This window comes from Microbacterium sp. Ag1, assembly GCF_001005635.1.
Taxonomy (GTDB): domain Bacteria; phylum Actinomycetota; class Actinomycetes; order Actinomycetales; family Microbacteriaceae; genus Microbacterium; species Microbacterium oxydans.
On record NZ_LBCR01000034.1, the window covers coordinates 401227 to 457012 of the forward strand.

54 protein-coding genes and 1 pseudogene (1 of these 55 cut by a window edge) are annotated in these 55786 nt (G+C 68.2%); 19 read left to right on the forward strand and 36 right to left on the reverse strand.

Features of this window, described 5'->3' with window-relative positions:
• Window positions 1–66, forward strand: the 3' end of a protein-coding gene (locus AAY78_RS18560) for a dolichyl-phosphate-mannose--protein mannosyltransferase (protein WP_046749729.1). 1488 nt of this gene lie to the left of the window's left edge; only the last 66 of its 1554 coding nucleotides appear in the window; its start codon lies beyond the left edge, outside the window; its stop codon occupies window positions 64–66.
• On the opposite strand, the gene AAY78_RS18565 is transcribed toward AAY78_RS18560, so the two are convergent.
• From AAY78_RS18565 to hisC, 4 genes are all read right to left on the reverse strand, one after another.
• Window positions 21–1205 carry a Cmx/CmrA family chloramphenicol efflux MFS transporter gene (locus AAY78_RS18565; protein ID WP_046749730.1) on the reverse strand — a complete coding sequence of 395 codons (1185 nt, stop codon included), beginning with the start codon at window positions 1203–1205 and terminating at the stop codon, window positions 21–23. The genes AAY78_RS18560 and AAY78_RS18565 overlap by 46 nt on opposite strands.
• A 197-nt stretch (window positions 1206–1402) precedes the next feature.
• On the reverse strand, window positions 1403–1885 hold the full coding sequence (locus AAY78_RS18570) for an Lrp/AsnC family transcriptional regulator (RefSeq protein ID WP_046749731.1): 483 nt from the start codon (window positions 1883–1885) through the stop codon (window positions 1403–1405).
• A gap of 2 nt (window positions 1886–1887) precedes the next feature.
• On the reverse strand, window positions 1888–3306 hold the full coding sequence (locus AAY78_RS18575; protein WP_046749732.1) for an amino acid permease: 1419 nt from the start codon (window positions 3304–3306) through the stop codon (window positions 1888–1890).
• The gene (gene hisC / locus AAY78_RS18580; protein ID WP_046749872.1) at window positions 3303–4370 is read right to left on the reverse strand and encodes a histidinol-phosphate transaminase; all 1068 of its coding nucleotides are present in this window, start codon (window positions 4368–4370) and stop codon (window positions 3303–3305) included. Before hisC ends, AAY78_RS18575 begins: the two co-directional genes overlap by 4 nt.
• Before the next feature lie 185 nt (window positions 4371–4555).
• Here hisC and AAY78_RS18585 point away from each other — a divergent pair, with 185 nt between their 5' ends.
• The gene (locus AAY78_RS18585) at window positions 4556–4774 is read left to right on the forward strand and encodes a hypothetical protein (RefSeq protein ID WP_046749873.1); all 219 of its coding nucleotides are present in this window, start codon (window positions 4556–4558) and stop codon (window positions 4772–4774) included.
• Between the two features lie 3 nt (window positions 4775–4777).
• On the opposite strand, the gene AAY78_RS18590 is transcribed toward AAY78_RS18585, so the two are convergent.
• The 3 genes from AAY78_RS18590 to AAY78_RS18600 all read right to left on the reverse strand — a co-directional run bounded on the left by AAY78_RS18590 (window position 4778) and on the right by AAY78_RS18600 (window position 8111).
• Complete coding sequence (locus AAY78_RS18590; RefSeq protein WP_046749733.1) at window positions 4778–6580, reverse strand: thioredoxin domain-containing protein; 1803 nt, start codon at window positions 6578–6580, stop codon at window positions 4778–4780.
• A gap of 34 nt (window positions 6581–6614) precedes the next feature.
• Complete coding sequence (gene msuE / locus AAY78_RS18595) at window positions 6615–7184, reverse strand: FMN reductase (RefSeq protein ID WP_046749734.1); 570 nt, start codon at window positions 7182–7184, stop codon at window positions 6615–6617.
• 90 nt (window positions 7185–7274) lie between these two features.
• Entirely contained in the window at window positions 7275–8111 is an 837-nt protein-coding gene (locus AAY78_RS18600) for an aldo/keto reductase (RefSeq protein ID WP_046749735.1), read from the reverse strand.
• Between the two features lie 103 nt (window positions 8112–8214).
• Between AAY78_RS18600 and AAY78_RS18605 the strand changes: the two genes are divergently transcribed.
• Window positions 8215–8967: a hypothetical protein gene (locus tag AAY78_RS18605; RefSeq protein WP_046749736.1), complete on the forward strand. Its 753-nt coding sequence runs from the start codon at window positions 8215–8217 to the stop codon at window positions 8965–8967.
• A 36-nt stretch (window positions 8968–9003) separates the two neighbouring features.
• On the opposite strand, the gene AAY78_RS18610 is transcribed toward AAY78_RS18605, so the two are convergent.
• Window positions 9004–9612 (reverse strand): TetR/AcrR family transcriptional regulator, encoded by a 609-nt coding sequence (locus tag AAY78_RS18610; RefSeq protein ID WP_231589754.1) that lies wholly within the window; start codon window positions 9610–9612, stop codon window positions 9004–9006.
• Window positions 9613–9717: 105 nt separating this feature from the next.
• Between AAY78_RS18610 and AAY78_RS18615 the strand changes: the two genes are divergently transcribed.
• Complete coding sequence (locus AAY78_RS18615; protein WP_046749738.1) at window positions 9718–10503, forward strand: SDR family NAD(P)-dependent oxidoreductase; 786 nt, start codon at window positions 9718–9720, stop codon at window positions 10501–10503.
• Window positions 10504–10590: 87 nt separating this feature from the next.
• Here the strand turns inward: AAY78_RS18615 and AAY78_RS18620 are convergent, their stop codons facing one another.
• Together AAY78_RS18620 and AAY78_RS18625 are read right to left on the reverse strand one after the other, a co-directional pair.
• Complete coding sequence (locus tag AAY78_RS18620; RefSeq protein ID WP_231589755.1) at window positions 10591–13800, reverse strand: LamG-like jellyroll fold domain-containing protein; 3210 nt, start codon at window positions 13798–13800, stop codon at window positions 10591–10593.
• A 338-nt stretch (window positions 13801–14138) separates the two neighbouring features.
• Entirely contained in the window at window positions 14139–15359 is a 1221-nt protein-coding gene (locus AAY78_RS18625) for a heparan-alpha-glucosaminide N-acetyltransferase domain-containing protein (RefSeq protein WP_231589756.1), read from the reverse strand.
• 43 nt (window positions 15360–15402) lie between these two features.
• Between AAY78_RS18625 and hrpA the strand changes: the two genes are divergently transcribed.
• Together hrpA and AAY78_RS18635 are read left to right on the forward strand one after the other, a co-directional pair.
• Window positions 15403–19362: an ATP-dependent RNA helicase HrpA gene (hrpA, locus tag AAY78_RS18630; protein WP_046749740.1), complete on the forward strand. Its 3960-nt coding sequence runs from the start codon at window positions 15403–15405 to the stop codon at window positions 19360–19362.
• Between the two features lie 40 nt (window positions 19363–19402).
• Window positions 19403–20347 carry a quinone oxidoreductase family protein gene (locus AAY78_RS18635; protein ID WP_046749741.1) on the forward strand — a complete coding sequence of 315 codons (945 nt, stop codon included), beginning with the start codon at window positions 19403–19405 and terminating at the stop codon, window positions 20345–20347.
• Between the two features lie 35 nt (window positions 20348–20382).
• Here the strand turns inward: AAY78_RS18635 and AAY78_RS18640 are convergent, their stop codons facing one another.
• The 8 genes from AAY78_RS18640 to AAY78_RS18675 all read right to left on the reverse strand — a co-directional run bounded on the left by AAY78_RS18640 (window position 20383) and on the right by AAY78_RS18675 (window position 29351).
• A complete protein-coding gene (locus AAY78_RS18640) occupies window positions 20383–20991 on the reverse strand; it encodes an alkylhydroperoxidase domain protein (protein ID WP_046749742.1) in 609 nt (202 codons plus the stop codon).
• Window positions 20988–21647: a CMD domain protein gene (locus AAY78_RS18645; protein WP_046749743.1), complete on the reverse strand. Its 660-nt coding sequence runs from the start codon at window positions 21645–21647 to the stop codon at window positions 20988–20990. Before AAY78_RS18645 ends, AAY78_RS18640 begins: the two co-directional genes overlap by 4 nt.
• Window positions 21644–22699 (reverse strand): putative FMN-dependent luciferase-like monooxygenase, encoded by a 1056-nt coding sequence (locus tag AAY78_RS18650; RefSeq protein ID WP_046749744.1) that lies wholly within the window; start codon window positions 22697–22699, stop codon window positions 21644–21646. The genes AAY78_RS18645 and AAY78_RS18650 overlap by 4 nt, the downstream gene beginning before the upstream one ends.
• Window positions 22696–24312: a dipeptide ABC transporter ATP-binding protein gene (locus AAY78_RS18655; protein WP_046749745.1), complete on the reverse strand. Its 1617-nt coding sequence runs from the start codon at window positions 24310–24312 to the stop codon at window positions 22696–22698. The genes AAY78_RS18650 and AAY78_RS18655 overlap by 4 nt, the downstream gene beginning before the upstream one ends.
• Complete coding sequence (locus tag AAY78_RS18660) at window positions 24309–25205, reverse strand: ABC transporter permease (protein ID WP_046749746.1); 897 nt, start codon at window positions 25203–25205, stop codon at window positions 24309–24311. The genes AAY78_RS18655 and AAY78_RS18660 overlap by 4 nt, the downstream gene beginning before the upstream one ends.
• A complete protein-coding gene (locus AAY78_RS18665) occupies window positions 25202–26182 on the reverse strand; it encodes an ABC transporter permease (RefSeq protein WP_046749747.1) in 981 nt (326 codons plus the stop codon). The genes AAY78_RS18660 and AAY78_RS18665 overlap by 4 nt, the downstream gene beginning before the upstream one ends.
• Window positions 26183–26198: 16 nt before the next feature.
• Entirely contained in the window at window positions 26199–27833 is a 1635-nt protein-coding gene (locus tag AAY78_RS18670) for a TIGR04028 family ABC transporter substrate-binding protein (RefSeq protein ID WP_046749748.1), read from the reverse strand.
• Between the two features lie 126 nt (window positions 27834–27959).
• Window positions 27960–29351: an NtaA/DmoA family FMN-dependent monooxygenase gene (locus AAY78_RS18675; RefSeq protein ID WP_046749749.1), complete on the reverse strand. Its 1392-nt coding sequence runs from the start codon at window positions 29349–29351 to the stop codon at window positions 27960–27962.
• A 106-nt stretch (window positions 29352–29457) separates the two neighbouring features.
• Between AAY78_RS18675 and AAY78_RS18680 the strand changes: the two genes are divergently transcribed.
• Window positions 29458–30444 carry a Gfo/Idh/MocA family protein gene (locus AAY78_RS18680; RefSeq protein WP_046749750.1) on the forward strand — a complete coding sequence of 329 codons (987 nt, stop codon included), beginning with the start codon at window positions 29458–29460 and terminating at the stop codon, window positions 30442–30444.
• 2 nt (window positions 30445–30446) lie between these two features.
• Window positions 30447–31430: an NYN domain-containing protein gene (locus tag AAY78_RS18685; RefSeq protein ID WP_052748844.1), complete on the forward strand. Its 984-nt coding sequence runs from the start codon at window positions 30447–30449 to the stop codon at window positions 31428–31430.
• 65 nt (window positions 31431–31495) lie between these two features.
• Here the strand turns inward: AAY78_RS18685 and AAY78_RS18690 are convergent, their stop codons facing one another.
• The gene (locus AAY78_RS18690) at window positions 31496–32620 is read right to left on the reverse strand and encodes a Gfo/Idh/MocA family protein (RefSeq protein ID WP_046749751.1); all 1125 of its coding nucleotides are present in this window, start codon (window positions 32618–32620) and stop codon (window positions 31496–31498) included.
• Window positions 32620–33426 carry a sugar phosphate isomerase/epimerase family protein gene (locus AAY78_RS18695; protein ID WP_046749752.1) on the reverse strand — a complete coding sequence of 269 codons (807 nt, stop codon included), beginning with the start codon at window positions 33424–33426 and terminating at the stop codon, window positions 32620–32622. Before AAY78_RS18695 ends, AAY78_RS18690 begins: the two co-directional genes overlap by 1 nt.
• A 108-nt stretch (window positions 33427–33534) precedes the next feature.
• On the opposite strand from AAY78_RS18695, the gene AAY78_RS18700 reads away from it, so the two are divergent.
• The 3 genes from AAY78_RS18700 to AAY78_RS18710 are packed head-to-tail and all read left to right on the forward strand — an operon-like array spanning window position 33535 to window position 35821.
• The gene (locus AAY78_RS18700) at window positions 33535–34152 is read left to right on the forward strand and encodes a TetR/AcrR family transcriptional regulator (protein WP_046749753.1); all 618 of its coding nucleotides are present in this window, start codon (window positions 33535–33537) and stop codon (window positions 34150–34152) included.
• Window positions 34153–34205: 53 nt separating this feature from the next.
• The gene (locus AAY78_RS18705; protein ID WP_052748845.1) at window positions 34206–34838 is read left to right on the forward strand and encodes a DUF4166 domain-containing protein; all 633 of its coding nucleotides are present in this window, start codon (window positions 34206–34208) and stop codon (window positions 34836–34838) included.
• Entirely contained in the window at window positions 34835–35821 is a 987-nt protein-coding gene (locus AAY78_RS18710; protein ID WP_046749754.1) for an epimerase, read from the forward strand. Before AAY78_RS18705 ends, AAY78_RS18710 begins: the two co-directional genes overlap by 4 nt.
• On the opposite strand, the gene AAY78_RS18715 is transcribed toward AAY78_RS18710, so the two are convergent.
• Genes AAY78_RS18715 through AAY78_RS18725 form a run of 3 tightly spaced genes read right to left on the reverse strand, consistent with a single transcriptional unit; the run spans window position 35818 to window position 37448 of the window.
• Entirely contained in the window at window positions 35818–36198 is a 381-nt protein-coding gene (locus AAY78_RS18715; protein ID WP_046749755.1) for a PLDc N-terminal domain-containing protein, read from the reverse strand. The two genes, AAY78_RS18710 and AAY78_RS18715, sit on opposite strands and share 4 nt — an antisense overlap.
• A 39-nt stretch (window positions 36199–36237) precedes the next feature.
• Window positions 36238–37167 carry an aldo/keto reductase gene (locus AAY78_RS18720; protein ID WP_046749756.1) on the reverse strand — a complete coding sequence of 310 codons (930 nt, stop codon included), beginning with the start codon at window positions 37165–37167 and terminating at the stop codon, window positions 36238–36240.
• A gap of 50 nt (window positions 37168–37217) precedes the next feature.
• The gene (locus AAY78_RS18725; protein WP_220151143.1) at window positions 37218–37448 is read right to left on the reverse strand and encodes a helix-turn-helix domain-containing protein; all 231 of its coding nucleotides are present in this window, start codon (window positions 37446–37448) and stop codon (window positions 37218–37220) included.
• Window positions 37449–37542: 94 nt separating this feature from the next.
• Between AAY78_RS18725 and AAY78_RS18730 the strand changes: the two genes are divergently transcribed.
• The 4 genes from AAY78_RS18730 to AAY78_RS18745 all read left to right on the forward strand — a co-directional run bounded on the left by AAY78_RS18730 (window position 37543) and on the right by AAY78_RS18745 (window position 40709).
• Window positions 37543–37917 (forward strand): helix-turn-helix domain-containing protein, encoded by a 375-nt coding sequence (locus AAY78_RS18730; protein WP_231589757.1) that lies wholly within the window; start codon window positions 37543–37545, stop codon window positions 37915–37917.
• 44 nt (window positions 37918–37961) lie between these two features.
• Entirely contained in the window at window positions 37962–38354 is a 393-nt protein-coding gene (locus AAY78_RS18735) for an ImmA/IrrE family metallo-endopeptidase (protein ID WP_046749758.1), read from the forward strand.
• A gap of 8 nt (window positions 38355–38362) precedes the next feature.
• Complete coding sequence (locus AAY78_RS18740; RefSeq protein WP_046749759.1) at window positions 38363–38965, forward strand: GNAT family N-acetyltransferase; 603 nt, start codon at window positions 38363–38365, stop codon at window positions 38963–38965.
• Window positions 38966–39134: 169 nt separating this feature from the next.
• Window positions 39135–40709 carry an amino acid permease gene (locus AAY78_RS18745; protein ID WP_046749760.1) on the forward strand — a complete coding sequence of 525 codons (1575 nt, stop codon included), beginning with the start codon at window positions 39135–39137 and terminating at the stop codon, window positions 40707–40709.
• A 21-nt stretch (window positions 40710–40730) separates the two neighbouring features.
• Here the strand turns inward: AAY78_RS18745 and AAY78_RS18750 are convergent, their stop codons facing one another.
• A complete protein-coding gene (locus AAY78_RS18750) occupies window positions 40731–40934 on the reverse strand; it encodes a hypothetical protein (RefSeq protein WP_046749761.1) in 204 nt (67 codons plus the stop codon).
• Between the two features lie 90 nt (window positions 40935–41024).
• Here AAY78_RS18750 and AAY78_RS18755 point away from each other — a divergent pair, with 90 nt between their 5' ends.
• On the forward strand, window positions 41025–41636 hold the full coding sequence (locus AAY78_RS18755) for a flavodoxin family protein (RefSeq protein ID WP_046749762.1): 612 nt from the start codon (window positions 41025–41027) through the stop codon (window positions 41634–41636).
• Between the two features lie 6 nt (window positions 41637–41642).
• Here AAY78_RS18755 and AAY78_RS18760 read toward each other — a convergent pair whose 3' ends face one another.
• Entirely contained in the window at window positions 41643–42143 is a 501-nt protein-coding gene (locus tag AAY78_RS18760) for a GNAT family N-acetyltransferase (RefSeq protein WP_046749763.1), read from the reverse strand.
• Window positions 42144–42234: 91 nt separating this feature from the next.
• Between AAY78_RS18760 and AAY78_RS18765 the strand changes: the two genes are divergently transcribed.
• The gene (locus tag AAY78_RS18765) at window positions 42235–43245 is read left to right on the forward strand and encodes a hypothetical protein (protein ID WP_052748846.1); all 1011 of its coding nucleotides are present in this window, start codon (window positions 42235–42237) and stop codon (window positions 43243–43245) included.
• Window positions 43246–43278: 33 nt separating this feature from the next.
• Here the strand turns inward: AAY78_RS18765 and AAY78_RS18770 are convergent, their stop codons facing one another.
• The 6 genes and pseudogenes from AAY78_RS18770 to AAY78_RS18790 form a co-directional block, all read right to left on the reverse strand.
• Window positions 43279–43509, reverse strand: a complete 231-nt coding sequence (locus tag AAY78_RS18770; protein ID WP_046749764.1) for a hypothetical protein — start codon at window positions 43507–43509, stop codon at window positions 43279–43281.
• A gap of 60 nt (window positions 43510–43569) precedes the next feature.
• Window positions 43570–45471 carry an ABC transporter ATP-binding protein gene (locus tag AAY78_RS19615; protein ID WP_082108755.1) on the reverse strand — a complete coding sequence of 634 codons (1902 nt, stop codon included), beginning with the start codon at window positions 45469–45471 and terminating at the stop codon, window positions 43570–43572.
• Window positions 45472–46642: 1171 nt separating this feature from the next.
• Window positions 46643–47209: pseudogene (locus AAY78_RS20245) on the reverse strand (FtsX-like permease family protein); the annotation flags it as partial.
• On the reverse strand, window positions 47206–47928 hold the full coding sequence (locus AAY78_RS18780) for an ABC transporter ATP-binding protein (RefSeq protein WP_046749766.1): 723 nt from the start codon (window positions 47926–47928) through the stop codon (window positions 47206–47208). The gene AAY78_RS18780 and the pseudogene AAY78_RS20245, both read right to left, overlap by 4 nt.
• A gap of 147 nt (window positions 47929–48075) precedes the next feature.
• Window positions 48076–48429 (reverse strand): hypothetical protein, encoded by a 354-nt coding sequence (locus AAY78_RS18785; RefSeq protein ID WP_046749767.1) that lies wholly within the window; start codon window positions 48427–48429, stop codon window positions 48076–48078.
• Window positions 48426–48827 (reverse strand): class III lanthionine synthetase LanKC N-terminal domain-containing protein, encoded by a 402-nt coding sequence (locus tag AAY78_RS18790; protein ID WP_046749768.1) that lies wholly within the window; start codon window positions 48825–48827, stop codon window positions 48426–48428. Before AAY78_RS18790 ends, AAY78_RS18785 begins: the two co-directional genes overlap by 4 nt.
• A 285-nt stretch (window positions 48828–49112) precedes the next feature.
• On the opposite strand from AAY78_RS18790, the gene AAY78_RS18795 reads away from it, so the two are divergent.
• Complete coding sequence (locus AAY78_RS18795) at window positions 49113–50399, forward strand: sensor histidine kinase (protein ID WP_052748847.1); 1287 nt, start codon at window positions 49113–49115, stop codon at window positions 50397–50399.
• A complete protein-coding gene (locus AAY78_RS19620; protein ID WP_167480286.1) occupies window positions 50380–51036 on the forward strand; it encodes a response regulator transcription factor in 657 nt (218 codons plus the stop codon). Before AAY78_RS18795 ends, AAY78_RS19620 begins: the two co-directional genes overlap by 20 nt.
• On the opposite strand, the gene AAY78_RS18805 is transcribed toward AAY78_RS19620, so the two are convergent.
• The 5 genes from AAY78_RS18805 to nrdH all read right to left on the reverse strand — a co-directional run bounded on the left by AAY78_RS18805 (window position 51005) and on the right by nrdH (window position 55722).
• On the reverse strand, window positions 51005–51382 hold the full coding sequence (locus tag AAY78_RS18805; protein WP_197077726.1) for a DEAD/DEAH box helicase: 378 nt from the start codon (window positions 51380–51382) through the stop codon (window positions 51005–51007). The genes AAY78_RS19620 and AAY78_RS18805 overlap by 32 nt on opposite strands.
• A gap of 496 nt (window positions 51383–51878) precedes the next feature.
• Window positions 51879–52856 (reverse strand): class 1b ribonucleoside-diphosphate reductase subunit beta, encoded by a 978-nt coding sequence (nrdF, locus tag AAY78_RS18810; protein ID WP_045263442.1) that lies wholly within the window; start codon window positions 52854–52856, stop codon window positions 51879–51881.
• Between the two features lie 50 nt (window positions 52857–52906).
• Window positions 52907–55051 (reverse strand): class 1b ribonucleoside-diphosphate reductase subunit alpha, encoded by a 2145-nt coding sequence (nrdE, locus tag AAY78_RS18815; protein ID WP_046749771.1) that lies wholly within the window; start codon window positions 55049–55051, stop codon window positions 52907–52909.
• On the reverse strand, window positions 55048–55482 hold the full coding sequence (gene nrdI / locus AAY78_RS18820) for a class Ib ribonucleoside-diphosphate reductase assembly flavoprotein NrdI (protein WP_045263440.1): 435 nt from the start codon (window positions 55480–55482) through the stop codon (window positions 55048–55050). Before nrdI ends, nrdE begins: the two co-directional genes overlap by 4 nt.
• Before the next feature lie 6 nt (window positions 55483–55488).
• On the reverse strand, window positions 55489–55722 hold the full coding sequence (gene nrdH, locus AAY78_RS18825; protein WP_045263439.1) for a glutaredoxin-like protein NrdH: 234 nt from the start codon (window positions 55720–55722) through the stop codon (window positions 55489–55491).
• Between the last annotated feature and the right edge of the window lie 64 nt (window positions 55723–55786).

Consider the following 55786-nt stretch of genomic DNA (forward strand, 5'->3'; position numbering starts at 1 on the left):
TGGACCGGGATGAGTGTGCCCTACGACTTCTGGCTGCTGCACAACTGGCTGCCCGGCTGGGTGTGACGCGTCAGCAGCAGGATCGCGAGAGCCGCGGCTGTCAGGCCTGACGCGACCCAGATCGGGGCGAGCAGGCCCCACCCCGCGCTGAGTGCAACCGCACCGAGCACCGGACCGACGGCCGCGCCGACGTTCAATGCCGCCGTGGCGTACGAGCCCCCCATCGTGGGCGCACCCGATGCGGCGTAGAGCACGCGGGTGATCACCGTGCTCCCGACGGCGAAGGACAGCACGCCCTGCACGAAGACGAGCGCGAGGAGCGCAGCCGGGGCGGAGGCGAACGCCGCCAGCCCGACCCAGCCCGTCAGCAGCAGCGGTCCGCCGACGAAGAGCACGAGCCCGGGACGCCGGTCGCAGAGCCGGCCCGCGAGCGCCACGCCGAGGAAGGAACCGATACCGAACAGCACCAGCGCCGCCGACACCCAGATCTCCGCAAGACCCGCCGCCTCGGTGACGACGGGGGCGAGGAAGGTGAAAGCCGCGAAGGTGCCACCGTTGATCAGCGCACCGATGCCCATGGGCAGCAGGAGCATCGGCGTCGCCAGCTGACGGAGTTCTGCGCGGAGGCGCGGTGAGGCTGCGGCCTGCTCCGCTGAGCCCACCGAGTTCGCGATGCCGCGCACGACGCCGATGATCGCCGGAGCGCACAGGAGGGCGACAGCCCAGAAGGTCGCCCTCCACCCCAGGGCCGAACCGAGCAGGGAGCCGCCCGGCACTCCCGCGACCGTGGCGACCGTCGTGCCGGCGAGCAGGATCGACAGCGCCCGCCCCTTCCGATCGGCCGGAACCATGGCAGTGGCCGCGCGCAGGGCCACCGCGAGGAAGCCCGCGTTGGCGAGCGCCGCGAGCACACGGGTGAGGAGCAGCACCGGGAACATCGGGGTCAGCGCCCCGACGACATGGCACCCGGCGAACAGCACGAGACACGCGACCAGCGTGCGTCGGGGCGGCCATCGGCGTGCGAAGGCCGCCATCATCGGCGCGCCGACCACCATGCCGACCGCGAAGGCCGAGGTGAGCAGACCCGCGGTGCCGACGGAGACGTCGAGATCGGCGGCGATCGCGGGCAGGAGACCCGCGAGCATGAATTCGGACGTGCCCATGACGAAGACGGCAAGGGCGAGCAGGTAGAGAGCAGAGGGCATGGCAGTACTCCGAGGTGAGAGATCAAGAAGGGGGCTTCTCGTCACCACGGCCGGCATCCGGGGATGCACCGGTGGGCGCCTCCGCGGAGGGGAGGCGCAGCTACGGGATCGCAGCTATCGGCGCACGGGGCCGGCGGTGTGACCGACGGCCCCCGACTCGTCTGACTCGGGACTCGACATGCTCGAACTCTACCGCGCTACGGCATCTCGTCCGCCGCGACGTGTTCGACCAGAGGGAGCACCCGACCGGAGAGATGCGTGCGCATCGCGATCGACGACGCGGTGCGGGCGACCCCCGGCACCAGGGCGACCCGGTCGAGCACCTCCTGCAACTGCGTGGCATCGCGCGCCACCAGTCGCAGTTGCATGTCGCTCGCTCCGGTGACGGTGTGCATGTCGACGATCTCTGGGACGGCGTCGGCCAGCGCCGTCGCCACCTCGTCATGCCCGACCTTCTGATCGATCTCGACCAGGCAGAAGGCGACGACACCGTATCCGAATCCGGCCGGATCGATGCGCGGCACGATCGCCTCGATCACCCCGCCCTCGTGCAGGCGCGCGAGTCGGCTCGTCGCCGTTCCCCGCGCGATGCCGAGCCGCCGCGCGCACTCCAAGATCGGCAGCTGCGGCGACTCCGTGAGCAGTCGGATGAGCTGGGCGTCGAGGCGATCGATGCGCATCGTCACTCCCGCGGGACGCCGGGCCTCGCCACGCTCCTGGTCGCGCGTGCGACGAGCAGGAGCACGGCGGTGAGCCCGAGTGTCAGCAGCAACTGGATGCGGGCGGCCTCATCGATCATCGCGAGGGCGATCACCGCGGCGAGCAGCACCAGACACAGCCACGACAGCCAGGGGAAGCCCCACATCCGCATCGGCATCTCGTCGCCTGCGCGGTCCGCACGACGGCGGAGGATGATCTGCGCCACCGCGGTCGCGGTCCAGATCACCAGCAGCGTCGAGCCGACCACGTTGAGCAGGGCCGGCAGCACGACGTCGGGGAACGCCCAGTTGAGTCCGACCGTGACGAACCCGAAGGCGACGGAGGCCAGCACCGCGACGAACGGCACGCCCTTGAGGCTCGTCCGGGTCGCAGCCAGCGGAGCAAGGCCCCGCTCCCCCAGCGAGTACGCCATGCGGGAGGCACCGTAGATGTTGGCGTTCATGGCCGAGAGCAGCGCGATGATCACGATCAAGTCCATCACGAGGCCGACTCCCGGTACGTTCAGGGTCTCGAGCACCGCGGAGAACGGGCCGGCCTTCACCGCAGGATCGTTCCAGGGCAGCACCGCCACGATCACGAAGATCGACCCGACGTAGAACACCATGATGCGCACGAGCACCTCGCGGACGATGCGGCGGATGTTGCGCGCGGGATCGTTCGACTCGGCGGCGGCGATGGCGACCACCTCGGTGCCGCCGAACGCGAAGACCACGATGAGCAGGGCACCGGCGATGCCCGCGATGCCGTTCGGGGCGAACCCGCCGTTGTCGACGAGGTTCGAGATGCCGGTACCCGGCACGCCCGGGATGAGGCCGACGATCGCGCACACCCCGACCACGAGGAAGGCGATGATCGCCGCGACCTTGATCGCCGCGAACCAGAACTCGAAGCGACCGTAGTTGCGCACGCCGAACAGGTTCACGGCCGTGAGCGCCACGACGAAGATCAGCACCCACACCCAAGCTGGGATCCCCGGGGTCCAGTTCGCCACGATCGCGCCGGCGCCCGTCGCCTCGGCCGCGATCACCACGACCAGCTGGATCCAGTACAGCCAGCCCACCGCGCTGCCGGCGCTACGGCCCATCGCCTTCTGCGCGTACGAGCTGAAGGCACCGGAGCTCGGCCTCGCCGCGACCATCTCGGCCAGCATCGCCATCACGAGCACGACGATGCCGCCGGCCACGAGGTACGACACCAGCACTGCGGGCCCCGCGATGCTGATCGCCTGGCCCGAGCCGACGAACAGGCCGGCGCCGATCGCGCCGCCGAGTCCCATCATCGAGATCTGACGGCGCGTCAGCCCCGGGTGCAGACCCTTGGTGGTCGTCGTGGTGGTGGGCACCTCGGTCACGGGATCGTTGGTCACGCGTCCATCGGTCATGCGTTCACCTCGGCGAGCTCGGTCTCGAGGGCGGCTTGCACCCGATCGATGTCCTCCACGGAGCCCGAGGAGATGCGGACGCCCTCGCCGGGGAAGACGCGTGCGACCACGCCGCCCTCCTGGAGCAGTCGTTCGAGCTCCGGTGTGCGGTCCCCGGATGGCACCCAGACGAAGTTGGCCTGCGAGCGGACGGCGGGCCATCCGGCGGCAGTGAGCACGTCGTGCAGGCGGTCGCGCTGGGCGACCACCTCGTCGATACGCGTCGCGAGCTCGTCCTCGGCGTCGAGGGACGCGAGGGCAGCGGTCTGGGCGAGGTCGGTCACACCGAACGGCACCGCCACCTTGCGCTGGTTCTCGGCGACGGCGGCCGGCGCGATGGCGTAGCCGATCCGGAGCCCGGCGAGCCCGTAGGCCTTGGAGAACGTGTGCAGCACGGCCACGTGCGGGTGACGTCGGAACAGCTCGATGCCGGCTCCCCTGCTCTCGGTGCGGTCGAAGTGCACGTAGGCCTCGTCGATGACCACGAGCACGTCGTGCGGCACCGCCGCGACGAAACGCTCCAACTCGTCGGCACTCACGACGGTGCCCGTCGGGTTGTTCGGATTGCAGACGAAGATCAGGCGGGTGCGTGGGGTGATCGCCGCCAGCATCGCGTCGAGGTCGTGAGCGTGGTCCGCGTCGAGCGGCACCGGGACGGGCGTCGCCCCGGCGATGCGGACGAGCGACGGATACGCCTCGAACGACCGCCACGCGAAGACGACCTCGTCGCCGTCACCGGCGACCGCGTGGATGAGCTGGGCTGCGATCTCCACCGACCCGGCGCCGACGGTGACCTCGGAGACGTCGACACCGTAGCGGGAGGCCAGTCGCTCGCGCAGTTTCGCGGCGCTCATGTCCGGATAGCGGTTGATGCCGTCGAGCCGCTCACGCACGGCCTCGACGACCGACGGGAGCGGCGGGTGCGGGGACTCGTTCGAGGAGAGCTTGGACGCACCGACCGGAGCGGAGCGCCCCTGACGGTAAGCGGGAACGGCATCGAGTCCGGCGCGAGTGGGAAGGGGCATCGTCAGAGCGTCCTTGCTGTGATCGGGTGAGGTGTCGCGCAACACTAGAACGGAATCCCACCACTGGGCAATCGGCGCACCGGAAGCTGCGCATCTCGCGCAATCGAGCGCCCGTCCCTCGGGATGGGCTGGACACACTGCACAGGCAGATGTCGACATCGGACATCGGCCGCTACGCTCGCCTCATGGGCGCTCCCTCAGGATTCGAGTTCGCGGTGCGCGGCGAGGATGTCGTCATCCGCCATCACGGCATCACGGCGTCCGTCCTTCGCGGCGCTCGCGCGCAGGAATTCCTGGCACAGGCGGCCACGGGCGACGCGCAACAACTGATGGCGCGCGTCACCGGGAACTACCGCCGCGGCAACGAGCGCACCGCCCGCCGGCATCTGCGCAACCAGGCATGACCCTCAGCGCGCGACCGACACCGCGGCCGGGTCGCTGACCGGCAGGCCGCACACGAACGCACGGCAGTCGTAGGCGCGCTCCGTCGACGCGTCCTTGCCCTCGAACAGTTCGAACCCGGCATCCGCGAACGCCCGCGCCTGGTCCGGGGTGACCACGGCGACGACCTCGGCGTCAGCGCCTCGGCCTGCGGCGGCGAGCGCACTGTCAGGCTCCCCGGTGACCACGACGAGCTGACGGGGCGGGGCCGCGAGGCCGGCGGCCACCCGCAGCAGGGTGCCGTGAGCGAACGGCTGCTCCAGCGACCTGGTCGCGAGCGCGCTCACCGTCGAGACAGCCGCTTCCCGATACCGATCCCCCGCGCCCATCCACCACGCGGTCAGGGCGGCGCTCCCGATCGCCGCGGCATCCGACGGCAGATCGCCGTCGGTCTGGTCGGGCGAGGTCGCGATGCCCTGCGCCGAGAGCAGGGGGTCGTCGCCTCCCGCTCCCGACAGGACGTCGTCGAGGATGCCACGCGCCGTGATCGCCCAGTCCGTCTCGCCGGTCGCCAGCGCGAGCGCGAAGAGGCCGTCGGCGAGAAGGCCGAGGTCGGCGGCGGTCGCGACCGCAGCCGATGCCCGTCCCTCCAGCGACGCACGCACGAGGGCGCCTTCGGCGTCCCGGTTGGTGCGCAGCACGTGGTCGGCCGCGGCGACAGCCGCATCGATCCAGGCCCGTTCTCCGAACGCGGCCCCGGCACGGGCGAGGGCACCGATCGCGAGTCCGTTCCATCCGGTGATCACCTTGCCGTCGACCGCCGGGGGCTCCAGGCCCGCGCGCTCGGCCACCGGGCGGAGGTAGTACCCGCCCTCGGAGCGCACGCCGTCGATCGTCGACTCGGAATCCTGCGCCGCGCCGAATCCACCTCCGTCACGCTGGAGCACGCCCGTCAGGAACGAGGCGACGCCTCGCACGGTCGGCTCGTCTCCCCCGTCACGAGCGATGTCGAGCAGCTGCGCGTTGTCGGTCAGCATCCGCTCGTAGTGCGGCACGGTCCAGTCGCGCCCGGTCGCATAGCGGAAGAATCCGCCGTCGGCGTCGCGAAGGTCGGAGGCCGCCATCGCGGCGAGCGCGCGTGCACCAGCGGCGGACGCCTCCGGAGCGGCTACCCGCACGAGGGGATGTTGAAGGAAGCGCAAGGTGGTGGCGACGGGGAACTTCGGCGCGCCACCGAAGCCGCCGAACCGGCGGTCCTCCCGCTGCGCGATCGCCTCCGCCGCTGTCGCGATCGCCACGACATCCGGGACGTCCGATGGCACCGATTCCGCGGCTCGGGCGAGTGCATCGGTCACGGCATCCGCCGACTCCTCGGCCTCGGTGCGACGGAGCATCCAGGCCTCCCGCACCGCGGCGAGGACGTCACGGAAGGCGGGCATCGGCGCACGGGCCTCCGGCGGCCAGTACGTGCCGGCGTAGAAGGTGCGTCCGCGCGGCGTGGCGAACACCGTCAGGGGCCAACCCAGGTTCTGTGTGAAGGCCGAGGCCGCCGCCATGTAGGCACCGTCGACCTGGGGGTGCTCCTCACGGTCGACCTTGACGGCGACGAAGCCCTCGTTGATGAGCGCCGCGGTGACGGGATCGGCGAAAGACTCCCTCGCCATCACGTGGCACCAGTGGCAGGTCGAGTAGCCGATCGAGATGAGCAGCGGCACGTCCCGCCGCCGTGCCTCCGCGAAGGCCTCCTCACCCCACGGGTACCAGTCGACCGGATTGTCGGCGTGCGCGCGCAGGTACGGGCTGAGGGTGTCCGCGAGCCGATTGGTCATGCCCTCCACGCTACGCCGCGCGTGGCGACTGCGGTCAGCCGGCGAGGAGTTCGACCGGACGCGAGGCCGCGTACCCCACCAGCGGCAGCGCACGCTCGGCTGCCAGAGCGATGCGGGCTTCGAGCACCCCGGAGGTGATCTCGTAGCCGTCGAAGTCGGTGTTGCTGGCGTAGACGCCGAGGGGCAGGGTGAGCGCCTGGAAGAACGCGAACAGCGGACGCAGCTGGTGCTCGATGATGAGCGCGTGCTTCTCGCCGCCGCCCGTCGCGGCGAGCAACACGGGCTTTCCCACCAGGTCGTACTGACCGACGAAGTCGAACAGGTGCTTGAAGAGCCCGGTGAACGACGCCCGATACACGGGGCTGCCCACGATCAGCAGATCGGCGGACTCGATCGCCTGCAACTGCGCCTCGACCTCCGGCGGCAGCTGGTCACGCTGCAACGCGCCGGCCAGCCCCGGTCCGATCTGCGTCAGCTCGATGAGCTGCGAGTCGATGTCGGCGCGCTCGGCGATGGCGGCCGTGATCGCGCGGACGAGGGCGGTCGTCTTGCTGGGCTCGTGCAGGGATCCCGACACGGCGACGACACGGTACGGAGCTGTCATGCCTCGACGGTACTCAGGACGACGCCCCGTGTCGCGCGAGGCGACACGGGGCGTCATGTAGGCCCGGAGGCTCCGTCTCCGCCGAGAGGGTCAGTTGACCTCGTCCGGGTGCGAGCCCACGCGGCCGGAACCGTCGAGCGGGTCGAGGGCGTCGATCGCGGCGATCTCGGCGTCGGTGAGTTCGAAGCCGAACACGTCGAGGTTCTCACGCAGGCGCTCGGCGCGCACCGACTTCGGGAACACGATGATGCCCTTCTGCAGGTGCCAGCGGAGCACCGCCTGCGCCGGGGTGACCCCGTGCGCGGCTGCGGCATCCGCGACGGCCGGGATGCCGAACAGGTCGTACTTGCCCTGGCCGAGCGGACCCCATGCCTCGATGCGCACATTGTTCGCGTCGGCCCAGGCGACCTCATCGCGGCGCTGGTACGCGGGGTGGAGCTCGATCTGGTTCACAGCCGGGACCACGCCCGTCTCCTTCACGGTGCGCTCGAGGTGCGGGACCAGGAAGTTCGATACGCCGATGCTGCGGGTGAGACCTTCCTCACGCAGCTCGATCAGCTTCGCGAACGCGTGCACGTAGTCGTCCTTGGCCGGGGTGGGCCAGTGCACCAGGTACAGGTCGACCTTCTCGAGGCCCAGCTTCTCGAGGCTCTCGCCGATGGCGGCGCGGGGCTCGTCGTCATGGTGACGATCGTTCCAGAGCTTCGTCGTGATGAAGAGCTCGTCACGGGGGATGCCAGAGGATGCGATGGCGGCACCCACGCCCTCCTCGTTGCCGTAGATCGCGGCGGTGTCGATGTGGCGATAGCCGATCTCCAGAGCCTCGCTCACCGCCTTCTCGGTCTCTGCCGGCGGCACCTTGAAGACGCCGTAGCCCAGCTGGGGGATGGAGTTGCCGTCGTTCAGTTCGAGTGCAGGAATCGTCATGTCTCCAGCCTATGACCTGTGATGACAGGTGGACCCGGCCGGTGACGAAAGAAGTCGGTGCGGTCGCCGCAGTGCCCGACGGACTTCCGTAGGCTGAGGGTCGATGAATGAACGCGACACGTCCGGCGATGAGGAGTATCTCCCGCCCCCGCCGCCCGCGGCCGAGACGCATGATCCCGACGAGGATGAGACACGGGTCGTCACAGCGACGAAGAGGCGCAGTCGGACCATCGTCATCCTGGTCATCGTCGTCGCCGCCCTCCTCCTTCTCGGAACCATCGGGACGAATCTCCTTCTCGCCGCCGGTCTGCGCGCCGAGATCGGCGAGGGACGCGGACAGTCGACCACGGCACCATCGACATCGGCGACACCGGAATCCACCCCGACCACGACGCCACCCCCTGCCCTTCCGACATCGGGGTGCGGTGAGCTGTGCACCGCGGCCTCGACGGAGGTCGGAACCGCTGCCGGCGACTGGAAGCTCGAAGGCGAGTGGACGGATACTCCGAACGACCTCGGCTCCCGCGACGCCACGACCGCCGTGTTCAGCTCCGACACCGGACGCGCCACGCTGACCGTGCTGCAGTTCGCCTCCGACGAGGAGGCAGCACAGGCCGCCATCGACATCCGGAGCAGGATCGGCGACCCCACCTACACGGAACAGGTCTTCGATGACGGGTCCGGCACCCGATACGACTTCGAGGGAGCGACGATCAGCCGGGTGGTGTGGCACCTCGACGCGCAATCGCGTCCGCATGCTCCCGGGCGCCTGTACCTCGTCGAAGCGCCCGCGAACGCCGCGGACAGCTTCGCCGGTCAGGCCGCCTACCGGTTGTATCTGGCATTGCCCGTGTAGCGACGGCGCCGCGCACGGGCCGGTGAGCGGACGACGTCAATCGAGTCCGCTCAGCCCTTGCGACATCGACCGGAAGGCGTCGACTGCCCGCACGGCGGGACGAGGGCCGTCGGGATCCGCCGCCCACTGTTCGAGCGCGACACGGATCGAGGCGGTCGCGACGGCGGCGAGCAATGCGGCCTCCCACACGGCGAGGCCGCGTTCCTGAAGGATCGCACGCAACCTGCGCTCGGAATCATCGTTCACACGCAGCCACACGTCGCGCATCTCGGAATCGTCGTCGAGTCCGCGGAGCACGCCGAGCATCGTGTCGAGTTCGAGCCCGTCGGCGATGCCCGCACCTGACTGTCCCTCGGCGAGCTGCGCCTCGATCACGGCCGGGATCTGCTCACCCAGAGCCCCCTCTCCGACCTGCGCGAAGGCCTCCTGCCACCGTTGCGCGCCGACGCTGAGGATCGGCGCGATCGCGTCTTCCTTGCGTGCGAAGTAGCGGTAGAACGTCCGCACCGAGACGCCCGCACGCGCCGCGATCTGCTCTGCGGTGACGCCCGCCACGCTCTGCTCCGCGAACAACGCGGCCGCAGCGGCAGCGATCTCGCGCTCGGTCGCGGCCCTGCGGCGCTCGGTGAGGGTCGACGTCTCCACCGTCACAGCGTACGGGAACAGATCCGCGCACCGGCAGGTTGGGACTAGATGGCACAACATGCCAAAGAGGCATATCCTGCCAGTACTCATCACGAAGGGAAGATCATGAGCCGCTATGAAGGACGTCGGGCTCTCGTCACCGGAGGAGGGTCGGGCATCGGCCAGGCCACCGTGCTGCGGATGCTCCGTGAAGGCGGCAGCGTCGTCGCCGCCGACGTCAGCACCGAAGGCCTCGACGACACGGTCGCCAAGGCAGGGCCGCTCGCCGAACGCCTCACCACCGTCACGATGAACATCGCCGACGAGGCCTCCGTTGCCGCGGGCGTCGCCGAAGCCGTCGCCGCTCTGGGCGGACTCGACGTGCTCGTCAACGCTGCCGGCATCCTCCGCTCCTCGCACACGCACGAGACGACGCTCGACCAGTTCGAGCAGGTCATCCGCATCAACCTGGTCGGCACGTTCCTCGTCATCCGCGCGGCGATCCCCGCCCTGCAGGAGGGCTCCTCGGCCGCCGTGGTCAACTTCAGCTCGACCTCGGCCGGATTCGCGCACCCCTACATGGCGGCCTATGCGGCCAGCAAGGGCGGCGTGCAGTCGATGACCCATGCGCTCGCAGCGGAGTATGCGAAGAGCGGTATCCGCTTCACCGCGGTGCAGCCGGGGTCGATCTCGTCCGGCATGACCGACGGGTCCGGACGGAGCAACCAGAGCAACGGGCCCGGCCTCCCCGCCGACGCCGACATGAGCCTGTTCATGAAGCTCGCACCCGCGATCGGCGAGGGTTTCGCCGGACCGGAATCGGTCGCCGGTGTCGTGGCGATGCTCGCGAGCGAGGACGGCGCCTTCATCACCGGCACCGAGGTGCGCATCGACGGCGGCACCCACTTCTGAGGTGCCCGGAGACGTCTGAGAGACGCAGAGGGGGCACTGGCCGATGCCGGGTGCCCCCTCTGCGTCTGCGCTCAGCCCAGCGGCTGCTCAGCCACCGATCCGGGTGGTCTTGACCTCGTTCACCCGCACGACGTTCGTGCCGGTCGCGGTGCCGGCCCGGTAGGAGAACACCGAGGGCGAGCCCTCGCTCTGCAGCGCCGCGGTAGCGTCACTCGCGGACACCTGCCACGTCGCCGGTTCCGGCTGCCCGTCGGCCCACACCTTGGCGCGGATCGTGGTCGAGGACGACCCGGTCGTCTCGGTCGACAGATGGAACACGGTGCCGGCACTCCAGGTCAGCCCCGGCACAGCGGCGCTCGCGATGGCCGTCCCGTTGCGCTGGATCACGACCCACGTCGCCCCATCAGCGCGGTGCCACGCCAGGGCGCGGTAGCCGGCGTCCGCGTTGCGCCGAGAACCCGCTCCGACGTAGACGGTGCCAGACTCCGGACCGCCGGAGAGCGTGTAGGACATGGTGGTGGCGGAATCCCGCACCGACGCATCGTCCAACAGCATCTCCCTGGTCTGACCGGCGACGAGGTCGATCACTCCCGCACCGTCGGCCACCGAGAGAGCCGTCGACTTCCCCTGCATGGGCGTCCATACGCCACCGACCTCAGCAGTGCCCCAGCCGGATTCCACCGCACGGTCGAACCGGTCGGATGCCACCACGACATCGGCCACGACGGGAGCCGTCACCGCGACCTGCTCCTCGCTCGACGCCGACAGTCCGCTGCTGTCCGTCACCGTCAGCCGCACGGTGTAGGTGCCGGCCGCCGCATAGTCATGCGTCGCCGTCGCGCCGGTCGCCGACGAGCCGTCGCCGAAGTCCCACGCGTAGCCGCTGATCGACGCTGCGCCGTCTGCGGTGGATCCCGACCCGTCGACCGCGACGGTCAGGTCGGTCGCCTGGGCCGTGAAGGCCGCCGTCGGAGCCTTGAGACCCTTGCCCAGCTGGAAGTGCGAGCGCACCTGGTCGGCGTTCAACGCGAGCGGGTACACCGCGGCCTCGTCCAGCGATCCCTTGAAGTAGTTCGACGAAGGAGCAGAGGGCCAGCCCGTGAGCGCGTCTCCCCCGATGCGGAGGTAGGCGGGGTCGGTCTTGGCCGTCGTGACCGCGGCGTCGGACGCGACGAGCTCGCCGTCGACGTACAGCTTCATCCCGGCCGCACCCTGCGACACGACAGCGTGATGCCAGACGCCGTCGTTCAGCGCCTTGGTTCCGGCGATCGTGGATCGGGCCTGCCCGGCGAAGACGCCGAAGGTCAGGGTGCCGCTGTTGGCCATGTACAGCTGCCGGTCGACGCTCGCGGAGCTCCCCGTCTTGGCCGCTCCGGAGCCGATGAGCATGCCACCGGTCTTCGTGGTGGTCTGGAACCAGATCTCCGCCGAGAACTCGCTCGACACCGGCGCCTTCGCATCGGAAGACACCCGCCCGTTCGTGGTGCCGTTGAACGTTGTCGAACCGGTGCCGCTGTTCTCGATGCCCGACGACGAGGTTGAGGTTCCCGTGCCGCTCACCGGGTTGTTCGATCCGGCCCAGTCCTTCGAGACGTTGCCCATCGGGTAGTACAGCGAAGGCTTGTCCGCGAGGATCTTCTTCGAGTAGGCCGAGGCGGTGCCCGCCGTGGCCTTCGCGTTCACGCTCGCGCTCGTGGCGATGTTGCCGTCACGGTCCTTCGCGACCACCGTGTAACTCTGCGTGGCTCCCGGGGTCGCCGTCGGGTCGTCGAGGGTGACCGTCGTCTGCTTCCACCAGGTGCCGTCCGCTGTCGCGGTGGCCACAGGCTCGGTGGCACCGTCGCGGCGCAGCTCGTAGGTGAGGGTCAGGTCGTCCCTGTCCCAGTTCGTGGGGATCGACACCCGGGCGCTGCCGGGGACGGGTGAGGTGCCCGCCGTGGGCTTCCATGCCGCGTCGGAGAGCCGGGGCCCGTCCTTCGCACCACCCGGAGGGTTCGTGGAGAAGCGCACGATTCCCTCGAACTGCCCGTTGTTCACCGAGCGGAACTCTCCGCCGATCGAGATCATGTCGCCCGCGCCCGTGATCGACAGGCCCGCCTGGCCGAGGCCGCTCGTGGTGCCGACCGCGAAGTCGGGCGCCCACTGGTACGGCGACGGAGCGGGGGTGCCGGCCCAGTTGGCGTACCCGGAGTAGGTGTTCGCGGAGAGGGTTCCGCGCGCGTCGGCCGTGTAGGCCTCGGCGTACTGGTACACCGCCGGGTTCTTCTGCGGCTGGAGCCCCATCGTGTTGCAGGAATGCATGTGGCTGGTCGTGTAGACCACCTTGCCGGTCGAGTAGACGCCGTAGTGATCGCCGTGGCAGTCTGCGATCCACCGCACCGCACCCGTGCCGGCCTCAGCGGCGAACGTGCCCTCGAGGTTGCCCCCGCCGGCCCAGCTCCACCCGGTGCCGTAGACGGTGTTCGCGTCCGTGGCGAGCGCGAAGATGCCGGAGTTGCTGCTGCTGCCGCTGTTCTTCACGACCTTGGAGATGCCCCAGGCGGTGTCGGCGGCACCCGTGGACTTGTCGACCGCTGCGGAACCGCGCAGGCTGCTGCCGTTCACCGCGGAGAAGCGTCCTCCCACGATGACGTTCGTGCCCGCTGGATCCATGACGAGGGCGTCGACCTGGCGGTCGGCCTGCGGGGCCCAGCTCAGGAGCGCTCCGTTCTTCTGGTCGAAGGCCGCGAGGTTCTTCCGGGCGACGCCGTTGGCCTGGGTGAACAGACCGCCGAGGTAGATGTTCGACCCGTCGGTCGTGATGGCGTACACGCCGCTGCCGCCGATCGACGGCGCGAACTGCGGGACCAGCTCACCGGTCTTGGCATCGAGCGCCGCGAAGTTCCAGCGGTCCTTCCCGTTCACCTTGTTGAACGAGCCGCCGATGTAGATGCGGGACCCGTCGGGAGACGCGGCGACCGCCTTGATGACGCCGTTGACCGTCGGGGCGAACGAGGACAGAGCACCCGAGACGATGTCGTAGGCCAGCACGTTCGAACGGGCGGTGAGGGCTGTCCCGGGCGCCGCCTTCGGCTCCCGCGCGTTGTCGAACTTGCCGACCGCGTACACCGTGGTACCGATCGTGGTCTGCGCCCATACGTAGCCGTTGTCGATCTGCACAGTCGGGATCGGGTCCGACGTCACCACGTTCTCGTCGCGCTGCAACTGCGGCGGCATCGTCGGCGGCACATCCGCCGCGGCGGCCGCCGTCGCTCCCACACCCGACAGACCCGCGATCAGCAGGCCGGCCGTCAGCATTGATGCGACGACACCTCTTGTCCGTCGCCCGAAGCGTGTCCGTCGCCCGAAGCGTGTCCGTCGCCCGAAACTCGTGTTCCCCACCGTGACTCCCCAGTCGATGCTGTCCCGAACGCGGCGTGATCATCCCCCGCGCGCTCGACGACATCGAGGCGGCGAAAGATCGCCGCGACGCGGTGGTGTGAACTCCCCAGTTCGAAACTCCCCAGTCCGACCAGCCATGCCAGTCGGTCGCAGACGCCAGACAGGCGTTGCGCACCCACGCTAACACATCGCGCCTCCCGATCCGGAGGAACGCTCGAAGCCGACCGGATCAGCGCCACCGCACCGCCGCCGTATCAGCGCCGCGGCACCGCCGCCATCGCCGCTGCCCCACGTCCGACCAGGCGTTCCAGCGGGCCCCGTCCGAAGAACATCGACCAGAGCGTCGTCAGGAGCAGCAGTCCGAGCGCGGTGGCCGCCCAGAAGGCGTTGCTCGAGAAGAACCCTCCTGGCCCGGCCACCAGCACGACGGAGAGGACGTGAGCGCTGTATGCCGTCAGGGGCATGGAGCCGAGCGCGCCGAGCGGCAGCAGCACCCAGCGCAGCGGCCGGCTCAGCAGCAGACACAGCGCGATGACCACGAGCGCGAAGCCGCCCGATCCGAGGATCTCTGCGGTGCCGCCGCTGTGCGGTTCGACCGCGAACACCGCGGTGAGCACGGCGCGGAGGGGATCTGTCTCGGTCAGCGCCTGCGGATATCCCTCCCACCCGGAGGGCGGGGAGACGACGCTGCCGGAGCTGCCGCCGGATAAGGAGCCGCCGGAGAAGGAGCTGCCGGAGAAGGAGCCGCTGTCGGAGAACGAGCTGCTGCTGAAGCCCCCGGCGAGTCCCGCTGCCTGACCGATTCCGCCCAAGCCGTAGCCGATCACGGCGAGCACGAACCCGATCCCGAGCGCGACAGCCGCCGTGCGCAACCGCTCGACGTGCAGGCGACCGAACGCCATGCCGGCGAGCACCAGCGCCATCCAGACCGTGATCGGATACGTGCCGTAGAGCACGAATCCGATACCGGAACCGTACGGGTTCAGCATCACCGCGTTCAGGAAGGCGAGCAGTGACGGGCCCAGCAGCGCGAGCACCGCACTGGCGCTCAGCAGCTGCCAGGGCCGCCACCGCAGGAACGGGATGACCGCGACGTAGAGCAGACCGTAGAGCGTCAGGATCACGGCGATCGGGGTGTTCAGCATCTCCAGCGCCAGCCCGATCACGAAGATCACCGCACCGCGCCCGATCAGCTGCAGGCGGATGCTCGGGATCCGCTCGCGGTCGGGACCGGCACTGCGCCCGGTCATCAGGGCGATCGAGATACCGGCGAGCACCGCGAACAGGATCGAGGACCGCCCGTGCACCAGGTCGGTCCACGTCGAGGGGTCGAACCAGTCGAATGCCTCTGTCTCGCCGATGTGCGCTCCGGCCATGCCGAGGATCGCCAGTCCTCTGGCGATGTCGAGCCCGAGGATGCGCGGCGGCCGCCCGAACTCGCGGAACCACTGGACAGGAGCGAGAGCGGTGATCACCCCATGATCGTAGGGGGCGATTCCCGGCATACGATGGAGGGCTATGTCTTCTCCCGTGATCTCCTATCCCCCCGAGCTGCCGGTCAGTGCGGCGAGGACCGAGATCGCCGACGCCATCCGCGACCATCAGGTCGTGATCGTCGCCGGTGCCACGGGATCGGGAAAGACCACGCAGCTGCCGAAGATCGCTCTCGAGCTCGGGCGCGAGCGCATCGCGCACACCCAGCCCCGTCGCCTGGCCGCACGCACGATCGCGGAGCGCGTGGCCGAAGAGCTGCAGGTCGAGCTCGGCACGCTCGTCGGCTACAAGGTGCGCTTCACCGACAAGGTGTCCGACGCCACGCGCATCGCCCTGATGACCGACGGCATCCTCCTCAACGAGATCCACCGCGACCGTCTGCTCACTCGCTACGACACGATCATCATCGACGAAGCGCACGAGCGCTCCCTCAACGTCGACTTCCTGCTCGGCTACCTCGCCCGCATCCTTCCGGAGCGTCCGGATCTGAAGGTGATCATCACCTCCGCGACGATCGACCCGGAGAGCTTCGCGAAGCACTTCGCCGCCCCCTCGGCGACAGGCGGCGACGGCACCCCCGCCCCGATCATCGAGGTCTCCGGCCGCACCTATCCGGTGGAGATCCGGTACCGCGGGCCGGTCGAGGATGCGGACGACGAGAGCTCGCCCGCCGAGCCGGAGGACGAGGTGTCGGCGATCGTCTCCGCCCTGCGGGAGCTCGACCGTGAACCGCCGGGAGACGTGCTCGTCTTCCTTCCCGGTGAGGCCGAGATCCGCGACGCCGCGGATGCCGTGCGCGGCGCCTACGCGAACGACCGCTCCCCCACCGAGGTGCTGCCGCTGTTCGGCCGCCTCTCCGCCGCCGACCAGCATCGGGTGTTCGAACGCAGCAGGGTGGCCGGCGTGCGCCGTCGGGTGATCCTCGCCACCAACGTGGCCGAGACGAGCCTCACCGTGCCCGGCATCAAGTACGTGATCGACACCGGCACGGCGCGCATCTCCCGCTACAGCAACCGCTCCAAGGTGCAGCGGCTTCCGATCGAGCCCGTCTCGCAGGCCTCGGCCAACCAGCGTTCCGGTCGCGCAGGCCGTACGAGCGACGGCATCGCGATCCGCCTGTACTCAGAGGACGACTACGACAGGCGGCCGGAGTACACCGAGCCCGAGATCCTGCGCACCTCGCTGGCCTCGGTCATCCTGCAGATGCTGTCGCTGGGCTTCGGCGACATCACGGCGTTCCCGTTCCTCACCCCGCCCGACTCCCGTGGGGTGAAGGCCGCGTTCGACCTACTCACCGAGCTCGGCGCCGTCGAGGCGTCGCGCAGGGACGGATCCCCGCACCTGACCCGCATCGGCCGCGCGATCTCGCGCATGCCGATCGATCCGCGGTTCGCACGCATGCTGATCGAGGCGGGGCGCCCTTCGACGGGCTCGGCGCCCCATTCGTCTGTGACACGCGACGTGCTCGCGATCGTCTCGGGCATGACGATCCAGGACGTGCGGGAGCGGCCGGAAGAGCGTCGGGAGGAGGCCGACCGCCTACATGCGCGGTTCGTCGACCCGACCAGCGACTTCCTGACCCTGCTGAACCTGTGGAACCACCTGCGTGAACAGCAGCGCGAGCTCGGTTCGAGCGCGTTCCGTCGACTCTGCCGCTCCGAGCACCTCAACTACGTGCGGGTGCGCGAGTGGTTCGATGTGCACCGCCAGCTCCGCACCCTCGTGAAGACGAACGACCGTGACGGGGAGGGCGGGGGCGCCAGCGACCCCGATGCGATCCACCGCGCCCTGCTCTCCGGCCTGCTCTCGCAGATCGGCATCCTCGACGAGCGCACCGCCCCCGCCGGCAAGACGCACGCCCCCGCGAAGGAGCAGAAGGGTCGGCGCATCGCGGAGTATCGCGGAGCCCGAGGGATCCGCTTCTCGATCTTCCCCGGCTCCGGGCTGCGCAAGAAGAGCCCGCGCGCGGTGATCGCCGCCGAGATCGTCGAGACCTCCCGCACGTTCGCACGCACGGTCGCCGCGATCGATCCGGCCTGGGCCGAACCCCTCGCCGGGGATCTGGCCAAGCGCCAGGTGACCGAGCCGCACTGGTCCAAGGATGCGGGGGCCGCTGTCGCGTTCGAGAAGGTGACGCTCTTCGGGCTCGAGATCATCCCGCGCAGGCGCGTGCAGTTCGCGCGCATCGACAGAGCCGCCTCACGCGAGCTGTTCGTGCGGCACGCGCTGGTCGAGGGCGAGTGGGATCCGACGCGGATCGACAAGAGGGTGAGTGCGTTCTGGCGCAGCAACGCCGAGCTGCGCAAGCGCCTCGAGAAGCTGGAGGAGCGCGAGCGCCGCCGCGACATCCTCGCGGGCGACGAGGCCGTGTTCCGTTTCTACGACGAACGCATCCCCGCCGAGGTTTTCGATGTGCGCTCGTTCGAGAGCTGGTGGCGCGAGGCCATGGCGGCCACGCCGAAGCTGCTCGTGATGCGCGAGAGCGACCTGATCGACGACGAGGAGCGCGCGGATCAGCGCGAGTTCCCGACCCGGTGGACGCAGGGCGATCAGGTGCTCGGCCTCGCCTACCGATTCGAGCCGGGCGCCGACGACGACGGAGTGAGCGTCGTCGTGCCCCTGCCCCTGCTCGCCCAGATCGAGGATCGCGGCTTCGACTGGCAGGTCCCCGGCCTGCGTGCCGAGCTCGTGACCGGTCTGCTGCGCGCTCTCCCCAAGGCCATCCGTCGCCACGTGGTGCCCGCGGCCGACTGGGCGGAGAAGTTCGGTGCCGAGCTCATCGACGAGGGGCCGGAGTCGCACGGCGGTCTGCCCCCGCGCACGCTCAAGGAAGCCCTCGCCCGTCGCATCCAGCCGCTCGCCAATCAACTGGTCTCCGCCGCCGACTTCGACGATGAACGGGTGCCCCCGCATCTGCGCATGAACTTCCGCGCCGTGGACGAACGCGGCAGGATGGTCGGCTCCGGACGCGATCTGCGTGCCCTGCAGACGCAGCTCTCCGACCGCGCTCGCAGCAGCGTCGCCCGCTCGATCGCCGCCCCTCCCCGCTCCGGCGCCCCCGGCGCGAAACGCGGCACCCCGGGCGAGGGCGTCGAACGCATCGCCGCCGCGTCGCTCGAGCAGACCGGTCTCACGGCCTGGACTTTCGGGGAGCTGCCGGAGGTGCTCGACACCCGCGTCGCCGGAGGGGTGGTCCGCGGCTACCCGGCCGTCGTCGATCAGGGCAAGACGGTGTCGGTGCGTGTCGAATCCACCCCCGACGCGGCGGCAGCGGCGACGCGCGACGGCGTGCTGCGGCTCGTGCTGCTGGGCGTTCCCTCTCCGTCCTCGTACGTGCAGGAGCACCTCACGAGCCAGGAGAAGCTGGCGCTCGCAGCCTCGCCGTATCCCTCAGCGGCCGCACTCATCGAAGACTGCCGCGCGGCAGTGGCCAGAAAGGTCATCCAGAGCCTCGTGCCGGAAGGGATCGTGCGCAACGAGGCCGATTTCGACCGGGTGCGGGACGCGGTCTCCGCCGTGCTCGTCGACGAGCTGTTCACCTGCGTGTCGCTGGTCGCACGCATCCTCACCAAGTCCCGGGACGTCGAGCGCGGCATCAAGTCGCAGAACTCGCTGGCCCTGCTCGGACCACTGAACGACATCCGCACCCAGCTGAGCGGCCTGCTGCACCCGGGATTCGTCTCCGCCGCGGGAGCCGAGCGCCTCGCGCACTTCCCCCGCTATCTGGAGGGGATGCTGGACCGCTTGAAGACTCTGGCGAGCGAGCCGGGCAAGGACCGCGCGCGCATGACCGAGTACGAGCGGATGGCGAAGGCGTTCGAAGACGCGGGCGGCACCATCCCCCTCGCCCCCGACGCGACGCCCGCGCTCGTCGAGGTGCGCTGGCTGCTCGAGGAGTATCGCGTGAGTGTGTTCGCACAGCGTCTGGGCACCGCGCAGCCGGTGTCGCCTCAGCGCATCATGAAGGTCCTCTCCGGCCGCTGACCCGAGACCGGTTCCCGCGTACCCCGGGTAGCCTGAACGCATGGCTCGCGCGATCGTCTACACCGAAATCGGCTCCCCCGCTGTCCTCCACCTGATCGAGATCCCGGATCCGGTCGCCGCACGCGGTGAGGTCGTCGTGCGGATCGAGGCGGCGGGAGCGAACCCGATCGACGCCAAGCTGCGGGGCGGCAAGCGCCCGTCCCCGCCGATCACCGAGCCGCGTCCTGTCGGCTTCGACGGCGCCGGCATCGTCGAGGTGCTGGGCGAAGGGGTCGACGATCTCGCCGTCGGCGACCGGGTGGCCATCCGCGACGGGAACGGCACCTACGCCTCGGCGCTCGCGATCGCGACCGAGAAGCTCGCGAAGCTCCCCGACTCGGTCACGACGGCCGAGGGCGCCGGGATCGGCATCCCCGCGGGCACCGCCTACCAGTCGCTGCGCTCGCTGGGAGTGACGGAGGGCGACGTGCTGCTGGTGCACGGCGGTTCCGGATCCGTCGGCCAGGCCGCCGTGCAGTTCGCCGTCGCCTGGGGTGCCACCGTGATCGCCACAGGAAGCCCCGCCCGCCACGACCAGCTGCGCGAGCTCGGGGCGATCCCCGTCGCCTACGGTGATGGTCTGCTCGACCGGGTGCGAGCCGCCGCTCCGTCCCCCGTGACCGTGGTGCTCGACTGCGCCGGCACCGATGAGGCGATCGAGGCGTCGCTGGCGCTCGTCGCCGACCGTGAGCGCATCGCGACGATCGTGCGAGGGCCGGATGCGGCATCCTTCGGCATCCGGGCGTTCTCCGGCGGCTCGCCCGTCCCGCTGACCACGCAGGAGCTCGCGTGGCGCGCCGAGGCCCTGCCCGAGACGATCGCCCTCCTCGACGCCGGCGACTTCACGATCGAGCTCGGCCCTCAGCTGCCGCTCGCCGAGGCGGCGCAGGCCCATGAGCTCATGGAATCCGGCGCCGCCTCGGGCAAGATCATCCTGCTTCCGTAGCGCAGAGCGGCTGCTTCTGTAGCCGAGAGCGAGGGTCAGGCGGGAGCGACCGGTCGACCGATCGACAGCATCAGGCGGTTCGCCCAGTTGAAGAACGCCGCGCCGTGGATGACATCAGCGACCTCCAGGTCGTCGAGTCCTGCCGCCCGCAGCCGGGCGATCTCGTGCTCCCCGAATGTGCTCGGAGTGTCGGTGAGCGCGACCGACGCGGCCACGATCGCGTTCCAGCGCTCGCCGAGATCGGCGTCGACCCCCTCGTCCAGCAGCAGGTCGACGTCCTCGACCCGCTTGCTGTGGTGCGCGGCGAAGCGGGAATGCACCGAGGCGCAGAACACGCACCCGTTGCGCCGTGATGCTGCGGTCGCCGCCAGCTCGCGGTCGGCGCGCGGCAGACCCTCGGCGACGTTGTAGAAGATGTCCTTGTCGACGAGTGTCCGCGCCTTGAGCACCTCGGGGTCACGGGCCAGCAACCGGAAGTAGTCGTTCTTCGCCCGCGCGGCATCGACGAGTCCGTCGTAGTGCCGTGGCGTCAGCTCCTCCTCCGCGAGGGGCTCGAGATGCGGGACCCAGCCCACCTCTCCGCGGGTGAAGGCGTGCGGGTGCGGGGCGTCTTCGTGCCGGAGCACGGTCTGCGCGGCGGTCATGCGGCCTCCTCCTCGGAGATCTCGGTCTGGGCGGTGAGTCCTGCAGCGGCGAGCGCACGGAGTCCGGTGACGACCCGCTGCTGGAAGGCGAGGAACGACACCAGCTGGGACAGCGTGACGATCCCCTCGGTCGACCACCCGGCATCGAGCAGTCGCCCGAGATCGGCGCCCGACGCTTCACGGGGCCGGAACACGAGCAGGTGCGTGTGCGCGAGGGCTGCGGCGAGGCGCTCGCCGATGACGGCGGTCACGGCACCATCGGGCTCATACCGTTCGCCCTCCGTGTTCTCGGACTGCAGGCCGAGTTCGGTGTAGGCGCCGAACGGACCGCTCGTCGACGCCCCGGCTGCCTCGGCGAGCACTGCTCCCGCCCGCTCCGGATCGGCCTCGCGTGCGCGGGCGGCATAGAACGCCGCTGTCGCATCGTCGACGCCGGCGAGTCCGGTGGCGAAGGCTGCGACGAGCTCGCGCTCCGCCTGCGACACATGCGCGACCGTGACCGGTCGGAAGAGGGCGTCGAAGCTCGCCTGCAGCTGCTCTCTGGTGACCGGACGGCGGCGGCGCAGCTCGTCCAGCTCCGGCGTCACCCCCACGATCCGGTCCACGGTGTCGTCGGTGAGGACGGTGTCGTCCGTAAGGACGTTGTCGTCGGTCATGCGTTCTCCTTGATCGTCTCGGTGTTTGCTGTCTCCGCGATGGCGTAGCCGAGGGCCGGGGCGACCTCGTCGGCGAACAGTGCGATCGAGCGCAGCACGTGCTCGTGCGGCGCATCGACCGAGTGCACCTGGAAGGCCACCTCTGTCGCGCGGGTGAGGGTGGCGTCGGCGGCGAGCGACTCGGCAACCTGCTCTGGCGTGCCCAGATGCGTGTCGAGCGCGGCTATCAACTCGTCGATGTCGTCACCGGGGATGGTCTGGCCCTGCCGACGGAAGCCCTCCGCCGCCCGACGCAGACCGACCTCGGCGAACCGCAGAGCCTCGGCGCGGTCATCCGCGACGAACACGGTGCGCGAGGCGGTGATCCGCGGAGTCACCCCGACCGGCAGTGCCTCGAGGTACGCGTCGATGATCGGGTCCTGCAGCTCGGACAACGGGGCGTACAGGCGGTCGGGCCTGCGCGGCTGAGTGCGGGAGAGCAGGAGCCCGTGCCCGTGGATGCCGGCGCGGTGACCGCCGGGAGCGGAGAAGGTGGCCTGCCACACACGGTCGGCGAGGTCTCCCGCATCCGGGTAGAGCGTGTTGCCCGCGCCGACGTCGCGACCGGCGAGGCCGTCGAGGAGCGTGCGCAGCTTGCGGTCGTAGGTCACTGCCTTGTCTCGCACATCCTCCCCGAACGGCACGAACGACGACGGGGTGCCGCCGCTGCCGAGGCCCAGATCCACTCGCCCCCCGGAGAGCAGATCTGCGACCACGGCATCCTCGGCCACCCGCACCGGGTCCTCCAACGGCAGGGTGATCACGCCGGTCCCCAGTCGGATGTCACTCGTGACGGCGGCCGCGTGCGCGAGGAACACCAGCGGCGACGGCAGACCACCCTCGGCCGCGTGGAAATGATGCTGTGCGACCCAGGCTCTCCCGATCCCGTGGCGCTCCGCCTGCTGGATCTGCGAGGTGGCGAGCGCATACCTCTCGGCAGGAGACGCGTCGTCGAGCAGACGCGTGAAGAACGCGACGGTGGGCCCGGTCGAAGGGGCGGATCCGGTGGTCATACGACGATCTCCGTTCGTCCGGGGACCGCTGCCAGCAACTCCCTGGTGTACTCGTGCTGCGGGTCGCGGAAGAGGTCTTCCGTCTGCCCCTCCTCCACGATCCGGCCGCGGCGCATCACCGAGACCGTGTGACTGATCCTGCGCACGACGGCGAGGTCGTGCGAGATGAACAGGTAGGTGAGCCCGAGCTCCGCCTGCAGCGAGGTGAGCAGTTCCAGGATGCGCGCCTGCACGGTCACGTCCAGCGCCGACACCGCCTCGTCGAGCACCACGACCTCGGGATCGATCGCGAGGGCCCTCGCGATCGCGACACGCTGCCGCTGTCCGCCCGAGAGTTCGCGCGGGGTGCGCCGCGCGACGTCGGACGGGAGCGCGACCCGGTCGAGGAGAGCGAGCGCGCGTTCGCTGCGCTCGGCGCGAGATCCGACGTGGAAGTTCTGCAGCGGCTCCGCGACGATGTCGACGATCTGCTGGCGGGGATCCAGCGAGGCGAACGGGTTCTGGTAGACGAGCTGCACACGGCGGCGCAGCGCTCGCAGCTGCTCGCGCTTCGCGTGGGTCACGTCTTCTCCGGCGACCTCGATGGTCCCGGCTTCCGGCTGATGGAAGCGCGTGACGAGTCGCGCCGTCGTGGTCTTCCCCGACCCCGATTCGCCGACGAGCGCGTGGGTGGTACCACGGCGCACCCGGAACGAGACGTCGTCGACAGCGCGGAACCGCTCCCGGCCGGCGACGCGGAACTCCTTCACAAGCCCTTCGGCGACGATCGCGTACGGGTTCTCCGCGGCGACGGCTGCGGCATCCCGCAGGAACGGCGGGGCGTCCGGACGCCGGAAGCCGGTCGTGAACGCGGGAGCATCGGCGAGCAGCTGACGCGTGTACGGGTCCGTCGGTGCGGCGAGCACCTCCTCGCTCCGCCCCTGCTCCACGATCCGGCCGTCCTTGAGCACGACGAGTCGCTCCGCCCGATCGGCGGCAACGCCCAGGTCGTGGGTCACGAGCAGGATGCTGGTGCCCTCCTCGCGCTGCAGCTCGTCGAGCAGATCGAGCACCTTGCGCTGCACCGTGGCGTCGAGGGCGCTGGTGGGCTCGTCGGCGATCAGCAGGCGGGGTCGCAGGGCGATCGCGGTCGCGATCAGCACACGCTGCCGCATGCCTCCGGAGAGCTCGTGCGGATACTGACGCGCCCGCAGATCCGGGTCGTCGATACCGACACGGTCGAGCAGCTCGACGGCCCGTGCACGACGCGAGCGCCGATCCCGATGCCCGTGCAGGCGCAGGATCTCCTCGACCTGCTTGCCGACCGGACGCACCGGGTCGAGGGAGGTCGTCGGATCCTGCGGGACCAGGCCGATCTCCGCACCACGGATGCCGCGCAGCGCACGATCGGACCACCCGGAGATGTCGAGGTCGCCCAGGACGACCGTCCCGCCGTCGACCCTGCCCCCTGCGGGGAGGAGCCCGAGGAGCGCGTGGGCGGTCGTGGACTTGCCCGACCCCGACTCCCCGACGAGGGCGAGGGTCTCCCCCTCGCCGATCTCGAAGGAGACGCCGTGCACGACTTCACGACCCCCGTAGGAGATGCGCAGATCCGATGCGGTCAGAACGCTCATCGCGTGCCCCTTCCGATGCGGTGGCTGATGCGGTTGGCGCTGAGCACGACCGCGACGACGATGAGACCCGGCAATGCCGTGAGCCACCAGGCGGTGCCCACGTAGTTGCGGCCCTCGGCGATCAGCAGTCCCCATTCCGGGGTGGGTGGCGGAGCGCCGTAGCCGAGGAACCCGAGCGTCGAGATGGCGAGGATCGCCGTCCCGAACTGCAGGGCGGCGAGCGCGACGATGGGGGTGAGGGAGTTGGGAAGCACGTGTCGACGCAGCACGGCCAAGAAGGTGGCACCGCTGCCGAAGGCGGCCTCGACGTACTCGGTGCGCCGCACCCGGGCGACCTCGGCGCGCATCAGCCGCGCGAACGCCGCGACGCTGCCGAGTCCCACGGCGAGGGCGGCGTTGACCGTGCCGAATCCGAGCAGGATGATCACCGAGAGGGACAGGAGCAGCCCGGGAATCGCGAGCAGCACGTCGACGATGCGCATCAGCACGTCGTCCACCACCCCGCCCACGGCTCCGGCTATCGCGCCGAGAACCGTGCCGAGGGCGAGACCCACCGTGACGGCGATCAGCGCGCCCGAGAGCGAGTGCACGGCACCGTGCACGACACGGCCGAACAGATCACGGCCGAGGGTGTCGGTGCCGAACCAATGCGCGGCACTCGGCGGCAGCAGCTTGTCGGCCGGCACACCGGTGAGCGGGTCGCCGGGCGCGAACACGCCGGGGATGACCGCCCACAACACAGCGACGGCGACCACGGCGAACGCGAGATACAGCCCCCAGGCGCGGCCGCGCAGACGGCCAGGGCGGCGAGGGGTCCGCGGAAGCTCGGGGACGGTCGGTGTCGGCTCGGAGTCCGGTTCGACACTCGTCGCAGCGATCACGGGAGCGGTCATGCGGGCACCTCCTGAGGCGCGGGGCGGGCGGCGACGGACGCGGTGGAGCGCGCGACCGCGCGCTGACGTGGGTCGATGAGCGGCGTGACGAGGTCGACGGCGAAGCTGATGACGACGAAGCCGAGCGCCGAGAGCAGCACCACACCCTGCAGCACCGGGATGTCCTGGTTCGCGACGGCCTGCTCGGTGAGACGGCCGATGCCCGTGCGGCCGAACACCGTCTCGGTGACGACGGCCCCCCCGACGAGTTCCCCGAACAGCACGCCCGCGATCGTCAGGGTCGGCACGGCGGCGTTGCGGGCGACGGAGCGCGTGAGCACCCACAGCGGCGGGGCCCCCTTCGCCCGGACCACCGTGACGAACGGCTGCGCCTGCACCTGATCGATCGCGCGGACCAGCACCTGCGCCAGCGGAGCCGAGATCGGCACGGCGAGGGTCAGCACGGGCAGGATGAGTCCGCTCACCGGGTCGGCCCCGACGATCGGCACCCAGCCGAGCCCGAACGAGAACACCTGGATGAGCAGGATGCCGAGCCAGAAGACCGGCACCGCGACGAAGAGACCGGGCACCTGACGAAGTCCGTCGCGAAGCCAGGCGAACGGGGCGAGCGAGGAGAGTCCGGCGATCAGCACGGCCAGGAGCAGAGCGACGAGGAGCCCGAGGGACGCGAGCAGCAGCGTCGCGGGGAGCGCCTCCGCGAGCATCGTCAGCACGGGCGTGCCGAACTGCGTGGAGTAGCCGAAGTCCCCGGCGAGGAACCCGAGCCCCGCGTGCACGTACTGCTCCCACCACGGCAGATCCGTGCCGTAGGTGGCTCGGATGCTGTCGAGCTGATCCGGGGACAGCCCGAGGCTGGGGTCGGAGAACTTGATCAGGATCGCATCGCCCGGCAGCAGCTGCAGCAGGAAGAAGGTGGCCGTGAAGGCCGCGATCAGAACGATCGCGGCCTGCCCGGCTCGTCGGAGGACGAAACTCATCGACGCACCATCCCGATCAGTGCTCGGCGAGCCAGACGCCGGAGAACGTCGGGCGTCCGACCGACTCGAAGGCGACGCCGTGCACGTAGGTCGCGGTGCCGTACACCTGCGGCTCCTCGAAGAGCGGGATCACGTAGGCCTGCTCGGCGATGTAGTCCTGCACGGCCTGAGATGCGGCGACGCGCTTGTCGGCGTCCGGCTCTGAGGCCACGGCGAGCAGCAGGTCGTCGAGCTTCGCGTCCTTCGAGATCAGCACATCGCGGTTCTTCGTGAAGTACTGGCTCTTGATCACGTCCAGATCCGCGCGTCCGACCATCGAGTGGTAGAAGCCGGTCTTGAGCGGGTCGCGCGTGTCCTCAGCGTAGCTTCCGGCATCACCGGGCTTGACCGAGAGCTCGACACCCACCTTCGCCAGCTGCTGCGCCACGAGCTCCAGGGTCTGCTTCGACAGCGGCTGCGGCTTCGCCTCGTACACCGTGATCGAGAGGCGCTCGCCATCCTTCTCGCGGATGCCGTCGGCGCCGGGCTCCCAGCCGGCCTCGTCGAGCAGCTTCTCGGCCTTCTTCGGGTCGTAGGCGTAGTGCTTCGACTCGTCCTTGTAGCCGAGCGCCTGGGAGGAGAGCACCGACGTCGCCACCGGGTAGTTCTCGGTGAACAGCGTGTCGACGACCTCCTGCGCGTTCACCGCGGCGATGATCGCCTGCCGCACGCGGATGTCGGTGAGCAGCGGATTCTCGGGACGCAGGGCGATCGAGTTGTTGACGCCGCGGGTCTGCGGCGCGTAGAGGGTGAAGCCGGCTGCCTCGACGCGGTCCTCGTCGAACGCCTGCACGTAGCGCACGTAGTCGGCCTGGCCCGCGAGCAGCGAGCCGATCCGCACCGAGTCTTCGGGGGTGATCAGCACGTGCACGGCGTCGAGGTACGGGCGACCGTCATTGTCGACGCTGTCGGGTCCCCAGTCGTAGTCGTCGCGCGCGGTGAGCGTGTACTCGGTGCCGAGCTTCTCCCCCGTGACCGTGAACGGACCGGACCCGATGATCTCGGCGGCGTTGCCCGCGCCGAAGTCCTCGATCGTGCCGTCGAGCGTCTCCGGCGACAGCAGACCCGAGTTGATGGTCGAGGTCGCCTGCAGGAACCCGGGGGACGGTGCGGAGAAGTGGAACGTCACGGTGTCGTCGTCGACGACCTCGCAGCTGGCGTAGTTGTTGATCGCCTCGGAGACGGTCAGGCCCCGTTCCGCATCGCCCAGGCCGTAGGTGTCGAAGTTCTTCTTCACTGCCGCGGCGTCGAGCACCGTGCCGTCCGAGAACGTCACGTCGGGGTTCAGGTTGAACGTGTACTCGGTCGCGTCGTCGTTCACGGTCCAGTCGGAGGCGATCCACGGCTCGATCTCGAGCGTGTCAGGGTTCTGCCAGGTCAGGCGGGCCGCGATGTTGTTCACGATGCCGCCGTTGGGGTAGAAGCCGGCCTGCGGCGGATACAGGTTCGTGTACGCCTGGTGCTCGAGGTACGTGAGCGTTCCACCCTTTACGGGGTCGCCGCCTTCGGCGGGAGAGTTCGCCGGGGCGGGCGTCGACGCGCAGGCGGCGAGGCTTCCCGCCAGGATGAGCGGCACCGCGATGGCGGCGGCGCGGAGGAGGCGACGGTTCATGGGTGGGTCTCCAGGTTTCGGGTGTGATGCTTCGGGTGAGGTACTGTGTGTCGAGATGCCGTGCGTTGAGGTGACTTCACGGTAGGAATCAGGGGCGGGAACGCGCGACCCGGGCGACGCCGGTCCTCATGCGTCGACATACGACGTAATGCGCAGGCGGTCGCGGAGTGTGGTCCCGTCGCCCTGCTCCTCGCTTCGCAGCAGCCCGCGACGGCGCAGCTCCGGCGCCGCGTTACGCGTGAACGCCTCGAACTGCGCCGGTTGGAAAGCCGACAGCACGTTGAACCCGTCCGCCCCGCCTTCCTCCCGCCAGGTCTCGAAGTGATCGGCGATGGTTCCCGCGTCACCGACGACGAAGGCGGCCGGCACCGCGTGCGCGGCGACCAGGTGCCGCCAGGTGAGGGGATCGGCGGTCGCGCCCCCGGAGACGTTCAGCCCGGCGATGAGGGCGAGACGTTCGATCAGCACCGCACCGCGCTCCCCCAGCCGGAGTGCTTCCGCGGCAGTCACCGGCGCATCGAAGGTGGCGGAGCGCAGCGGGTCGTCGACCGGAACGTCGAACGCGTCGGCGAGCGCGGCGATGCTGCGGTTCAGCGGGAACGCCGTCCGCGCCGCCTGGTGCCCCTCGGCGAGCGGCACCAGGGCGAGCAGCCGCTCCACGATGCGACGAGCATCGGCATCCGTGTCCGCGACGACCGGGAGCACCGGCGCGATCACCTTCAGCGCATCGGGCGAGCGTCCGGACTCGGCGGCGATGTCCCGCAGCAGCCGTCGTGTGGCGATGGCGTCCGCCAGCGTCGGTGCGGCGGTCAGGGCGAGATCGGCCTCGGTCGCCGCGAGCGCCCTCGACCGCGGCGATGTGCCGGCATGCACGATCGGGATCCGGCCCTGCGGAGGTCGAGCGACGTTGAGCGGCCCGGCGACCCGCACCTGAGCGCCCTGCAGCTCGGCGGCGCGCAACCCCTCCGGATCGATCAGCACCCCACGATCGGCGTCGGCGATCCAGGCGTCCTCGCCCCACGAATCCCACAGCCGGCGCAGGGCTTCGACGAACTCCTCTGCCCGGTCGTAGCGGGTCTCGTTGTCGGCGTGCGCGTCGCGACCGTGGTTGCCGGCCGCGCGCGGCTCGGCGCCGGTGACGAGGTTGATACCGGCACGGCCGCGGGTGAGCACGTCGAGCGAGGCGAGCGACCGCGCGGTCGTGTACGGGTCGGCGTAGGTCGTGTTCACCGTGGCGATCAGGCCGATCCGCGAGGTCACCCCCGCAAGGAAGAGCACAGCGCACACGGGGTCGATGCGCGCCAGCAGATACGGATCGCGGAACTCCAGGTCCGGCCCCGTGGCGAGCCAGTCGCCGAAGAACAGATAGTCGAGCCCGGCATCCTCTCCCTCTCGCGCGATGTGCCGCAGGATGTCGGCGTCTCTCGCAGGGTCGCGGTGCGCCCCTGGCTGCCGCCAACCCGAGGGATACGCGCCGAGGGTGCGCACCATGGCGCCGATGATGAGGGGTTCGGTCATGCCCGTCACGGTAGGAGCCGCTCCCCACCCGCTGCCATGGCGTCGATGCCGGGCGTCACGGGATGTAACAGTCCGTCACACCCGGAGCACCCCCTACGCTGAGACCATGACAGGTCTTCGGTGGGGAATCCTCGCGACCGGCGGAATCGCCGGCGCATTCGCGTCCGATCTGCGAACCGCGGGGCTCGACCTCGTGGCCGTCGGATCCCGGTCACAGGAGTCGGCCGACGCGTTCGCCGCCCGCTTCGACATCCCCCGCGCGCATTCTTCGTATGAAGACCTCGTCGCGGACCCCGATGTCGACATCATCTACGTGTCGACACCGCACCCGATGCATCACGAGAACGCCCGCCTTGCCCTCGAGCACGGCAAGCATGTGCTCGCCGAGAAGGCGTTCACCCTGAACCGCGCCGAGGCGGAAGACCTGCAGGCGCTCGCCGCCGAGCGCGGTCTGCTGGTGATGGAGGCGATGTGGACGCGGTACCTGCCGCACATGGTCCGCATCCGCGAGCTCATCGCCGACGGCGCCCTCGGTGAGATCCGGGCCGTGAGCGCCGATCACACCCAGCTGCTGCCCTCCGACCCCGCGCATCGGCTCAACGCCCTCGAACTCGGTGGCGGCGCCCTGCTGGACCTCGGGATCTACCCGATCTCCTTCATCTGGGACATCCTCGGCGCACCGACCAGCATCCGCGCCGTCGGCCGCCTCATCGAGACGGGAGCCGACTCCGAGGTCGCCACGGTCATGACCCACGACGGCGGTGCGGTCTCGACCAGCCTCTCGTCGTCGCGGGCTGCAGGCCCCAACGTCGCGAGCATCATCGGCACGGCGGCCCGCATCGACATCGACACCGTCTGGTACAGCCCGACCACGTTCCGCCTCGTCCTGCCGGACGGCACGGTGCAGGAGAGCTACACCTCCGAGGTCGAGGGCCGTGGCATGCAGTTCCAGGCGCTCGCCGCAGAGCGTCTGGTGAGCGAAGGCACCCTCGCGGGCGACATCCTGCCCATCGCCGAGAGCGTCGCGATCATGGGCACCCTCGACGAGATCAGGGCGCAGATCGGCGTCCGCTACCCCCGTGAGGAGGTGTGAGCATGGCCGAGACCACCGATGCCCGGGTCGCCGTCTACCTCGACTTCGACAACATCGTCATCTCCTGGTACGACCGGGTGCACGGTCGCAACGCCTACGGCAAGGACCGTCAGCGGATCAGCGAGAACCCGAACGACCCCGAGGTCACCGAGCGATTGAGCCGGGCGATGATCGAGGTCGGCGCCATCATCGACTACGCGGCCTCGTTCGGTACGCTCGTGCTCACCCGCGCGTACGCGGACTGGTCCTCCCCCGTCAACGCCGTGTACCGCTCGCAGCTCGTTGCCCGCGCTGTCGACCTCGTGCAGCTGTTCCCCGCCGCGGCGTATGCCAAGAACGGCGCCGACATCCGGCTCGCCGTGGATGCGGTCGAGGACATGTTCCGCCTCCCCGATCTCACCCACGTCGTGATCGTCGCGGGGGACAGCGACTACGTGCCCCTGGCTCAGCGCTGCAAGCGCCTCGGCCGCTACGTGATCGGCGTCGGGGTGTCTGGCTCCACAGCCAAGTCGCTGGCCGCCGCGTGCGACGAGTTCGAGTCGTACGACTCGCTGCCCGGTGTCGTGCGCCCCTCCAAGCCGGTCGCCGCCGCGGCCACTCCCGCGGTCGAGGCGCCGACGCCGGCGGCGGAGGCTGTCGCCGAGACGGTGACGGAGACCGCCTCGAAGCCGAAGGCCGCCTCGAAGCGATCGCGCTCCAAGGCCGCCCCGAAGGCGGAGGAAGTGCGGGTCGAGGACAAGGTCGACGATCAGGAGGTGGCGACGCAGCTGCTGGAGCGCGCGCTCCGTCTGGGGCATGACAAGGCCGACGCCGACGAGTGGCTGCACAGCTCCGCGGTCAAGACGCATATGCGTCGCATGGACCCGTCGTTCAGCGAGAAGGCACTCGGCTACCGGTCGTTCTCCGACTTCCTGAAGTCCCGCGACGACATCGCGGAACTCGAGGAGACCGGGCACGAGCGTCTCGTCCGCCTGCTCGAGCCCTGAGAGTGGTCCGCGACGTGGCGGCCAGGACGCGGTGATCCGCTCCTGGCCGCCACGTACGGCCGGTGTCAGAGCGTGGCTTCGAACGGGTCGAAGTCCGCGGCGATCGACCCCACCTGATCGAGGGTGCTCTCGACCTCGACGAAGCTCCGCGCCTCGGCGGCCTCCTCGATCGAGAGCAGGGTGTCGAGCACGTGGTAGCCGAACTCGCCGGTGGCGACGTGTGGACGCCCCGCGGCGATCGCCCGCGCCATGTCGAGCAGCCCGACGCCGCGACCGGACAGCACGCCCTCCTGCTCGACGTCGATGATCTCCTGCTGCACGGGCTCCGGCGGGATGAACAGACGTGTGAGCGGACGGGTGATCGAGATCGCGCCGCCGAACGTGTTCGGGTCCGGGATCACGATCGTGCCCTCGGTGCCGGTGATCTCGACGATGCCCTGGCGGACGACGGGTGAGTCGGTGCTGTACAGGCTCTGCGCCTGCCCACCCTCCTCGAACGCCATCAGCACGCTGAGCGTCGAGGGGATCTCGACCGGGAACTCCTGACCTGCGAGTTCACCGACCTGCACCCGGCGCGTGGGAGAGCCCTGCAGTCCGAGTGCTGCGACCGAGGCGACAGGCCCGAACACGTGCACGAGGGCCGACACGTAGTACGGCCCCATGTCGAGCAGCGGTCCGCCGCCCTTGGCGTAGAGGAACGCGGGACTCGGGTGGAAGATCTCCGGTCCCGACCACTGGAACGTGGTCTGCGCGAACAGCGGACGCCCGATGTCTCCGCGCGCGATCGCTCGCTTCGCCGTCTGCACGCCAGGACCGAGGACGGTGTCGGGGGCGACGCCGACGCGCAGGCCCGCCGCGTCCGCCTTCTGCAGCAGGCCGCGGGACTCCTCACGGCTCACACCGATCGGCTTCTCGGTCCAGACGTGCTTCCCCGCCGCGATGATCGCCTCGGAGACCTCCACGTGCACGGCCGGGATCGTGAGATTCACGACGATGTCGATCTCCGGATCCTGGAGCACCGTGTCGACACCGCCGGCACGAGGCACGCCGTACTTCTCGGCCTGCGCTTTGGCGCGCTCCTCCAGCAGGTCGCCGATCGCGACGACGCGCACATCGGGGAACGTCGTGAGGTTGGACAGGTACTGGTCGCTGATGTTCCCGGCACCGATGATGCCGACGCCCACCGCCATCAGGCCGCCACCTTCTCGTCGAGGTAGACCCGGCTGCGCTCGACGGCGTCGAACAGGTCGCCCTCGTAGTGGTCGAACTCGACGATCGCGAGCTCCAGCGCCGGTGCTGCGGTGATGGCCTCGATCAGCGGGACGTTACCCTCACCGGCGGCCACCTGATCGGCGGGCGGATACGCTCCCGCGAGTGCGGGGTCGAGTGTGCCGTCCTTCGCGTGCACGGCGATCACCCGACTGCCCAGACGCTCCAGCAGCGCGACGGGATCGACGCCGCCACGGGCCACCCAGTACAGGTCGACCTCGAGCACGACGCGGTCGTCGAGCAGCCCGGCGAGGACCTCCAGGCCGGTGACGCCGTCGAACATGGCCTCCAGCTCGTGGGCGTGGTTGTGGTATCCGACCCGCACACCGACGGCCGCACCGATCTCCGCGGCCTCGTTGAGCAGTCGCGCCGTCTCCTCGATCTGCTCGATCGACTCCCAACGAGCCGGTTCGGTGTAGGGGTCGATGACCGTATCCATGCCGAGCACCTTCGCCGCGGCGAAGACCTCAGCCGGGGAGGGGACGGGCACCGTGGTGCCGCTGCCGTCGGGGTTGACGAACGACGGCGACGCCAGGAAGGCGTGTCCGGAGGGGGCGACCAGACCGGCGGCGGTGAGCGCGGCTGCGAGGGGCTCGGCGCGGCGCACGAAGTCGTACGGCTCGACGGCCGTGAAACCGCGGGCTGCCACCGCCTGCAGGGAGGATTCGAGGTCGGCCTCCAGCTCGTCCTTGATGGTGAACAGCTGCAGGGAAGTCCGAATCGTCATCGGTCGTGCTCCTTCGGTCATCGGTGACGTGGCGGGACCGGTGTCCCGTTCAGGCACGCTATCACCAAATACCTCCACGCGGAAGTTTTGAATCGCTAGACTGCCCTCATGCCCCTCGCCACCCCCGAACCCCCGGAGCCCCCACGGCAGCGCGGGGCCTACGCGAAGGGGATCGCCCGTCGGCAGGAGATCCTCGACCGCGCCATCGAGGTGTTCGCCGAACGTGGCGCCGACCGCACGAGCCTGCGGGCCATCGCGCGCGAGGTCGGGGTCACGCACGCGGCTCTCACCCACTACTTCGGCTCCCTGGAGGAGCTCCTCGTCGCGGTCTACGAGGAGAGCACCGTACCGTCGCGCCAACCGAGCTCTCCCCCGCCCGACGCGACGCCGGTGGAGATGATGATCGAGTCCGCGCGGCTCAACCGTGCGATACCCGGTCTCGTGCAGCTGTACTCGACGCTCGTCGCCACGGCGCTCGAGGAGGGCCATCCGGCGGCGCGCACGTTCGCCACCGCTCGCTTCACGCGCCTCCGCGCCCGACTCGCCGACGTCGTCCGACGCCAGCAGGAGGAGGGGAGGATCCGCGACGACCTCGACGCTGATGCGGTCGCGGCCCTGGTGGTGGCGGCGTCCGACGGCCTGCAGACGCAGTGGCTGCTCGACGAGTCCGCTCCTCAGCACGAGGCGCTCGCCCTGCTCGATCGGCTGCTGCGACCAGGAGCCTGACGACGGGTGGACCGCGGTGCGGGGCGATGCGAAGCCGAGGCTAGGCTCGAACCGTGACGCCCGTGCCGCAGTCCCCGTACGTCAGAGCACTCGGCGAGCGCATGGCCGACCTGCACCCCCGACTGCGCCTGTACTTCGCACCGATCCCGGACGGAACGACCGGCGTCGGCGAGGGGGTGTTCGAGCGAGTGGGCACTCCGCGTCGATGGCTGTGGCCGTTCCTCCGGGTCCTCGAACGACGCGGCGTGGTCGCTGCGGGGTGGGAGCGAGAGGTGCCGTTCCGCGTCGAGAACCGCACCATCGCGTCCAGAGCGCTCAGTGAGCGGACCTTCTTCTTCGGCCGTGGCACGTGGACCATGCGAGACGCCGTCGCACTCACCCGCCATGGCCGCGTCGTCGACGAGCTCGGCGAACCGGGCCTCCTCGCCGTCTGCTTCGACGTCGAGGTACGTCAGGGCGCACTGCACCTGACGAGCCGAGCCGTCGGACTTCGCTTCGGTCGCCTCCGGGTGCGGATCCCCCGGCCCGTGGCACCTGTCATCCGCCTCACCGAGCGCTTCGACGACGACCTCGATCGGCAGCGCATGGCCCTGACCGTCGATGCGCCGTTCCTCGGCCGCCTGTACGAGTATCGGGGAGAGTTCGCCTATCGCATCCAGCATCACGAGAAGGAGCAGACCGCATGAGCACAGGACGGGTCGTCATCGGCGGTTCCACCGGGTTCATGGGGCGCTTCCTCGTGCCCCGGTTCCGCGCGGAGGGGCGCGAGGTCGTCACGATCTCGCGTTCAGGCGCCGACATCCGCTGGGGCGATCAGGTGGAGATCGATCGCGCCGTCGACGGTGCCGCCCTCGTGATCGGATTGGCCGGCAAGAGCGTCAACTGCCGTTACACCCCAGAGAACCGGGCGGAGATCTTCCGCTCCCGCCTCGACACCACCGCGTCGCTGAGCACCGCGATCACCCGGTCCTCCGCACCTCCCGCGCTCTGGATCAACTCCTCGACGGCGACGATCTATCGCCACGCGGAGGATCGTCCGATGACCGAATCGACGGGCGAGGTCGGCAGTGGGTTCTCGGTCGAGGTCGCGAAGGCGTGGGAGAAGGCGCTGTTCGCCGACGAGCTCCCCGCCACCCGCCGCGTCGCCCTGCGCAGCACGATCGTGCTCGGCCACGGCGGCGTGCTCGGCCCGGTGAGAGACCTGGCGCGGTTCGGGCTCGGCGGGTCCCAGTACGACGGACGATGGCCGGTCAGCGCGGCTCGGCGCGCTGCGGGCACGGGACATCTCCCCGGCGCGCGTCGTGGCCGCCAGCGTTTCAGCTGGGTGCACATCGAGGATGTCGCGCGCATCATCGACTTCCTCGAGCGGAATCCGGCGCTCGAGGGCCCCGTCAACGCTGCCTCTCCGCATCCGGTGGACAACGTCGAGTTCATGGGGACGGTGCGGCGGGCCCTCGGAGCGCGGATCGGGGTTCCGATGCCTCGATGGATGCTGGAGCTCGGAGCCATCGGCATGCGCACCGAGACCGAGCTGATCCTGAAGAGCCGGTGGGTGCTGCCGGAGAAGCTCACAGCGGCCGGTTTCGAATTCCGATATCCGTTCCTGGAGGACGCGATCCGCGAGTCCTTCGACCTCCTGCCGGTAGATCAGGGGCTGCCGGCCGCCTAAGAGGTGCCGGCTGGCGCGTCGCCGTCGGCCCCGCGCTTCTTCTCGATCTCCTGGCGCAACCGCCACTCCTCGATCTCACGGTCGAGATCCGCGATCTGCTGCTCGGTGGTTCTCGTGTCCCTCGGTGGCGCCGGACGCACGTCGGTCGGCGCCGCGGGCCGCTCAGCTCGTCGCATCCGCGGCATCTGTATGCCGGACTCCCCGTACTCGCGGCCGAGACCGAACCAGAGCAGGCCACCGATCAGCGGCAGCAGTATCACGATGATGATCCACGCCAGTTTCGGCAGGAACTTCACCAGCGAGCTGTCCCGCGTGATGATGTCGATCAGCGCGCCGATCATCAAGGCGATGACGAGGAGCGAGAACAGGAACGACATGAGTTCAGGGTAGACGACGCCGCGACGGACCGCAGGGGTCTACGGAAGCAGGTGTCCGCCGGCACGGAACAGTTCGTACCACTCGGGTCGGGTGAGCGCGACATCGGCACCGGCTGCCGCATCACGCACCCGCTCGGGCGTCGTGGTTCCGAGGACCACCTGCATGCCGGCGGGGTGGCGGGTGATCCAGGCGGTCGCGATGGCGATCGGGGTGACGTCGTGCACCGCCGCGAGGCGATCGATCACGGCGTTCAGCTCCGCGTAGGCGGGGTTGCCGAGGAACACCCCGTGCGAGAAGCCGTCCTGGAACGGCGACCATGCCTGGATCGTGATCCCGTTGATACGGCAGTACTCCACGATGCCGCCGCCATCGCGCACCAGGCTCTGGTCATGGCCGGCCATGTTGGCAGCGACCGGCTGCGCGATGATCGGTGCGTGCGTGATCGACAGCTGGAGCTGATTCGCCACCAGCGGCTGCCGGACTGCGGTGCGGAGCAGATCGATCTGACGCGGGGTGTGGTTCGAGACGCCGAACGCCCTGACCTTTCCCGCGCTCTCCAGGTCATCGAACGCGCGGGCGACCTCCTCGGGCTCGACGAGCGCATCGGGGCGGTGGAGCAGGAGCACATCGAGGCGGTCGGTCCGCAGAGCAGCGAGCGAACCCTCGACCTGGGCCACGATGTGCTCGTAGGAGAAGTCGAACATCCCCTGCGAGGGCACGATGCCGCATTTCGTCTGCAGCACGATCTCGTCGCGCTCGGAAGAGGTCAGCTGCAGCGCCTCGGCGAACCGCGACTCGCAGTGGTGCATGCTGCCGCCGTAGATGTCCGCATGGTCGAAGAAGTCGATGCCCGCAGCCCTCGTCGTGTCGTAGAGGCGGCGGATGTGCGCGTCGTCCTTGTCGTCGATGCGCATCATGCCGGCGATCACGGCGGGGGCGGTGGACGATCCGAACGACACTGTCTTCATGCCCCCACGCTATCGCCAGGCACGGACACGGCGGTCCGGCACAGCAACCGTCAGGAGTCGTCGCCTGCCGCTCCCGGAAGAAGCGCGGTGACCGGGATGCCGAGCACATCGGCGATACGCACGAGGTCGACGACGGTGAAGTCCTCCCTGCCGTCGAGAAGCTCCCCCAGGGCGTCAGGGCCGATACCCGAACGCTCCGACAGCTCGGAGAAGGACACCCCGGCGTGAAACCGCGCTCCGTCGACTTCCGATGCCAGCAAATGACGCAATTCCGTCCCCATACGCCTACACTAGCGCCACGAACGGACACGCATGGGGGTCGAATGGGCCAGAATGGCGGCATTCTGGCGTCGTCACGCTGCTATGGTGAGCCGGGTGAAGACACCTGCAGAGGAGTTCAACGAGGCCGTCGGTCGCCAGATGCGCGCGGAGATCGCCGCCTCGCGGAGCAGCATCGCCGCGATGGCGCGCAGCATCGGCATCGCCCGAAGTGCACTCGACAACTACGTGACGGGCAAGCGAGCGATCCCGGTACCCGTCGTCTACGCGGTCTGCGCCGACCTCGGCGTCGAGCCCCATGTCCTGCTCGCCCGCGCGGAAGAGCGCCTCAGAGCCGACGGCGAGACCACAGCGCGCATCACGCCGATCCGGCGCACCCCCGATGTCGCCGGCCCCCGCGAAGATAGCCGTGAGGTCGCCTTCGAATCCGGCGTCCGGCACGACGCCGACACCGACGACCTCTACGAGTAGGCCGACATCGGCTTCAGCCCGCGAGACGTCACGAGGAGGAGAGAATGCACCAGCTCCTCCACCTCGCCGACGCGCAGCGGGTGCGCGTGGTCGAGCGGCCCGGCCGCACCCGCGGGGGCTACGACCCCACCACGCGCACGATCCGCCTCGCTCCGGGGATGAGCGCCCGCACGACCCGCAGCGTGCTCGCCCATGAGCTGGGGCACGCCTGCCTCGGCCATTTCCCCGCGACGACATCGGCCACACGAACGCAGCAGGAGCGTCAGGCCGACGAATGGGCGGCGTCCCGCCTGATCACGCCGCGGGCGTATGCCGAGGCGGAAGAGGTGCGCGGGCCGCACCTCGCGAGTCTCGCCTTCGAGCTGGACGTCACCATCGAGTTGGTCGAGGCCTACCAGCGCCTGCTGCGTCAGAGGCCCCTCGTCACTGCTGGTTGAATATCGGCATGGCCTTCCTCGTCGCCCCCGCCCCCGTCACCCTATCCGGCGAGCTCGTGGAACTCCGACCTCTCGATCGATCGCACATCGACGGACTGATCGAGGCCGTGCAGGAGGGGGAGCTCTGGAAGACGGCGTGGTACACCTCGGTCCCCGCACCCGACGGCGTGGCTGCGGAGGTCGAGCGACGGATCGGCCTCATCGAGAAGGGCGAGATGGTCCCCTTCACCACCTTCGACACCAACGGTCGCATCCTCGGGCTCACGTCGTACTACGACATCGTGGCCGACGTACCCCGACTGCACATCGGCTTCACCTGGAATCGACCGTCCGCGCACGGCTCGGGCACGAACGCCGAGTCCAAGCTGCTGCTGCTGCGTCACGCATTCGAGTCCCTCGGAGTCTTCCGCGTCGGCCTCACCACGCAGTGGGTCAACTTCCAGTCGCGGGCGGCGATCGAGCGCCTCGGCGCGAAGCAGGACGGGGTCATGCGGGCGATGAGCCGCTACCGCAACGGCGCGCTGCGCGACAGCGTGGAGTACTCGATCATCGAACCGGAGTGGCCTGCTGTCAGGGCGAACCTCGAGGCGAGACTCGCCAGACGACGCTGACGTCGACATCGGGAAGCCGGATCCCATACCGGTACTTTGCGCGAGAATCCTCGCCGGATGCGTGTCCTCGAACGCGATCGCCGCCATGATTCATGGAGCCTGTGCCGGAATTCGCACAGGAGGTCGGGCGCAGATCGCGTCCGCGTCGCTTCGCCCGGAGAGGTATCGCATGGCCGACCCCACATCCCGCGTCCCCCTCGATCCCGAAGACGCACGCGAGAACGAGCGCGAGCTCACGGGTGATCGCACCCTCGCGGTCGCAGACTTCTCCAACGAGGAGGCGGGGTATCACAAGACACTCAAGCCCCGCCAGATACAGATGATCGCGATCGGCGGCGCGATCGGCACGGGGCTGTTCATGGGTGCGGGCGCACGTCTCGCATCCAGCGGCCCTGCGCTCATCCTCGTCTACGCCCTCTGCGGTTTCTTCGCGTTCCTCATCCTCCGCGCGCTCGGCGAACTCGTGCTGTACCGCCCTTCCTCGGGCTCCTTCGTCTCGTACGCGCGAGAGTTCTACGGTGAGAAGCTGGCGTTCGCGAGCGGCTGGCTGTACTTCCTGAACTGGGCGATGACCTCGATCGTCGACGTCACGGCCGCCGCGCTCTACGTCAAGTTCTGGGCGCAGTACTGGGAGCCGCTGCAGGTCGTCCCCCAATGGCTCATCGCCCTCGTCGCTCTGGTCGTCGTGCTGTCGCTCAACCTGGTCAGCGTGAAGCTGTTCGGCGAGATGGAGTTCTGGTTCGCGATGATCAAGGTGACCGCTCTGGTCGTCTTCCTCATGGTCGGGGCCTGCTTCATCATCTTCAACGGCACCACGGATGTCGGAGTCACCGGGATCGCCGTCATCGCCGACAACGGCGGTGTGTTCCCGATGGGTTACTTCGCCCCGATACTCGCCATCTCGGGTGTCGTGTTCGCGTACGCGTCGATCGAACTCGTCGGCACCGCCGCCGGTGAGACCTCAGAGCCCGCGAAGGTCATGCCCAAGGCCATCAACACCGTCGTGGTGCGGATCGCCGTCTTCTACGTCGGCTCGATCCTGTTGTTCTCGCTTCTGCTGCCGTTCGACGCGTACAAGGCCGGGGAGTCGCCCTTCGTCACCTTCTTCACCCACATCGGCTCGCCGCACACCGGAGCGGTCGCCGGGTCGGTCATGAACTTCGTCGTCCTCACCGCAGCGCTCTCCAGCCTCAATGCGGGCCTCTACTCCACTGGTCGCATTCTGCGATCCATGTCCGTCAACGGCTCGGCGCCTCGCTTCACGGCGAGGATGAGCGCGAACGGCGTCCCGTTCGGCGGCATCCTCCTCACCGCCTCGATCACGCTGATCGGGGTCGGCATCAATGCCCTCTGGCCCTCGCAGGCCTTCGAGATCGTGCTGGAGGTCTCAGCGATCGGCATCATCGGTGGCTGGGCGACGATCATCCTGTGCCAGCTGAAGATGCATGCGCTCGCGAAGAGAGGACTTGTGCAACGCTCGTCGTTCCGGATGTTCGGAGCCCCCTACACGGGTTACCTGACCCTGGCGTTCCTGCTGTTCGTGCTGGTGTCCATGGGGTTCTCCGAGACCGGGCGTTGGGTGCTGGCTTCGCTCGTGCTGCTCGTCCCGGCACTCGTCATCGGATGGTTCGCCGCGCGCGACAAGATCGCCGAGGCTGCCCGGGCACGGGAAGGCTTCACCGGCGTCCTGCCGGTCGTCGCCGGGCGCCAGGCAGCGGAGTCGTTGCGGCGCAAGAAGTCCTGAGGCGACGACGCGCCACGGGGGTTACTCGGTGGCGTTGCCCGACCAGTTGTTCGAGCGACGAGTGGCCGAGCCACCCTGACGGAGGAGGAAGGCCATGGCCAGGGTCACCAGCAGAAGACCGCCGCAGAAGGCGAGCGCCTGGAACGCCGGCAGCCCGAAGGAGATGCCCATCAGCAGGATGCCTCCGATGAAGAGGATCATGAAGAAGAGGAAGCTGAGGATCACGGGATCTCCTGTCGTCGGTGCCGTCTACCAGGATAGCCCGGACTGGGAAACCCCCTGTGCACGTTCTTCGAGGTCTGGTGTGCTCGGAGCATGAACACTCCCCTCACCGCCGTCGCCATCTCCTGCACCCTCAAGCCGTCTCCCGCGTCGTCCAGCTCCGACCTCCTCGCGACGCAACTCCTCGACGCCCTGGCAGAGCACGATGTCACCGGCGACCTCGTGCGCGCCGTCGACTTCTCGCTGAGCCCTGGGGTCGAGAAGGACATGGGTGACGGTGACGAATGGCCGCGGATCCGTCAGCAGGTGCTCGACGCCGACATCCTGGTCTTCGTCACGCCGACCTGGATGGGTCAGCACTCGAGCGTCGCGCAGCGCGTGCTCGAACGCCTCGACGCTGAGCTCGGCGAGACCGACGAGGACGACCGTCCCATCCTGTTCGACAAGGTGGCCATCGCCGGTGTCGTCGGCAACGAGGACGGCGCCCACCACATCGCGGCGATCCTGTTCCAGTCGCTGAACGACATCGGGTTCACGGTGCCTGCGCAGAGCTCTGTCTACTGGAACGGCGAGGCGATGCAGACCACCGACTACAAGGACCTCGAGGAGACACCCGAGAAGGTCGCGTCCGCGATCAGCACTGCCACCAGGAACGCCGCTCACCTGGCGCGGTTGCTCAAGGCGCAGAAGTACCCCGCGGAATGACGTCGATCAGGCCGTGAGGTCGAGGGCCCATTCGTTCACGGTCATCTCGGCGCCACGGAACTGGTCCGTGACCGTGCCGTGCAGCGTGAAACCGTTACGTCGGCAGACTCCGTTTGAGGCGGAGTTCTCGATCGCGGGACAGGCCATCAGGAGCCGCCGCGGCTCGGGGTGCGCACGGGCGTCGTCTATCAGGAGGGCGAGGGCTTTCGATGCGACCCCGCGCCCATGCGCTTCGGGTCGGACGAACCATCCGGTCTCCCATGCCGGCTCATCCCTCCACACGACCGGCCAGTAGCCGATCGACCCGAGCGACATCCCCTCCTCGTCTTCGACGACGAACATCCGCGCTTCTCCGGAGGCGACCAGGCGCAGGTAACGGGCGTGGCGCTCCGTGATCTGGTCGTCGGTCTCCGGCCCGTTGAGGTGCGCGGTCATCTCCGGGGTGTTGGCGGCACGCAGCAGCTCGAGGTCGTTCTCGGACCAGGTCCGGAGTCTGAGGGTTTCCATGCACGGATCTTGCCACGGGCCGCCGACATCAACAGGTCGATGATCCGTTCGCTCCCGTGCGGTGAACTCGGGAGAGGTGTAGGTTGCGGAGATGGAGCCGATCCGAGTGGGGCTCGTGGCGGACCCGGCTTCGCCCACCGTCGTCGCACGTCGGATGACCGATCTCACACCGCCGCTCGCGGCGCAGGCCGACGGCTGGATCGTCGAACTCCTCAGCGAGCCGTTCACCCTCGGATCCGAAGACGTCGACGTCGCCCTCGAACGACTCCGCGCGCACGCCGAGCAGAACCGGTGGGACCTCGTCGTCGGCGTCACCGAGCTCCCGCTTCGCGACGACGACGGTCGCTATCTGCTGGCGGCGATCGATCCTCGACGCCAGGCCGCGGTGCTGTCCCTGCCCGCGCTGGGCGGGTACCGGGTGCAGAGCAGGGCCCGCCACGCGGTGCGCGGGCTCGTCAGCGGGATGGCTGCTCCCGCCTCGCCCGAGGAGCAGCGTCTGCCGCTTCCCCGCCTCAGCGCCCGGGGGCGCGTGCTGCGGGGCATGGTGCTGGCGAACCGTCCGTGGCTTCTCGCGGCGGGCCTCAAGTCCGCGCTGGTCGCAGCCCTGGCCACCGGGGCCGTGGCGACGATCGAGCCGACGGTGTGGTCGCTCGCCATCTCGCTGTCGGGCTGGCGCCTGGCGGCCGCCACCGTTGCCTCCATCGCGATCCTCATCGCCTGGATCGTGATCGACGGCAGGCTCTGGGACCGCCCGGACGACGACTCGACACAGGCGCGCGAGAGATCCCGCCTCTACAACACCTCGACGATCCTGACGCTGACCATCGGCATCGTCATCTGCTACCTGGCGTTGTACGTGGTGAATCTGGCCTGGGCGCTCTTCGTGCTCGATACGACCGTGATGAGCGAAGCGCTCGGGCGGACGGTCGACGTCGAGGATCTCTTCGTGCTCACGTGGTTCGTCGCATCGGCGGCGACGCTCGGCGGGGCTCTGGGCACGGGTTTGGAATCCGACGACGCGATCCGCGCCGCCGCCTACTCGAAGCGTGAGGAGGATCGACGCGCCCGCCTGGCCGACGAGAGGAGCCGCGGGATCGAGTGATGCCACGGCTCCTCTCCCCGTCGATCGTCCGGGTCATCCGAAGGCGGAGATCGCCCCGAGTCCGAACACGACCGCAGACACCAGCCCGCCGAGCGCCAGGCGGATCACACGCCAGGTGAGTCGGCGTCGCGTCCGGATCCACGGGAGAGCGTCGACGCGCAGCACGAGCCCCACCACGCCACCGGCGGCGAGCGCGACGGCCGCGAACCACAGCGCGATCGGCACGCCGGCCCAGCCCGTGGCGAAGTGCAGCACGGTGAACACGGCGAGGAGTCCGACGGATTCGGCGATGGCGGCCGTCCGGTCCGCGATCTGAACCCAAGATCAGGCCAGAACTCCTTGCTGCTTCGCGAGAGCGTTGTACAGCGCGCATCTGTCGAGGAGCTCGTCGTGTCGTCCGACATCGACGATGCGGCCACGCTCCATGACGATGATCTTGTCGAAGTCCCTCACTTCAGCGAGCCGATGCGACGCCATGAGGATCGTCGTGTCTCGCGCTCGCTCGCGAAGCAGCACTGACAGCCGCTCCGCGGAGACGGCGTCCAAGCTCGATGTGGGTTCGTCGAGCAGCAGCATACGTCGATGAGAGAGCAAGGCACGAGCGACCCCGAGACGCTGCCGTTCACCGCCCGAGAGATTGCTACCAGAAACAGACACGGGACGGTCGAGGATGTCGGCGTCTGCTCCGTCGAACAATCCCACGTCCCGCAACGGCTCCAGGAGTACGTCATCGGAAAGCCCGCGATGTTCGATATCGAGGTTGTCGCGAACGGATCCTCCAATCGGCGGGGAGTTCTGTGGCACCCACGCGAGATGGGAGCGATATTCGATGAGCGGGACATCGTGACTCAGGGTGCTGTTCAGGAGGACGGAGCCCGAACTGGGTTCGTAGAACCGCTCGACGAGCGCGAACACCGTGGACTTACCGGAGCCGGACGGACCCACCACAGCGACGTGCTCGCCTTCTCGGATCGTGATGTCGAGGGGGCCGATCTGTGCGCCGTGTCCTGCCGCGGCCTGCGGGTACTCGAAGGTGACGTTCTTCAGAGACATCAATGGACCGTCACCCCGGCTCCCCCCGACCGGCGTGTGCTGAGCACGAGCGTCCTCTTCTGTGGACGCGGAGACAATCTCGTCTATTCGGTCGACAGCGGCGAGTCCCGTCTGAATACTGACGAAGGTCGAGCCAACCTGGGACACGGGACCCACCATCATCATTAGGTACATCATGAAGGCGATGAGCCCGCCGAGGGACAGACTGCCCTCAGCGACGCGGACACCCCCGAGAGCGAGAGTGATGATGAGAAGCGCCTGGGTTGCAAGAGTCATCACCGGCTGCATGTACGCGCCCAGCCGGGCCACGAGGATGGCATGACGTCTGACATTCCCGGCGTCCACGGCGACCAGGTCGAGCTGCGGCTGGCTCACACCGTAGGCGCGGATCAGTGGCAGAGCCGTTAGAGTGCGTTCGAAACTGCCGGTGAGGGTGGCGGTGGCCGCCTGAGTCTTGGCGGATGCTGTGCGCACCAACCGCCCCATCAGTGTCGACAGCACGGTGGCGACGACCGTAATCACCAATGACAGTGCGAAGAGCGTCGGGTCGATGGCCACCATGAGGCCCGCGGCAACGACGAACGTGATGACCGCGGCGAGCAGTTTGAACACACCGGTCGTCAGGACGGATGCCGATGCGGCGGTGTCAGAGATCATGCGAGAGAGGAACTCACCCTGCGGTACGCGCTGCACGTGAGCCATCGGCAAGGAGACCACCTGCTTCGATACCCGCGTGCGCAGGTCGAGGATGAGGTCGTGCGCTGTGCAGGCGAGGGCATAGGACTCCACCCCGGCGAGCAGCGCCTGAGCGACCACTGCGGCCGTCAGGATCAACACCGCAGAAACTGGCACGGAAGCGGAGGTAAGCGCGTCGAACATCCGCTGCAGAAGGAGCGGCTGAGCAAGCCCCAGGCCAGCACCTGCCAGCGACAACACGACAAGCCCGCCGAGGCGCCAACGGTGGCGTCGGATGAAACCTCGAAGCACGGCGCTGCGGATCACCGTTGCGTCCTTCGAGTCGCGACGAGCGCGGCGGTGAGCACGGTGACGGCGAACAGGAACGCCAACGCGACGAACGTGAGCGTGATGTCCGCCCAAGGGATGGCGCCGATTGCTGTTCCCATACGCGCCGGGTCCTGAGCGAGGTTGCGAACGCCCCGGCAAGAAGCACACCGCTGGAAACGATAAGAACGAGCGCCTCGGACAGCAGCGTGCCCACCGTACGCAGACGAGATATCCCGAGCAGGTTCAGCAGCCGGAACTCGCCTCGACGGTTCAGGACGGATGCCGTGAGCCCCTGGATCATGGCCACGATTGCGAGGCCGTAGATGGTGCCGAAGAGGGCGATGTTGCCGGTGGCGGCGTTGCTTTGCCGCAGAGCGATCCGCGTCTGGATGAACTCGTCTTTCGTCATCGTCGAGGCGTCGCCGTCTACGGTCGCCGTCACGCGGTCGACGGCATCAGTGCCCGCGTTGACGAACACGCGGATGTCCCACACTTCCGGGTCGAGGGTGTCTAGCATCTCCCAATCCACCAGCAACCCCGTATAGAGCCGGGATGTGACGACGGCGGCAATGGTGAGCGTTGCCGTTTCCCCGTTCGGGGCTTCCACGGTGACGGTGTCACCGACGTCGTCGCTCTCCCGCGTGGAGACGACAGCCGCCTGACCGGCACTGTCGAAGTCGCCGGACTTCACTTCTGTGTCGAACATGTCCTGGTACGTGTCGAGGTCCACGAAGTTGAACACGGTGAGGAAGGTTCCGTCAGCACGTCCCTTCTCAATGAGGCGAGTGGTCGCTGCGGAGCGCATCACGCCGTTGACGCCCCGCTCTTCCGCGGCAGCACCGGCGATGCTGTCGGCTTCCATGACGGTGGGCGGTTCGATGATGAGGTCCGCGTCGAGCTGCGTTTCATAGTCGGCCTGCATTGTGGCCTGGTCGGGTCCCGCACCGATGGCGAAGCCACCCATCACTCCCATGAGGATGAGCAGCGGGAGCACGTTGGATGCGAATCGTTGCGAGTCGCGTGAGGCGCGTTGGGCAACCAGAACGCCGGACCCGCCGATGAGTGGCCTGAGCAGCCACCCCAGGGCTCGGGCGACGACGGGAACGAGAACGGGTGCGAGTGCTCCGAGCGGGAAGATGATGAGCAGCGGCACGATGATGGACGCGATGGGGTTCTCGCTGCCGGTGTCCGGCATGAAGATCAGGAATGCGGCGAGCCCGATGATGGACGCGCCCGCGACGATGATCCGGATCGCGCTCATCCGCTTGCCTATCGCTCCGGTTGACGATGCGGAGAGCGCGGCGAGGACATCGCTCGTCTGCTTGGTACGCAAGCTCAACCAGGCGGCAAGCATGGAGCAGAGGATCATCCCCGCCGCGACGGCGACCAATGTCAGGATGGGGAAGCCGAAATTCACCTGCAGCGACTTGCCGAAGACGCCCACGCTTCGCAGCAGCAGGTAGAACGGGTGGGCGAGCAGGCCACCGACGATGACGCTCGGGACGGCAACCATGACAGCGAAAACGAGTGCCTCGATGGTGACCATGACGCGGACTCGAAGGACACTCGCTCCTGCCAGGCGGAGCTGACCGAGCTCCCGCCTGCGCAGGGCAAGCATGTTCCGGAAGCCCAAGTAGACCAGCACGAGTGCAATCACCACTGTGGTGAAGCACATGACCTGCAGGATGCCCTGAGAAGCGCTCACCGCGGCGCGTACGACGCGCGCATCGAACTCGGACAGCCCGTCGAGTCGTAGCGCCTGCCCGCTCGCCAGGCCGGTGAACAGGACCATCTCCGCGGTAGCGACGACCGTGGCGATGCTCAAGAGGATGGCGACGCCGATGTACGCCGAGCGGTGCTGACGCACGAACGCCATGGAAACAGGCAGCTGCTGAGCCACGCTCATCGGGCGGCGCTTTCCAGACCTGTCATCCGAGAGCTGACAGCCTCCGCGCTCGGGCTCTCCATCGTGTCGACAAGGCGACCGTCGACAAGGAAAAGGACGCGGTCGGCGTACGCAGCGATTTGCGGATCGTGCGTGACCATGACGACGGCGGTGCCGGCCTCGCGGAACTGGCGAAGCTGATCCATCACGAGGAATCCGCTCTTACGGTCAAGGGCTCCCGTGGGTTCGTCGGCGAAGATGACTCGCCGAGTCTGCGCGAGGGCGCGTGCGATGGCCACCCGTTGCTGCTGCCCCCCGGAGAGTTCGGCCGGGTACGACTTGGCTTTCTCGGCGAGCCCGACGTTCGCGAGTGCGGCCTCTGCATCGTCTCGGCGGATCGCCGCTCCCCCGAACAGGGAGGGCAGCGTAACGTTCTGCAGTGCGGTGAGAGCCTCGACGAGATTGAAGCTCTGGAAGATGAAGCCGAACTCGTCGCGACGCAGGAGGTCGAGTTGGCGTTGCTTGGCGGACCTCAGCTCGATGCCATCGAACGTCACGGACCCGACTGACGCACGAATGAGGCCGGCGAGGCAGTACAGCAAGGTCGATTTCCCTGACCCTGACGGCCCCATGATGGCGGTGAAGGACCCTGGTTCGAAGGAGCAGGTGACGTCGTCGAGAGCGCGGGTTTCCACCCGCCCGTTCGAGAACGTATGGCCGAGCCCAGTCGCCGTGAGCATTGTTCGCCCTTTCGTTGATGAAGCGTGTGTGACGCGAATAGACGCGCGTCCCACACGTCCGTGTATCAGTTCGGTCCGCAGGAGATGCTGATACCGCTGTTGTCGCCGTCACACCACATGCTGATGCCGGATCCGAAGACACCGACCTCAGGCCCGGACTCGTTCGACAGGCCCTGCAGAGAAAGCAATGCGCTCATTGTGTTCACCCCCTCTCATGTCATCGTCAATGGGTCTGGGAAGAGTCACCGGGAACCAGAGGTTCGGGTCCTCTTCGAGTTCAGAGAGGAGCGCGCCAACATACCCGGCAGCTCCGGTGGAGAAATCTGCGGAGAGATGGTGACCGTTGTCGCCGAGCACCATCAACGTCTCCGGCTCGTCGCCGCGGAACAGAAAACTGTCGGCGGTGAACGCCATCAACCGGGCCCGCTCGCTGCCCGCGGTGGATACGGGTAGGAGCGCGCAGGCGATGCCCGCCGTTCCTCGGAAGAGACCGCCGTTCATGCTGATGATGCCGTCGACAGCTTGCGTGAGGCGGGCGATCTCGTGCGGGGGAAGACCGTGATGAACTTGCCGGCCGACCCGCGGTTAGCGTACTTCATGCTCGTACGCTGCAGCTCCCCCTCGTCCGAGAGGTACTTGAAGGGAACGCTCCGCTCGACGCAGATGTCGGCGACGACACGAAGCGCATCGTGGGCCCTACCGGGGCGGGTGCTGATGTGAATCTTCCATCCCTGGCGAGGAAGGGAAGTGCCGTCATGTGGGTGGAGCACCGTCCAGGGCCCGAACTGAGTCGTCGACCATGAGCCCGGCACAGGGTGCGCGAAGCGTCGAGAGGGCGCGGCCGAGGTGGCCTGCTCATAGAAGGCCTTGCCGGGCGAGCAGTGCTGGAGTCGGAGCATCGAACGATTCCGGTACATCACGCCTCTGCGCTCTGGCTGAGCCCGTCGACCAACATCGGCCCCGAAGCGACGCGCACTGGCAATGCCGAGAATCGACGATCCATGACCGCTCCTTCCGCTTCGTCCTCGTGGGCTGGTCACCTCCTGTCGGCGGCGTCCTGCGTCTATGAAACCGAGCCGCAGCCTCCGGCACGATGGGCCTTACCCCACTCTTCGAGGTAGGGCTGGCCATACCTTCCGCCCGCATTCACGATGCCGGGTGCAGAGGATCCCTAGGCTGGACTCATGACGACGGCGGCTCACGTGTGGGAGGCGATGAAGCTGCCTCCATGGCGTTTCGTCCTCAGCCGTTGGCCATGGCGCGCACTGGTCTACTTGGTGTTGAGCGTTCTCATCGGCGCGGCGCTCATCCCCCTCGTGATCTTCACGTTCCTTCTTCTCCCGTTCTGGGCGCTGGTTTTAGGAGCGTTGGAGCGTCGCCGCACCAGCCTTCTGGGGTTCGCCCCACAGCCGAGCGCTCACACCACCGTCGACGCCAGCGAACGTCACCACTGGATCAACATCCGCCTCACCGAACGGGCGACATGGCGGGAGACGCTGGCCCTCGCATGGGACCTGCTGTTCGCACTCATCGCCCTCATCGTGCTGTTCTTCGAGACGGTCACCCTCCTCGCGCTCGGCATGGTCGCTGTCGCTGGCATCACCGGGCCAACGCCCACTCAGTTCTTCGGAGACGCCGAAGGTGTGATGACCCCCACCAACTGGTGGCCGGTCGCGCTGATCACGCTCGTCATTCTCGTGCTCTTCGGCTACATCAACGCGTGCCTCGCCACCGGGCAATCATGCGTGCTGCGACTCTTGTGCGGGCCGCACAACCGAGCCGTGGATGCGAACGTGCAACGACTCCTCAACTCCCGCCGCGCTCTCGCCGAGTCCTCGGATGCGGAGCGCCGCCGCATCGAACGCGACCTGCATGACGGCGTGCAACAGGAACTCATCGCTCTTGGCGCCCGGCTCGGGATGATCGGACTGGAAGTCGATGAGCTCGCCGCGCGCGGCACGGACACCACTCATCTACTGCGGGCCGTCGATGAGGCTCAGCTTCAAGCGGAGCACGCGATGTCCACCCTTCGCGACACGGTGCGGGGCATCCATCCTTCCGTCCTCACGGACTACGGTCTGCGCGCGGCGCTAGAAGAACTCGCAGAGCGCAGCAACATCCGCGTGACACTCGAGGGCAATCCCCGGATCCGCGTTCCGGCCGCCTACGAGACCACCGCCTACTACCTGGTGGCGGAGGCGTTGACGAACATCGCCAAGCACGCTTCGGCCTCGTCCGCCGTCGTCGGCACCGGCGCGGATGGGAAGTCGTTCATCGTCACGGTCTCGGACAACGGAACCGGAGGTGCCGACGAACGCGCCGGAACGGGACTTCGAGGGCTCTCCGAACGTGCGGAAGCCCTCAACGGTCGCCTCCGGATCACAAGCCCTGCCGGTGGTCCCACGGTCCTGCGAATGGAACTGCCCCTCCCCAACGAAGGAGACACGTCGCGTGCGAATACTGGTCGCTGAGGACTCAACGCTTCTTCGTGAAGCGCTCATCGCTCTACTCGAGCGGATCGGTCACTCTGTCGTCGGGGCCGCCGAGACCGCCCCACAGCTCGAGGAGGCTTACGCACGCCTTGAGCTTGCGCCGGACATCATCATCACCGATGTCCGCATGCCGCCTGGCAACAAGGATGACGGTCTGCAGGCCGCCCTGCGTATCCGCGAGCAGCACCCTCACCAGCCGATCCTCGTGCTGTCGCAGTACCTCGCGGACACGAACGCGCGCCGCCTCCTGACCCTGCCGGAAGGAGCTGTCGGTTACCTGCTGAAAGACCGCATCAATCGGGTGCGCGACTTCGCCGGCGCCTTGCAGAACATCGCCGGCGGCGGGACGACTATCGACCCTCATGTCGTCCAGCACCTCCTCAGCGCTGCCCATCCCGGACCGCTCGACACGCTCACGCCGCGGGAGACGGAAGTGCTCGTACTGATGGCGGACGGTCAGTCCAACGCCGCCATCGCAGAGAAGCTGGTACTCAGCGATCCCGCTGTCGGTAAACATGTGGGGCGCATTTTCCAGAAGCTCGGTCTGAGTCCCGTTGACGAGAACCGCCGCGTCAAGGCTGTACTCACCTACCTACAAGCCTCGCGAACCCCCTAGGCCCATCACACGTCGCTGCGGTGTCCGCTCCGTCACCGGTTATACGGGCCGCGAGATTGCATTCCATCACATGCCGCGGGTCCCAGTCGTTGTGCCCGTGGACAAGAGCGTACGCTTTGATGCCCTGCAACGCGGCGGCATCGGCGACCTGGATTGCCAGGTGCTTCGTCGGGCACGCGTAGACCACCCGCTGCCCGTACTCCCGTCGCCGCCACTCAGCGATGAGTAGTCCGACCATGGTCTTCCCCGACCCGGTCGGAAGCTCGAGCGCCACGTCGTCGTCGGTGAGGTGGTCACGGTGGTACTCGCGGAGCTGATCCGTCTGGTGAGACCACAACGCGCCCACGCCGCTACGTCGGCCCCCCAGCTCACCGAACAAGGTCTCGGGCGAAGCGGTAGCCTCCTCCGCTCGAACATCGGTCGGAAAGACAGGGCGGGGCGGGCGAGCATCAGCCGTGACGGGCCTCCGAGCTATCGACGGTGGCCGACATTCCGACGACCACGGGATCTACTTCGGGTACAGGCGAACTCCGAGAGACTCCTCGAGCAGAACTATCGCGCGAAAGTGTGCCCATGCGGCTCCGGAGAGAACGCGTGGGAGCGACGCTTCCTCAATCCCCGCATCCGCGGCGACACTCCGGATGCTCGATTCCCCCATCGCCGCACGCACGCTCACGACGAACTGGTGAGATCCTTGGGAGTGGGGTGCTTTACGTTGGCCATCGCCCTCGCACCCCACTCTCAATGGTTCTTACACCAACGACTGAATCAGTGCCGTGTCCTAAGACGAGCGCCAACTTCAACGTGCGGCGGCGCCATGATGCGTGACGCCGCACAGGGACTCAGAAGTCCCAGTCGTCGTCTTCCGTGGCCTCGGCCTTGCCGATGACGTACGACGAGCCCGACCCCGAGAAGAAGTCGTGGTTCTCGTCGGCGTTCGGCGAGAGCGCCGACAGGATGGCCGGGTTCACGTTCGTGACGCTGGAGGGGAACATCGCCTCGTAGCCCAGGTTCATCAGGGCCTTGTTGGCGTTGTAGTGCAGGAACTTCTTGACGTCTTCGGTCAGACCGACACCGTCGTAGAGGTCCTGCGTGTACTGCACCTCGTTGTCGTAGAGCTCGTACATGAGCGAGAACGTGTAGTCCTTGAGCTCATCGCGACGCGCCTGGGTCTCGTTCTCGAGGCCCTTCTGGAACTTGTAGCCGATGTAGTAGCCGTGCACGGCCTCGTCACGGATGATGAGGCGGATCAGATCGGCCGTGTTCGTCAGCTTCGCCTTCGACGACCAGTAGATCGGCAGGTAGAACCCCGAGTAGAACAGGAACGACTCCAGCAGGGTGGAGGCCACCTTGCGCTTGAGCGGGTCATCGCCCTGGTAGTAGTCCATGATGATCTGAGCCTTCTTCTGAAGGTTCGGGTTCTCCGTGGACCAGCGGAACGCCTCATCGATCTCCTTCGTCGACGCGAGCGTCGAGAAGATCGAGGAGTAGCTCTTCGCGTGCACCGACTCCATGAACGCGATGTTCGTGTACACGGCCTCTTCGTGAGGAGTGATCGCGTCGGGGATCAGCGACACCGCACCGACCGTGCCCTGGATCGTGTCGAGGAGCGTGAGCCCCGTGAACACCCGCATGGTGAGCAGCTGCTCGTCGGGGGTGAGCGTGTTCCACGACTGCACGTCGTTCGACAGCGGCACCTTCTCCGGCAGCCAGAAGTTGTTCACCAGACGGTTCCAGACCTCGAGGTCCTTGTCGTCCTGGATACGGTTCCAGTTGATCGCCTGCACGCTGGAGACCAGCTTGAGTCTTTCGGGAGTCATTTTCTTCGTCGTTCCTCGGGGTTCGGCCGCGTTCTCAGGTCAGCAACAGGTCAGAGCATGCACGAGACGCACTCGGCCATGTCGGTGCCCTCGAGCGCCAGCTGACGCAGGCGGATGTAGTAGATCGTCTTGATGCCCTTGCGCCATGCGTAGATCTGCGCCTTGTTGATGTCACGCGTGGTGGCGGTGTCCTTGAAGAACAGCGTCAGCGACAGGCCCTGGTCGACGTGCTGCGTCGCCGCGGCGTACGTGTCGATGACCTTCTCGTAGCCGATCTCGTATGCGTCCTGGTAGTACTCCAGGTTGTCGTTCGTCATGAACGCCGCCGGGTAGTAGACGCGGCCGAGCTTGCCTTCCTTGCGGATCTCGATCTTCGACGCGATCGGGTGGATCGACGACGTCGAGTTGTTGATGTACGAGATCGAGCCGGTCGGCGGCACCGCCTGGAGGTTCTGGTTGTAGATGCCGTGCTTCTGGATCGACGCCTTCAGCTCGGCCCAGTCGTCCTGTGTCGGGATGTGCTTACCGGCGAACAGCTCCTTGACCTTCTCGGTCTCGGGAACCCAGGCGCGGTCGATGTACTTGTCGAAGAACTCCCCCGACGCGTAGGTCGAGTCCTCGAACCCGTCGAACGTCGTGCCGCGCTCGATGGCGAGCTTGTTCGACGCACGCAGCGCGTGGAACAGCACCGTGTAGAAGTAGATGTTCGTGAAGTCGATGCCCTCTTCGGAGCCGTAGTACACGTGCTCGCGAGCGAGGTAACCGTGCAGGTTCATCTGCCCCAGGCCGATGGCGTGCGAGCGGTCGTTGCCGTCCTCGATCGAACGAACCGAGCCGATGTGGCTCTGGTCGCTGACCGCGGTCAGTGCCCGGATCGCGGTCTCGACGGTCTGGCCGAGGTCGTCGGCGTCCATCGACAGCGCGATGTTCATCGAACCGAGGTTGCAGGAGATGTCCTTGCCGATGTTGTCGTACGACAGGTCGTCGTTGTACGTGGTCGGCGTGTTCACCTGCAGGATCTCGCTGCAGAGGTTGGACATGTTGATCCGACCCTTGATCGGGTTGGCCTTGTTCACCGTGTCCTCGAACATGACGTACGGGTAGCCGGACTCGAACTGGATCTCGGCGACGGTCTGGAAGAACTCGCGCGCGTTGATCTTGGTCTTCTTGATGCGCGGGTCGTCGACCATCTCGCGGTACTTCTCGGTGACCGAGATGTCGCCGAACGGAACGCCGTAGACCTTCTCGACGTCGTACGGCGAGAACAGGTACATGTCCTCGTCGTTCTTGGCGAGCTCGAACGTGATGTCGGGCACGACGACGCCCAGCGACAGCGTCTTGATGCGGATCTTCTCGTCGGCGTTCTCACGCTTGGTGTCGAGGAAGCGCATGATGTCGGGGTGGTGCGCGTTGAGGTACACCGCGCCGGCGCCCTGACGCGCACCGAGCTGGTTGGCGTAGCTGAAGCTGTCTTCGAGGAGCTTCATGACCGGGATGATGCCCGAGGACTGGTTCTCGATCTGCTTGATCGGCGCACCCGACTCGCGGATGTTCGACAGCAGGAGTGCGACACCGCCGCCGCGCTTGGAGAGCTGCAGCGCGGAGTTGATGCCGCGGGCGATCGACTCCATGTTGTCTTCGATGCGCAGGAGGAAGCAGCTGACGAGCTCGCCGCGCTGCGCCTTGCCGGCGTTGAGGAAGGTGGGGGTCGCGGGCTGGAAACGACCGGAGATGATCTCCTCGACGAGGGCCACGGCGAGCTTCTCGTCGCCGTCGGCGAGACCGAGGGCGGTCATGACGACGCGGTCCTCGAAGCGCTCGAGATAGCGCTTGCCGTCGAACGTCTTGAGCGTGTAGCTCGTGTAGTACTTGAACGCGCCGAGGAACGTCTCGAAGCGGAACTTCTTGCCGTAGGCGAGGTCGTTGAGCTTCTGGATGAACTCCATCGAGTACTTCTCGATGACGGCGCCCTCGTAGTACTCCTTCTCCACGAGGTAGTCCAGGCGCTCCTTGAGCGAGTGGAAGAACACCGTGTTCTGGTTCACGTGCTGCAGGAAGTACTCCCGCGCGGCGCGCTTGTCGGCGTCGAACTGGATCTTCCCGTTCGCGTCGTACAGGTTGAGCATCGCGTTGAGGGCGTGATAGTCGAGACCCTCGTAGGAGGGGTTCGCCTTGAATGCCACTGTCTCGGTCACTGAAGCTGCCACCGTCGTTCCAATCCGTCGCTCACGCGATCCACATCGTCTTGTGTGCCGAAGATCTCGAGCCGATACAAGTGAGGCACGTGGCACTTGCGGCTGATGATGTCACCGGCGAGGCAGAAGGCATCGCCGAAGTTGGTGTTCCCCGCGGAGATCACTCCGCGGATGTGGCGTCGGTTGCGCTCGTCGTTGAGAAACCGGATCACCTGTTTCGGAACGGCGCCCTTCTCGACGCCGCGCCCCGCTCCCCCGCCGTAGGTGGGGGTGACCAGCACGAAGGGCTCGTCGATGACGAGGTCTTCTTCGTTCCGGTGGAGGGGGATGCGTCGGGACGGGAACCCGAGCTTCTCGATGAAACGCGCGGTGTTACCCGAGACGCTCGAGAAGTAGACCAGGAGCGGCGCTGCGGTCGCGACGGCGCTCATGGTGCGTCACGCCAGACGGGACGCGAGCTCGTCGATCTTGTCGGGACGGAAGCCCGACCAGTGGCCCTCGTCGGTGACGACGACGGGTGCCTGCATGTAGCCGAGCGCCTTGACCTGCTCGAGCGCCGTCGGATCTTCCGACAGGTCGAGGACCTCGTACTCGATTCCCTTGGCATCCAGGGCACGGTAGGTGGCGTTGCACTGAACGCAGGAAGGCTTGGTGTAGACCGTGATCGACATCTTTTTCGTAACCCCTCAAATCTCTGGCCTGCTTCTCATCAGGCTGTTTCCCGGTAGACCCCCT

Excerpts from the sequence above, each read along its gene's own strand:
- AAY78_RS18565 (WP_046749730.1), bottom strand. The coding sequence starts at position 1,205 with ATGCCCTCTGCTCTCTACCTGCTCGCCCTTGCCGTCTTCGTCATGGGC.
- AAY78_RS18570 (WP_046749731.1), bottom strand. The coding sequence starts at position 1,885 with ATGCGCATCGATCGCCTCGACGCCCAGCTCATCCGACTGCTCACGGAG.
- AAY78_RS18575 (WP_046749732.1), bottom strand. The coding sequence starts at position 3,306 with ATGACCGATGGACGCGTGACCAACGATCCCGTGACCGAGGTGCCCACC.
- hisC (WP_046749872.1), bottom strand. The coding sequence starts at position 4,370 with ATGCCCCTTCCCACTCGCGCCGGACTCGATGCCGTTCCCGCTTACCGT.
- AAY78_RS18585 (WP_046749873.1), top strand. The coding sequence starts at position 4,556 with ATGGGCGCTCCCTCAGGATTCGAGTTCGCGGTGCGCGGCGAGGATGTC.
- AAY78_RS18590 (WP_046749733.1), bottom strand. The coding sequence starts at position 6,580 with ATGACCAATCGGCTCGCGGACACCCTCAGCCCGTACCTGCGCGCGCAC.
- msuE (WP_046749734.1), bottom strand. The coding sequence starts at position 7,184 with ATGACAGCTCCGTACCGTGTCGTCGCCGTGTCGGGATCCCTGCACGAG.
- AAY78_RS18600 (WP_046749735.1), bottom strand. The coding sequence starts at position 8,111 with ATGACGATTCCTGCACTCGAACTGAACGACGGCAACTCCATCCCCCAG.
- AAY78_RS18605 (WP_046749736.1), top strand. The coding sequence starts at position 8,215 with ATGAATGAACGCGACACGTCCGGCGATGAGGAGTATCTCCCGCCCCCG.
- AAY78_RS18615 (WP_046749738.1), top strand. The coding sequence starts at position 9,718 with ATGAGCCGCTATGAAGGACGTCGGGCTCTCGTCACCGGAGGAGGGTCG.
- AAY78_RS18620 (WP_231589755.1), bottom strand. The coding sequence starts at position 13,800 with ATGCTGACGGCCGGCCTGCTGATCGCGGGTCTGTCGGGTGTGGGAGCG.
- hrpA (WP_046749740.1), top strand. The coding sequence starts at position 15,403 with ATGTCTTCTCCCGTGATCTCCTATCCCCCCGAGCTGCCGGTCAGTGCG.
- AAY78_RS18635 (WP_046749741.1), top strand. The coding sequence starts at position 19,403 with ATGGCTCGCGCGATCGTCTACACCGAAATCGGCTCCCCCGCTGTCCTC.
- AAY78_RS18640 (WP_046749742.1), bottom strand. The coding sequence starts at position 20,991 with ATGACCGCCGCGCAGACCGTGCTCCGGCACGAAGACGCCCCGCACCCG.
- AAY78_RS18645 (WP_046749743.1), bottom strand. The coding sequence starts at position 21,647 with ATGACCGACGACAACGTCCTTACGGACGACACCGTCCTCACCGACGAC.
- AAY78_RS18650 (WP_046749744.1), bottom strand. The coding sequence starts at position 22,699 with ATGACCACCGGATCCGCCCCTTCGACCGGGCCCACCGTCGCGTTCTTC.
- AAY78_RS18655 (WP_046749745.1), bottom strand. The coding sequence starts at position 24,312 with ATGAGCGTTCTGACCGCATCGGATCTGCGCATCTCCTACGGGGGTCGT.
- AAY78_RS18660 (WP_046749746.1), bottom strand. The coding sequence starts at position 25,205 with ATGACCGCTCCCGTGATCGCTGCGACGAGTGTCGAACCGGACTCCGAG.
- AAY78_RS18665 (WP_046749747.1), bottom strand. The coding sequence starts at position 26,182 with ATGAGTTTCGTCCTCCGACGAGCCGGGCAGGCCGCGATCGTTCTGATC.
- AAY78_RS18670 (WP_046749748.1), bottom strand. The coding sequence starts at position 27,833 with ATGAACCGTCGCCTCCTCCGCGCCGCCGCCATCGCGGTGCCGCTCATC.
- AAY78_RS18675 (WP_046749749.1), bottom strand. The coding sequence starts at position 29,351 with ATGACCGAACCCCTCATCATCGGCGCCATGGTGCGCACCCTCGGCGCG.
- AAY78_RS18680 (WP_046749750.1), top strand. The coding sequence starts at position 29,458 with ATGACAGGTCTTCGGTGGGGAATCCTCGCGACCGGCGGAATCGCCGGC.
- AAY78_RS18685 (WP_052748844.1), top strand. The coding sequence starts at position 30,447 with ATGGCCGAGACCACCGATGCCCGGGTCGCCGTCTACCTCGACTTCGAC.
- AAY78_RS18690 (WP_046749751.1), bottom strand. The coding sequence starts at position 32,620 with ATGGCGGTGGGCGTCGGCATCATCGGTGCCGGGAACATCAGCGACCAG.
- AAY78_RS18695 (WP_046749752.1), bottom strand. The coding sequence starts at position 33,426 with ATGACGATTCGGACTTCCCTGCAGCTGTTCACCATCAAGGACGAGCTG.
- AAY78_RS18700 (WP_046749753.1), top strand. The coding sequence starts at position 33,535 with ATGCCCCTCGCCACCCCCGAACCCCCGGAGCCCCCACGGCAGCGCGGG.
- AAY78_RS18710 (WP_046749754.1), top strand. The coding sequence starts at position 34,835 with ATGAGCACAGGACGGGTCGTCATCGGCGGTTCCACCGGGTTCATGGGG.
- AAY78_RS18715 (WP_046749755.1), bottom strand. The coding sequence starts at position 36,198 with ATGTCGTTCCTGTTCTCGCTCCTCGTCATCGCCTTGATGATCGGCGCG.
- AAY78_RS18720 (WP_046749756.1), bottom strand. The coding sequence starts at position 37,167 with ATGAAGACAGTGTCGTTCGGATCGTCCACCGCCCCCGCCGTGATCGCC.
- AAY78_RS18725 (WP_220151143.1), bottom strand. The coding sequence starts at position 37,448 with ATGGGGACGGAATTGCGTCATTTGCTGGCATCGGAAGTCGACGGAGCG.
- AAY78_RS18735 (WP_046749758.1), top strand. The coding sequence starts at position 37,962 with ATGCACCAGCTCCTCCACCTCGCCGACGCGCAGCGGGTGCGCGTGGTC.
- AAY78_RS18740 (WP_046749759.1), top strand. The coding sequence starts at position 38,363 with ATGGCCTTCCTCGTCGCCCCCGCCCCCGTCACCCTATCCGGCGAGCTC.
- AAY78_RS18745 (WP_046749760.1), top strand. The coding sequence starts at position 39,135 with ATGGCCGACCCCACATCCCGCGTCCCCCTCGATCCCGAAGACGCACGC.
- AAY78_RS18755 (WP_046749762.1), top strand. The coding sequence starts at position 41,025 with ATGAACACTCCCCTCACCGCCGTCGCCATCTCCTGCACCCTCAAGCCG.
- AAY78_RS18760 (WP_046749763.1), bottom strand. The coding sequence starts at position 42,143 with ATGGAAACCCTCAGACTCCGGACCTGGTCCGAGAACGACCTCGAGCTG.
- AAY78_RS18765 (WP_052748846.1), top strand. The coding sequence starts at position 42,235 with ATGGAGCCGATCCGAGTGGGGCTCGTGGCGGACCCGGCTTCGCCCACC.
- AAY78_RS18780 (WP_046749766.1), bottom strand. The coding sequence starts at position 47,928 with ATGCTCACGGCGACTGGGCTCGGCCATACGTTCTCGAACGGGCGGGTG.
- AAY78_RS18785 (WP_046749767.1), bottom strand. The coding sequence starts at position 48,429 with ATGAACGGCGGTCTCTTCCGAGGAACGGCGGGCATCGCCTGCGCGCTC.
- AAY78_RS18790 (WP_046749768.1), bottom strand. The coding sequence starts at position 48,827 with ATGCTCCGACTCCAGCACTGCTCGCCCGGCAAGGCCTTCTATGAGCAG.
- AAY78_RS18795 (WP_052748847.1), top strand. The coding sequence starts at position 49,113 with ATGACGACGGCGGCTCACGTGTGGGAGGCGATGAAGCTGCCTCCATGG.
- nrdF (WP_045263442.1), bottom strand. The coding sequence starts at position 52,856 with ATGACTCCCGAAAGACTCAAGCTGGTCTCCAGCGTGCAGGCGATCAAC.
- nrdI (WP_045263440.1), bottom strand. The coding sequence starts at position 55,482 with ATGAGCGCCGTCGCGACCGCAGCGCCGCTCCTGGTCTACTTCTCGAGC.
- nrdH (WP_045263439.1), bottom strand. The coding sequence starts at position 55,722 with ATGTCGATCACGGTCTACACCAAGCCTTCCTGCGTTCAGTGCAACGCC.